Consider the following 57,671-nt stretch of genomic DNA (forward strand, 5'->3'; position numbering starts at 1 on the left):
GCCGCTGAGTTAGGGCTCTGGAACGGAAAATTGATGCAGTAGTCGCTGTTGGAAGTGTCCGGGCTTCGGTATTCTGGATTTATGGATATATCAGCAATTCTGCGAGATGTTGACGCGGAGATCGCAAAGTTGCATCAAATGCGTGAGATCGTACTTACGCTGGCTGGCCCGGTTGCTCCGGTTAAGCTTCGCGAAAATAAAGATGAAGACTACACAGCAGGCGCCGGTTCATGTGGAGATTGCGCCGCCTGTGCTTGTGATTCTGCCACCCAAGAAACAACGAGAGACAAGGACACGCGTGAAGCCAGTTGTAGAAGAACAGAATGCCTTGTCGGCGAAGGTCCCCGATCGCCCAGTGTTTGTGCCGAAAACGGTAGTTGTGATGCCTGCTCCTGAGCCTGTCGATCAGCCGGTTGTGCTGGACGCGGCTGCGGTGGAGATGGCGATGCGGCATAACTTTCTCGGCCGTAACTCCTAGTCATCAACTCCTAGTTATCGAAAGCTTGCGGAGCTTCTGCCAAGGCGGAGGCCGCAGTTTTGTTACTCCCGCCCGAAGGTAAACATGCGCCATCGTTTTCTCTCTGCAGCCGTTCTTGGACTGTCTTGTGTTGGAAGTGCATGGGCTCAACTGGAGCGTGGCCCGCTTCCGGTAGCGATGCCTCCTGCGATCGAATCCCCGAGAGATATCCCGTTTCCGGGCAGCATCTCGTTGAAAGTGGATGGCAGAGACGTCACACATCGTGTGATTGCGGTGCGGGAGAGCGTTCCTGTTGTGCCGGGGAAGCTGACGATGCTGTATCCCGAGTGGATCCCGGGCTATCACTCGGGTTATGGGCCGATCCAGAGAGTGGGCGGGCTTGCGTTCACTGCTGGCGGAAAGCGGCTGGCATGGCGCCGTGACAGCGTGAATATGTACGCGTTCCATCTGGATATCCCCGCAGGTGTACAGACGCTTGAGGTGAGCTTTGACTACCTGACTGCGGTTGGGCCGGGGACTGGTCGCGTCGAGTTCACGCCGCAGATGCTGGACCTTTCGTGGAACACGGTGCTGCTCTACCCGGCCGGTTATTTCTCTCGGCAGATTCATTTTGTTCCGTCGGTGCAGTTGCCGAAGGGGTGGCAGTTTGCCTCTGCGCTGGAGAAGGCTTCGCAAGCTGGCGACACGACGCACTTTCAGGATGTGACGCTGAATACGCTGGTGGATTCGCCGCTGGTTGCGGGCAAATACTTTGAGCGTCTTGATCTATCGCCAAACGCTGCCGTGCCGGTCCACCTGGATGTCTTTGCGGATGAAGCAAAGTATCTGAAGATGGAGCCTGCGCAGTTGGAAGAGCACCGCAAGCTTGTCGAAGAAGCTCTCAAGCTTTTCGGCTCTCATCATTATCAGCACTATGATTTTCTGCTGATGCTGAGTAACGCCATCGGTGGCCAGGGGTTGGAGCATCACCAGTCGAGCGAGGATGCCACCGAGGCGGACTACTTTACGAACTGGGCGGCGCAGACGCCGAAGAATGATCTGCTCGCGCACGAATTTGTGCACTCGTGGAATGGCAAGTTTCGCCGCCCGGATGCATTGTGGACGCCGAACTTCAACGTTCCGATGCGCAACGAAATGCTCTGGGTGTATGAAGGGCTCACGCAGTATTGGGGCTATCAGCTGGCGGCGCGTTCAGGGCTGCGAACGGCTGAGACCACGAAGGATCTTCTTGCGGCGGTTGCTGCCGGTATGCAGGACAATCGCGGGCGGGAGTGGCGTTCAGTCGAAGATACGGGAAACCAGCCGATCCTCGGGCAGCATGGTGCGAACAGCTGGCCGAGTTGGGAGCGCCAGTCGGATTACTACATGGAAGGCGTGCTGGTCTGGCTCGACGTCGACATGAAGATTCGCGAACTCTCGCACGGATCACGGAGCCTCGACGATTTTGCGAAGCGCTTCGCCGGTGTTCGTGACGGCAGCGTTGTTACCGACGTGTATAACTTCGGCGATATCGTCGCCCTGCTGCAGAGCCTGCAGCCCTATGACTGGAGCAGCTTCCTGCACTCGCGAGTGTATGACGTGCAGTGCTCGATTCCCGAAGGTGGCTTTGTGGATGGCGGCTATCGGCTTGTCTATAACGACACGATGCCTGCATGGATGGCTTCGGCAAAGCCTGCGTACATTCCCGGCCAGAACGTTGCGGCCCTTGGCTTCACAGGCAATGGAAGCTACGGCACATCGCTTGGTTTCAGCATCACGCCCTCTGCCACGCTGAGCCGGGTGTGGTGGAACAGCCCGGCGTTTCACGCGGGTCTGCTGCCTGGAATGCAGGTGATAAGCATTAACGGGCAGGCCTATACGGAAGAGGTTCTTCGGAAGGCGATTACTGATGCGGAGGGAGGCTCCAAGTCACCGATCGTCCTGACGGTGAAAGAAGATGGCCAGCTCCGCGAGGTAACGCTGGCGTATCACGAAGGACTTCGCTATCCGCATCTCGAACGGATACCTGGAACGGCTGATCGCCTGAGCGAAATGCTCGCAGCGCACTAGTGCCATGGTGGTTGAAAGCTAGACCATCTCCGTGCGTGCAGGAATGCGGAAGAGCCTGCCTTTGGTTTCCTTCTTCGCATTGGGCAGGCCACGCTCCAGCAGACCGATGATCTGGTCGAGAGGGACAGGTCGGCTGAAGAGATAGCCCTGGGCGATGGCGCAGCCAAGTGATAGCAGCTCTGTTTCCTCATGGGCTGTTTCGACACCCTCGGCGGTTACATTTGTTCCGCTGGCGTGGGCCAGCTGCACGATGAACCGCACGATGTCCCGGTTCAGGGGAGACTCTCTCATACGCCGAACAAAGGTCTGGTCAATCTTCAACGTGTCGATGGGATAACGCTCCATATAGCTGAGCGAAGAGTAGCCCGTACCGAAATCATCGAAGGCGATCTTTACGCCGAGGGAGCGAATCTCCTGAAAGAGTGCGCCGATGCGTGCGGTTTCTGAAGCAAGAATGCTCTCTGTCAGCTCAAGCTGGAGGCTGGCCGGCTTGATGTTGCTTTCTATGAGTGTCTCGCGCAGGGTGCTTACAAAGTCGCTGAGTTCAAGCTGACGGGCCGAGACGTTGACGCTTAGAACGAGGTTCCCATCGAGGAGTTCCTGCATTTTCTTGTGGTCTTCGCAGGCTTGCTTCAAACCCCATGCGCCGACTTCGACAATTTGCCCACTCTCTTCCATCAGCGAGATGAACTCGTAGGGACCAACAATACCTTTGCGAGGATGGTTCCAACGGATGAGAGCTTCCACGCCGTAGATAGAGTGGTCGCGCATGTCGATCAGGGGCTGGTAGAAGAGGACAAACTCCTTATTACTGATCGCGGATTTGATCTCCTGCTTGGCCCGCATCGTGGCCAGGGCTTCTTCGTGAATCGTCGAATCAAAGATGACGACTCGTGAGCCTCCCTCGCGCTTGGCGCGGTAGAGGGCAAGGTCCACGTTCCGCAGTACGACGTCCGGCGAGGTGCAGTCCTGCTGCACGCGGCAGAGACCGATGGACGCGGCCGGGGTGAAGGCCAGGCCTGCAAGGTCAATCTGCTCTTCTATTAGAGTGAGCAATCGCTGCGCCAGGCGGAAGGCCCTGTCGACGCTTTGTGCGTTGCGCATGAGCACGCCGAACTCGTCGCCGCCAACACGCGCGACAACGTCTTCATCCCGCACCGCCGCCTGGATGCGCTTGCCGATCTCCTGCAGCATGACGTCGCCATAGCGATGGCCGAGCATGTCGTTCACTGTTTTGAAGTTGTCGAGGTCGATATACAGAAGCACGATGACGCCAGTTGGGCTCGGGCCTTTGTGTAACAGGCTCTGAATCTCCTCTGTCAGATAAGCCCGGTTACGCAGGCCCGTCACTGGATCGTGATAGGCCAGGTGTTTGAGCTTGGCCTCGGTCTTCTGACGTTCACGCACTTCGAGGGTAAGGGCTTCGTTCCGCAGCGTGGTGACGCGTTGCGCTTCCAGCGCCTGCGAGAGCCGCTTTTCTTCATCCTGCAGCTTCATGCTGCGGCGTGAACGCGTCTCGCGGCGATAAAGAAGAATGGCGAGCGGGATTAACGCACCCAGCAGCACGGCTACAAGCAAAACGACTTCGACCGGCATGGGGATCCGGGCGTGGTGGACGAAGTTTAGATACCAGCCAAAAAATCTCATCGAGGCTCTCTACTTCCACTATTCGGTGCGCTCGGGCATTTGTAACGGTACTAAGGTTACCGCCGCTCGAGAGCGCTATCGGCAAAAAACATACTAACGTGATTCTCTCGAACGACGATAAATCCATTAGCTAAAGGGTCTTTGTAAGAAGTTGTATCGCTTCCGGAGGCGTAATGAAGGGTAATCCGGTGATTTCCAGCCATGGATATCACCTGTGATATCAAAACCTTTCCTTATTTGCTTTCGTCCCATTTTGGGACTTATTCCGGTGTTACGCTTCCGCCATAGTTACCAAGACCCCTGCTCGAAAGCCCTATTCCGAGCCTAACAAAGCTAAGAAATACGCTCCCTGGCAAACACTAGGAGCGTAACACCTAAGGAGACTCACATGAAGAACATTTGCCTCACGTTCAAGAAACTCATCGCGGATGAGTCTGGGCAGGACCTGATCGAGTACGCCCTTATCGCTGCCCTGATTGGTCTTGCTGCTATCGCATCCCTTCGGGCTTTGGCTACTTCCATCCAGAGTGTCTTCTCTTACATTCAGACACAGCTTGGCAGCGCTATTTCCTAAGACAACCCCGTACAAGAACGTTACCTACAAGACATCCTCGTCGGAGCTGTTCGATTATGCAGGCAATTTCGAGTATTGAACTTAGCTTTACGGCGGCGGTCGTTTTCGTAGGCGCTTGTACGGACGTGTACAGCCGTCGGGTCCCTAACTGGCTAACGCTTCCCGCTTTGGCAATCTCCCTCGTCCTGCAGGGGATGCATGGTTTCATCCCCTGCATGGAGGCCCTACTGGCAGTTGTGATTGCGGGTGGCATCTTTCTGATTTTTTTCCTCGCTGGAGGCATGGGGGGCGGTGATGTGAAGCTGATCGCCGCTGCCGCTGCCGGAGTTGGCCTTAGCAGGCTTCCTGCTTTGCTTGTGTTTACTTCTCTGATCGGAGGGGCTATGGCGATCTTTCTGGCCGTGCGTCACCGCCGGGTAAAGTCGACGCTGCTCAATATTGCTTCTCTTACGGCACATCATGCTTCCGCCGGTGTGCTGCAACCGCATCCCGAGCTTCATGTCCGCAACCAGCAGGCACTGCGTCTTCCATACGCTGTCGCTATTGCTGCGGGCACTGTTTTGGCGCTATGTGCGCAGGGAGTAAAGGGATAACAGAATGGTGAAACGACGCTTGTTGCTTGCGCTTGTGATTGCGCTTGCCATCTCCGGATTATTTACGTTCTGGCTTAGCCACATGTTCGCGCGGTCTGCGCGACATGACGCAGGCAAGCTTCGCTATGTCGCTCCTATTCACCCGATGAACGCCGGCGATCTGATCGGAGCGGAAGATGTACACCTGGTTTCCTGGAGCGGAAGTGTTGCGCTGGCGGGGGCCTATACCAAGCCTGAGGATGTCACCGGCAAGATGCTGTTGTATCCGATCGCGGTAGGAGAACCTATCCTGGATCGCCACATCAGCACGGCAGGGGCAGGGCTCTCGGCTCATATTCCCGCAGGAATGCGTGCTCTCTCTCTGCGTTCGGATGAAGTGGTGGGTGTCGCTGGATATCTTCTGCCGGGAACGCGAGTCGATGTGCTCGTTACGCTTCGCCCAACGACGGTTAGCCAGGATCCTTTAACGTCCACAGTTCTGCAGGACGCCCAGGTACTGACCGCCGGGCAGAAGATGCAGCCCGACCCTGAAGGCAAAGCCACACGCGTGGATGTTGTCACATTACTGGTCTCTCCTCAGGATGCCGAGCGCGTCGTTCTGGCGAGCTCGCAGGGCACTCTTCACTTCGTTCTTCGCAATGGCCTGGATCGTGCGGTGGCTCCGGATAGTTCGGTTAGGCTCTCTTCGCTCGCACCTGATCTCAAACCGGCGGTGCAGACTCGCGCACCGTCTGAAGCTGCTCATGCCAAACCTGTGCGTGCGCCCCTGCCTCCGTCTCCGCCACGTTACAGCGTGCAGATGATTCGTGGTGATAAGCAGTCCGTGGAGACATTCTGATGACGCACCGTATCTCACTCTCCTTCGCTTCGGCCATGCTGGTTTTGGCCGGATCCCTCGCGGGCACTTCAACAGGTTTCGCCCAAAGTTCTTCTGCTCAACCGGAGCTTGTGAGCGGAGCGGCAGCTTCGACATCGTCTGCCGATGGTGCTGCAGCCTCGGGGTTTATCAGCGCGGAGTTCAGCGATGCGCCGATGCATCTGGTCGTTGGCCACTCCGCAACGGTCAGCTCAAAGCAGAGGCTGAGCAAGATCTATGTAACCGATCCGACCGTGCTCTATGCCTACACGGCGTCTCCTGGTGAGGTGCTGGTAACCGCAAAGCAGCCTGGTGTCAGCTCTCTTGTCGTCTGGGACGAAGATGGCGCGATGCGTTCCTATCTCTTCTCCTCAGATATCGATGTGTCCTCGCTGAAGAGAGCGTTGCATGATGCGATGCCGCGGGAAAATATTCAGGTCAACTGCACGCAGGACCACCTGGTTCTAACCGGTACGGTGAGCACGCATGCTTATTACGATGCAGCCGAGCGTTTAGCCGGGATGTACGCGAAGAGCGTTTCGAACGCTCTGGTCATCAGTTCGTCCGCGGTGCAGCAGGTGCGCCTGAAGGTACGCATTATCGAAGTGGACCGTTCCAAGCTGGAGCAGTTGGGCTTCAACCTTTTCAGCGCAGGCGGCAATACGCTGGCGCAGTCGAGCACGACGCAGTTTCCTTCGTCGTTGAGCGCGACAACGAACGGAGCCTCGAGTTCGAGCGGTGGCACGACGGCAACGGCAGGGAATAAGACGCTTACGATCAGCAACCCTTTGAACTTCCTGCTCTATAACGCTCAGTTGAATATCGGCGCCATGGTGCAGGATATGGAAACGCGGCAGGTGTTGCAGATTCTTGCAGAGCCAAACATCACGGCAATCAGCGGACAGAAGGCTAACTTCCTTGCCGGCGGCGAGTTTCCATTTCCTGTCGTTCAGGGAAGCACCGGCGGGTTGACTTCGATCAGTGTCCAGTTCCGCCCCTACGGCGTGAAGCTGGAGTTTACGCCCATCGTTAACGACGACGGCACGATTCAACTTACGGTTGCTCCTGAGGTGAGTGCGTTGGATTACACCAACGCTGTGCAGATCAGTGGTTACACCATTCCTGCCTTGTCGACGCGACGTGCAGAGACGCAAGTCGTCCTGCAGAACGGGCAGACGTTTGCTATCTCAGGATTGCTGGATAACCGAATGACGGATCAGCTGGGGCGGACGCCTGGGATTGCCAGCATTCCGATCCTTGGTGCGTTGTTCAAGTCGAAGTCCATCAACCATTCGCGGACCGAGTTGATTGTTCTGGTCACGCCGGAGACGATTGACCCGCTGCATCAAGCGGCTGTTCCCGCGTTGCCGAAGATGGCTGTTCCCGGGATCATGCCGGATGCATTTGATGCGGCATTGCCCAAGCAGAAAAAGGCGGAGCCTAAGCCAACAACAGAGGGAGTGCCGCAGCAATGAGCCGAAGCAATCAGGGTTTTCTCAACGTCATCGTTCTGACCGTAGGGACGGATATCTATACGACGGACTCTTTGATGAGAGTGGCCAAAAGCCGTGCGTGGATGGTCGAAACGTTCCATTCGGAAGAGTACTTGTCTGCACATAAACGCCCGTCGTTTGGGCCGCAGTTACAGGACGCAGACCGGTGCGTCGCATTCCTCGACTTCGAGCGTTCGCCGGAGGCTGCTGCCGAGACGGCTCGCTTTCTTACGGAAAGCTACGGTAATAAGGTGCTCGTTGTGGCGGTGGTCAGAACGCAGCTTCCTGCGCTGATCGTGAGCGCCATGCGCTCAGGCTGCAATGAACTGCTCACCGAACCGATTCAGCTTCCGGCTCTAGAGAGCATCTTTGACCAGATTGACCGTTTGTCTGCAGGGGAGTATCTGCCGCAGGCGCAGGAAGGCACTGTGCTTGCGATCGTTGGTGCCAAGGGTGGTGTTGGAAGTACGGCACTGGCGGTGCATCTCGCGACGTTTCTGGCTAAGCGCAGCGGCAAACGTACCCTGCTGATCGACAACCATACCTACGGTGGGCATGTGGCCGTCTACCTGGGAATTGATAGCAGTAACTACTTTGAAGAGGCTGTGCGGAATCTTTCTCGCATGGACAGCGAGCTGCTGAAACGCTTTGTGGTGCAGCATAGCAGCGGGCTTGAGGTGATGACGTCTCCCGATGTTTTTGATGCGGCGAGAATGATGGAGCCCGAAGCGGTCCGCCGGGCGTTTGAGTTTCTCCGTACGGAGTATGCGTACATCGTGGTCGATTGCTCGCGCGACGAACGTGCGATCAATCGTCCTGTATTTGCAGTCGCAAAGACGATTTATCCGGTGACGACGCCTGATGTTGCCGCAGCTCGTGACCTCTCACGATTTATCGATGAGCTTGCCGTGATGGACGATTGGGCGGATAAGACTCGTATTATTCTCAACCGCTCCAACTCTCCGCTGGCGATCCCTTCCGAGCAGATTGAACACGCCACGCGGCAACGTATTGCTGTGCGTGTACCCAATGGCTACCAGGAGTTGACGCGTGCGGCTAATCTGGGAGAGCCGCTCGATCCAAATAGCCACTCGGACTCTGCTGTGGCGCTGTCGCGCTGGGCGGACGAAGTCGCCGGAACCGTTTCGCGAAAGCCGAAGTCGGCGAAAGAGGGTAAGGTTTTGTCCGCATTACGCCATCCCTTTACGCCACACAGCTCGTTTGGTTTGTAACTGCAGTCGATAAGACGAATGGATCGTGACGATGATCGACACATTTCAGGAACGCATTGAATCGCCCCTCACGCCACGTGCGCGGACGATCCCGGACTCTGTAGAGCAGAAGATCAAGTCGGCAGTTCACAAAGAACTGATCAATCGTCTCGACCTTGAGCGGTTGAGCGAGTTCAGCGAGACGCGTGCTGGACAGCAGCAGCTCTTCAGCATTATCAGTCGGATCATGTCGGAGCAGAAGTTTCCGATTAGCAGTTCTGAACGCGACAAGCTTACCCAGGAGGTGGTGGACGAGGTCTTTGGGCTTGGCCCGCTGGAGCCGCTGCTCAATGATCCTACGATCAGCGACATCCTTGTGAATACGCACCGCTCCGTCTATGTAGAGCGTCGTGGTGTGCTCGAGCACACGTGACATTGTCTTCAAAGATAACCGACATCTGATGCACATTATCGACCGCATCGTTTCGGCTGTAGGACGGCGCGTTGATGAGTCCTCGCCGATGGTGGATGCTCGCCTGAGTGATGGCTCGCGCGTCAATGTGATCGTTCCTCCACTGGCGATTGATGGTCCTATTCTTTCAATTCGCCGATTTTCTTCCGGTCCGTTGCGCGCAGAAGACCTTCTTCGCTCGCAGATGCTGACACAACCCATGCTGGAGCTACTGCAGCGTGCGGTCGAAGCGCATTTGAACATCGTGGTTTCAGGTGGAACGGGCGCGGGTAAAACCACACTGCTCAACATGCTGTCCGGGTTCATCTCACCGCGTGAGCGCATTGTGACGATTGAGGACTCTGCCGAACTGCAACTGCGGCAGCAGCATGTCGTGCGGCTGGAAACGCGACCGCCCAATATGGAAGGGCAGAAGGCTGTTCGGCAGCGTGAGCTGGTAATCAACGCTTTGCGTATGCGACCCGACCGTATCGTACTTGGCGAGGTTCGTGGCGAAGAGACGCTCGACATGCTGCAGGCGATGAATACCGGTCATGATGGTTCGCTTACGACGATTCATGCCAATACGCCTCGCGATGCTCTCTCCCGCATGGAGACGATGGCATTGATGGGGGATGTGCGATTGCCTGATCGCGCGATCCGCGCACAGATCTCTTCGGCCGTTCATTTGATCGTGCAGGTCGCTCGCATGGGCGATGGTACCCGCCGTATCACGCACATCTCGGAGTTGACCGGGATACAGAGCGAGACGATCGGGATGAACGATCTCTTCCTCTTCGAGCGTCGAGGCATGGGGCCGCATGGCCGTGTGCTTGGCCGCTTTCATTCCACGGGCATCGTCCCGCGTTTCTTTGAGAAGCTGCAGGCTGCTGGCATTCCGTTGCCGGTTGGACTGCTCAACCATAGCGTGGAGGTCTAAGACTAGCCATGCTTCTTCTTGTTATCTCGTTCCTTCTGATCGCCACGCTTTGCTTCTCGATCGTCATGCTGGTTCTTCGGCCGTCGAAGACTGCGCTTGCGACCGATCGCAGGCTGCGTAAGCTTCTCGCCGCGCCGGATCCAGCGTCGCTGGGCAAGAGAGGCGCAAGCTCCTCGGCTTCGGGAGGCCCACTTGTCGATCTGCTGGAGGCCGCAGTCAGGGATACCTCCTTGCTTCGTCGTCTGGAGGTTCTTCTGTTGCGTGCACAGAGTTCGCAGCGCCCCGGAACGATCATTGCGGCGAGCATCGGATTGGGGCTGCTGGTGCTGGTGGTTGCCCTGGCACTCAATGCGCCGCTACTCTTTTCGCTCCTGATAGCAGCGGGTTCCATAGCTATTCCTGTCTTTGTTCTGCGCTTTCTCGGGCAGCGTCGTCTTGCAGCGTTTGATCTTGTCCTTGCGGACTGCATTGATATGTGTGCTCGCGCGTTGCGTGCCGGGCATTCACTCACTGGAGCCATTGGTATGGTCGCGGACGAGGCGCCGGAACCGGCTAAGACAGAGTTTGCCGAAATTTTTCGCAAGCAGAGTTACGGCCTCGGTCTTCGCGAGGCTCTTATGCAGGCGCTTGAGCGTATGCCTTCGGTAGATCTACAGGTTGTTGTTACCGGAATGCTGGTGCAGAAGGAAACCGGCGGAAACCTCGTGGAGTTGATGGAGAGGCTTTCAAGCCTCATCCGTGAACGAGCTCGCATTCAGCGTGAGGTTCGCACGCATACCGCGCAAGGGCGCATCACAGGATGGATTCTTTGCATGCTGCCGGTGGGTCTGCTGCTCATCATCAACATCATGAGCCCGGGATACTCCAAGCCACTGTTTGAAGAAGAAGGTGGCAAGAAGCTTCTTTATATCGGCATGGGATTGCTGGCTGCCGGTGGCTTTACGATTCGCCGCATCGTCAGGGGGATTGAAGTATGAGTTACGCACACTGGATCTCCTGCATTCTCGGTGGGCTCACCGTCTTCTTCGGGCTGGCGGTAGCTGGGTTGCTGTGGGCGACAAAATCTTCACGCGAGGCGGAACGTCTGGAGAAGGTGATCTCTCATGCCCGTCCCATTCCTGTAGCGCAGCAAACACCTAGAGAAAAGCTGGAAGCCTCTATCGCTCGCTTTGCGGCTAAGCTTCGTGGTCGTATGGGCCTGAAGCTTAGCACCAAGTCGCAGGAAGATCTTCTGGCAGGTGGCTATCGAACGCCGTACGCGGCGGACATCTTTTTCGCGTTGCAGTACCTTACCCCGCTGGTGGGTATCCTGATCGGCAGCGTAATCAGCCAGAACACGTTCTTTTGGATTCTTACTCTCGCTGCGGTTGGCTTTCTAGTTCCCAATATTTTTCTGAGCCTGGCTGTGCGCAGGCGCAAAGAGAAGATTGTGCGTGCGCTGCCGGACGCGATGGACTTGTTGGTTATCTGCGTGAATGCAGGTCTGGGGCTTGATCAGGCATTGCTTCGTGTCGGGGAAGAGCTTGCTGTCAGCCACCGGGACATCCAGCAGGAGTTTACGCGGGTGCATCTGGAGCAGCGTGCCGGGGTGCCTCGTCTTGAGGCGTGGAACCACCTTGCGCAGCGTGTGAAGGTGACGGAGATTACGACGTTCGTCAGCATGCTTCACCAGACCGAGCGGTTTGGTACACCGATTGTTCGTGCGCTTACGGAGTTTTCCGATGAGATTCGTTCGAAACGCAGGCAGCGTGCAGAAGAAGCTGCGGCGAAGACGAAGGTCAAAATTGTTATTCCCCTGGTCTTTTTCATTTTTCCCTGTCTCTTCATTGTCTTGTTAGCGCCGGCTCTTATGGACATCTCCAATGTCTTCAGCGGACTAACAAAATAACTTAGCCAAAGGCTCTCGCGGCCGATAACCTCTTTGCGTTTTCAGGAAAGGAATTTCTCCATGGATTCAGTTAGCCTTGTTCGTCTCGTTGCCGGTGTCCTGGCGGTTGTTGTTCTTGCGTTCATCGTCTATCGCCGCAGCCGCGCCCGCTAACGTCAATGTCCAGGCGTCTGTTTCGGGTGAGTCACCACATCTCGGGATCGACCGTCGCGCAGAGCGTTGAAGCTGCAGACACCTCGTGGACTCGTCTCCGCGGGTTGCTGGGGCGTCGTGGTCTTGATGTGGGAACCGGGCTTTGGATTCTTCCTAGCTCCGGAGTTCACACCATGGGCATGCGTTTTGCCATCGACGTGATCGGTCTTGATCGCAACCGTAAGGTGGTACGGCTGTGGAGTAATCTCAGGCCGTACCGCTTGACCCCAATCGTGTTGGGGATGCATAGCGCGTTAGAACTGCCCGTAGGGACGATCGAACGCGCTGGCGTTGAAGTTGGAAGTGTTCTTTCGTTGGAAGAAGTGGAAGCCCTTCAGGCCTGATGAGACGACTACGCGAAATCCGAGAAGAGGACGGCCAGATCATTTTGATCGCGGCCATAAGTCTTACTGTGATCATGCTCTTTCTCGGTCTCGCGATCGATATCGGGCACGTTCGTCTGGAGAAGCGGCGTTTGCAGGGGGCTGCCGATGCTGCAGCTCTCGCTGCTTCGATCGAAGGACGGGTATGCGCGGATACCTATAGCTGTAGCGCGATGAAGACCGCGGCGCAAAATGCTTTGGTGGAGAACGGCTACACCGGCAGCACGATCACAACTGGCTGCACGATCCCATCCTCCACTTCTCTAACCCTAACGCTGAACCAGCCTCCATGTCTTTCGGCCAGCGACCCTAACAAAGGGAAAACGAATTACGTAGAGACATTGGTTTCGGAATCGGTGCCGACGTACTTTGCCCGCTTTGCGGGCTTCAATAGCTTTCACATCAACGTACGCGCAGAGGCGGGGCGAGGTCTTGGTGGACCTTGTATCTATGCGCTCAACCCAAGTGCTGCTGGTGCGCTCAACTTTGTCATCGGTGTTGGCTTTACGTTCAAGTGCGGGATCGTTGTGGAGTCTTCGTCTGCCGCTGCAATTACATGCCTGGTCGGCCTGCTGATGTCGGCTCCTGACGTTCGAATTACAGGAGGCTCAGCCTCTCTTCTTTGCCTGCTGAACACGCCGGTGTCGACAGGTGTGCCTGTGCCGACGCCCGCTGATCCGCTGGCTTACCTTCCTGCGCCTCCCAGCGCGACAGATGGATGCGGGACGGGCAGTGGTGACCTTTGGAACGGCTCGGCTACGCCCGTCAATAAATTGCTTCTGCTGGGTGAAAAAGTCGTGTTCAATCCCGGAGTCTATTGCGGGGGGATCACTTTGACGGGCACCGTGTTGTCGAGTGTGGTGTTCAACCCAGGGATTTATGTGCTCCGAAATGGCAACTCTGTTGGTCTGCTCGGTATCCCCGGTCCAACAACCAGCGGCCTGGTGATCACGATCGGCCTGCTCTGCAGCATTCAAGGGAACGGAGTCATGTTTTACAACCAGGGGAACGCCGGCAGCTTCTCGCTGACCGGGCCTTCGCTGGCGCTGGGACTCGCGAACATTAACCTTACCGCGCCGACTAGCGGTGAGTATGGTGGCCTGCTCTTCTTTCAAGCTCACGGTGTCACGAATACAGGCACCTTTCTGGTGAGCGTCCTGCAGGGTGGCCAGATGAACGGCGGCGTTTACATGCCGGATGCGTTGGTGAGTTATGGCGTAAGCGTTCTGGCTACGGACCACAATTACAACTTCATCGTGGCGGACCGCATTCAGTTCACCGCTTCGGTGCTGGGCTCCTTTGGTAACGACTATTCGACGTTGCAGAACGGCTCCCCGCTCAACGGAGACACCTCTTTCCTTGTGCAATAACGTTCCGAGGTGATGACCATGACGATGCTCTCTCGACAGATCCTCCTCCGCGACTCGCAGGCGTCGACGCTGATTGAAACGGCGCTGACGCTCCCGTTGCTTGTACTTCTGTTGGTCATGGCCGTGGACCTTGGCAATGCTTTTAGCGCAGCGATTGCAACGAGCACGGCAGCTCAGGCCGGTGCGCTCTATGGCATTCAACACCCCACCGACATTACCGGTATGGTTGCGGCCGCAAGGCTTGAAGCGCCAGGTCTGGCAACACTGGCGCCCGTCGCTACCTATGGATGTGAGTGTTCCGATGGCTCTTCGGCAACGTCAGGATGTTCGTCGGTCCCATCCTGCACTTACAACTCGATGTATTACGTCGAGCTGGATACGACTTCGACCTACACGCCGCTGCTCCCTTATCCGGGTGTTACCAGCGTCTTCACGTTGCATGGAAAAGCGAGGATGCGTGCTGCCCGCTAATCAACAACAACGTTTACGCTTATCGCGCGAGTTTGCTGCGGAGAACTCTGGCAGCTCGATGGTTGAGTTTGCTGCCTCGGCCTCGGTCGTGTTGCTTCTATTGCTCGGAGTGATGGAGTGCTCGCGGGCCATGTATGTGCAGCACTTTGTCACCAACGCCGCGCGAGACGCCTCTCGCTACGCGATGGTGCGAGGCTCTTTCTGGAGTGGAACATCCTGCACCGGTGTGAGCACTCCCAGTTGCATGGCCTCAAGCGATAACGTCAGCAGCTATGTGGCAAGCACCGTTCCGCCAGGCATTAAGCCATCCCTTTTGACCGTGACGACAACCTGGCCAGGAACCGCTGCTTCAGGAGCGTGTGACACAACGGATGGAAGCAACAGCAGCGGATGCCTTGTGCGTGTGGATGTGACGTACAACTTCACTATCTTCCTTCCTTTGCCCGTTCGCAGCATTCAGTTCAAGAGCAGGTCGGTGACGACGATATCCCGTTAGAAGAAGATCTGCCGAAAAGGAGAATGGCCCTCCGCTTTATAAGCGGAGGGCCATTCTGTTTGTGTTGCCTGGTTGATTAGCGATGCATCTGGAAGGCAGCGCGGCGATTGCGGTGATAGCAGGTTTCCTTTGGCGTTGTGCAAACCTGCACGCCCTTGCCGTAGCTCACAACCTCGACGCGCTCGTCCTCGATGCCTGCTTGTATCAGCGCATCACGCACAGCGTTGGCACGCTTTACGCCCAGGGCGATGTTGTACTCGGTCGAGCCACGCTCATCGGAGTAGCCACCGATCAGAACACTCATCTTCGGGTGCTCCTTCAGATAGCTTGCGGCCATGGCGATGGAGGTGCTTGCTTCCGGCTTCAGGTCCCACTTGTCGTAGTCGAAGTACACGTCCTGCACATGCTCGTGGAAGTCACGCTCTGCATCCGTTGCGGGAGGCGGAGGAGGTGGCACAGGAGCAGGTGCAGCCTTCGGAGCTTCCATTACTCGGAAAGGCACTTCGCAGATCGCGTTCACTGAGTTATCGGTGAGCAACTGCGCATGGGCTGTGACGTGATAAACACCGGGAGCGAGCCCCGTTGTATCGACAGAGACGGCGTTGGAGTTCTTCGAGATGGTTCCGAGGTTAGAGGTCCACACCAACTCGGCATCATTGCCATCATCGGTATGGGTAATGGCGGTAACTTCGACCGTTTCGCCTGCCTGCACGTTCCGTAGATTGGCAGAGCAGGTGATGGCCAGCCTTCTCTTGGGTGTCACGACGGTCTGTCCACCGAGACGGCCAAAGTGGCCACCGAACTTGATGACCAATCCAGCACCAAGAAGGACTTGGTTCTGCGATCCGTTCACTGCGTTCGGTAGTGCTGTGTGGAGATACTGTACTTCGAACGGACGAAGTGCGAAGCGCCGCGTCAGTTCGTAGTCCATACCTCCGCCCATGGTTACGGCGAAGCTGTTCGCCGAGGTGGTGTACGAGGTGGCGGTGGGGAAGTAGGAGTCCATTGCATGGACTCCTCCAACCGTCACCTGGCCGAATTCACTAAAGCGGCTTTGACGAAGTGTTGCTCGTGGTCCGCCTGCGTATTCGAGCAGGGTCAGATTCTGCCCCAGGTTGCCGATCTGCTTTGCATGTACGCCGTTGAACTCTCCGACGAGGCTAAGCCAGTTGTTGACGCTCACGGAGGCGGAGAGAAAGCCGCCGTTGGCAAAGAACCCTTCGCTGTTGCCCGGGGGGGCGTTCGCATCCAGAACGCTGTACCCCAGGGCTACGGTTGCGCGGGGCACCCACGGTGTGGGTGACCCATTCGCTTTCTGGGCCTGTGCTGCCGTCAGGCCCGCGGTCATAAGAAGCAGAAGTGATGCCGTGCGTTTCATTGAAGTCCTTTCGACCAGTTCGTAGGGGAAGCGGGACCTCCCGCCGCGCTAGTAAAGCAGCGCGACGGAAGGTGACGTTGTCAGCGGGTTGGTGTCCAGGATGACGAACTGGCCATTTGCGAGCGGGTAGACCACCGTCGGATAGAGCGCTCCAGAGGGCGTCAGCAGGTAACGTCCGGCAGTAGCGTCATTGAGGGTGTATGTTCCCGTGCTCGTGGTTCCCAACTGAATGATGTTGAGGTTGCCGACTCCTACGTTCGTGTCGAGGTTGCTGGTTTCATTGCCTGCACCATCTGCTACGACTGTTCCGCTTGCGTTGATGCTCGCCAGCGAAGCCGCAGGCTGCGTGCCGTAGATGAACGTTCCCTTGAGGGTTGCGAGCGTATACGGTGCAGCTGCTTCCTTCGAGAGCAGACCGAGTCCGGCATATCCCGTTTCCAGGAAGTAGCCATTGTTCGGGCTGGTCAGGTAGGCAACGCGAGGTGCAGGGGGCTGAGCCGAAATTCCCAGCAGGCCGAGGAGGCCCGAGAGAAGGCTGCTCGGAACCGGATAGTTCAGAACAGCGCGGCCTGTTGTCCCAACCGTGTAGGCACTGTTCCCCGTGGAGGAGTAGGTGCCCAGCAGATCCTGCAGCAGAGGAACGTTGACGCCCAGGATCCCCGTGACTCCGTTAAGCAAGCCAGTCAAGCCAGCCTGATCGACGTAGGTCGTGTTCAAAGTTCCTGTTGCGTTTGCCGTTCCGCGGAAGACAGTGGCTGTCGACAGATTGAGCACGTTCTGAAGAATCGTGCCAACCAGTCCAGGGTTGGTGGGTGAGTTTTCGTAGCCGACGTAAGCGCCGGTCAGCGATGCGTTGCTGAAGGTGGTCGTCGTCTGTGCTGTCAGCGAGCCAGCCAGCAGGCTATAGCTGGAGTGCTTGTCCGTCGACATCACAAAGGCATGGGTTGCGTCGATCATGTACACCGCAAAGTCTGTGGGGTACGCGGACGACGGGATGGTTGGGTTCGACATCGACAGTTGCAGGCGGCCGCTACCGTCTGCGGTGCTTGCCGTACCGGTAACCGCTGCATTCGGATAGTTGGTCGTTGCGATGTTGGCGTCAGCCGTTCCGCTGAGGCTGCCGTTAGTGGTTACAGCGAACTGACCTACCGTTGCCAGAGGCCCGCCACCGAGGTTGACGGTGCAGGATACGAGGCAGGGTGTGTCGCCCGAGAGGCCGAAGGCAAAGCTGCCGTTCAGCGCCGTGGCGGTGGTCAGTGCAGTCTGAGCCTGGAACATACCCGAACCGCGAGTACCGACCAGACCGTTGCCGTCAGCTTCGATCAGCGTGCCGTTTCCGGACACCGTTGCCGGAGCCACCGGAGCCTTCACTGCGATCGCATACGTTATCGTGCCGGACACCGTACCGTCGGCGTTGAACGAAGAGATCGTCAACGAACCCTGGTAGCTGGAGTTCAGCGTGTAGGTGCCGTGCGTGCTCTGCGTCGTCACCGTTGTGGTGGTGGGGTTGGAGGACTGGTGGTTCGAGTCCTGCTCGCCCATGGTGATGATGCCCATGCCGTTAGCGGTGAAGCTACCGACCGTCGACTGCTGGTAAGCCAGTACGCCGAGAACAACATCGTCATAGCCCTGCATCAGGAACGCGTACGGTCCTGTCAGAGCGCCGTCATACGGTGTGACCGGATAGTTGACGTTCAGCGTGAGTTGCAGGCTGGCCGTTACGACCGGGTTTTCGCTGTCGGTTGCTGTCACCGTAAAGGTGGTGGAACCAACCGCCGTCGGCGTTCCGCTGACGACACCGGTGGTAGAACTCAGCGACAGACCTGCGGGCAGGCTGCCGGTTGTTACCGCGTAGGTGTAAGGAGCTGTGCCACCAGTTGCTGCCAGCGTCTGCGAGTAAGCCACGCCAAGCGTTGCGTCCACCAGAGAGCCGGTGAAGGTGAGAGCGGCCGGACCATTCACAGTCATCGTGATGGACGCATCCTTCGACGTTGTCGGCGAGGAGGAGTCGGTCACTGTGACGGTAAACATTGGCGAACCAGCTGTTGTCGGCGTTCCGCTGATCACGCAGTTGGTTCCCAGCGTGAGGCCGGCAGGCAGAGTGCCCGACTTGAGCACGCAGCTGTAGGGAGCCGTACCACCCGAGACCGGGATCGGTTCGCTGTAGATCACGCCGACTGTAGCTGTCGGAGGTTGACCCACCGTGAGCACGACCGGTGCTCCGGAGATCGTGATTGACATCGCCTTCGTTGCCGTCAGCGCAGGTGAGCTTGCATCGGTTGTTGTTGTGGTGAAGTTGACGGTGCCAGCCGTTGTCGGCGTACCGCTGACTACGCAGCCTGCACCGAACGTGAGTCCGGCCGGAAGCGCTCCAGTGGTTACCGAGCAGCTATAGGGGCTTGTGCCGCCTGTAATAGCCAGCGTCTGCTGATAGGCCACGTTGACGGTGCCATCCGGCAGAGTGCCCGAGGTGATCACCAGGTTGTTGGCCGCCGACACCTTGATGGTGTAGGTGCCGTTCGCGCTCGTGCTGTTTGCATCCGTTACCTTCGCGACAAAGGTGTACGTTCCTACCGTCGTCGGCGAGCCCGAAACCGCCCCGGTTGCCGAGAGCGTAAGGCCCGGAGGCAGCGTGCCCGACAGCAGCGTCCAGCTGTAGGGGCTTGTGCCACCCGATGCTGACACGCTGGCGGTGTAGGTGGTACCAACAGTACCGTCTGCGAGCGTTCCGCCGGCGTTTACGAGCTGCGTTGCTTCAATCAGCACGGTGTAGGTTGCGTTTGCGGTTACGTTGTTTGCATCCGTCACCTTCGCGACAAAGGTGTAGCTGCTTGCGGTGGTCGGTGTGCCTGTCAAAGCGCCGTTTGCGCCAAGCGTAAGGCCCGGAGGCAGTGTGCCTGAAACGAACGCCCAGGTATACGGTGTCGAGCCGCCGGTTGCCGTCACGCTTGCCGAGTAGGCTGTGCCTACCGTGCCGTTCGTGAGAGCGCCGCCAGCTGCTACCAGCGTCGCGTTCTGGATCAGTACGGTATAGGTTGCGTTTGCGGTCGCGCTATTTGCGTCCGTCACCTTTGCCATAAAGGTGTAGCTGCCCGCAGCGGTTGGCGTGCCCGTGAGCATGCCTGCGGGGGAGAACGTCAGACCCGAAGGCAACGTGCCGCCAACAACTGTCCAGCTGTAGGGTGTGGTGCCACCCGTAGCCGAAGTGCTTGCTGAGTAGGCTGTGCCAACCATGCCGTTGGTGAGAGCGCCGCCAGCTGCTACCAGCGTCGCGCTCTGGATCTGCACGGTGTAGGTTGCGGTAGCCGTCGCGCTGTTTGCATCGGTTACCTTGGCGACGAAGGTGTAGCTACCAACCGTGGTGGGGGTTCCAGCGAGAGCACCGCCTGCGCTAAGCGTGAGTCCCGGAGGTACTGTTCCCGAAACCAGCGACCAGGTGTACGGTGTTGCTCCGCCGGTAGCCGTTACGTTCGCGGTATAGGCGGTTCCAACAGTGCCGTTGGCGAGAGCTCCACCAGCCGCGACCAGCGTCGCGTTCTGGATCTGCACGGTATAGGTTGCGGTAGCCGTCGCGCTGTTTGCATCGGTTACCTTCGCGACGAAGGTGTAGCTTCCAGCGGTGGTTGGGGTTCCAGCGAGAGCGCCACCTGCGCTGAGCGTGAGTCCCGGAGGTATAGTTCCCGAAACCAGCGACCAGCTATAAGGTGTTGTGCCACCGGTAGCGGACACGCTCGCGGTATAGGCGGTTGCGACGGTTCCGTTGGGCAGCGCGCCGCCAGCCGCGACGAGTGTCGCTGCGCTGATAGTGATGCTCTGCGTGCTGCTGATGGAGTAGGGCACATCACTCTGGTCGCTTGCGCGGAGCACAAACGTGTAATTGCCGACAGTTGTCGGCGTGCCGGAGAGGAGTGCTGTAGCTGCATTGAACGTCAGCCCGGGAGGCAGCGTTCCTGAAGCGAGACTCAGGGTTACAGCGCCTGTACCCCCGGTGGTCGTGAGTGCGGCAGAATAGGCCGTTCCGACCTTGCCGGTTGCCGGCACGGTTGGGATCACCACCGCCGGATTGACCGTAATTGCTGCCTGAAGCTTATTGTTGGTACCCGCGATCTGCGCGTTCACGGTGACATGAATGGGAGCAGCGAGGCTTGCGGGAGCAACATACACTGCGGAATTAGAGGAGACCGAAAGCGAACCACAGCTCGAGCCGCAGTCGCCGCTCAGGGACCACTGCATGGGCAGGCTGCCGGTGACGACGGCTTGCAGCGTCGCAGACTGACCGGCGTCGATGGTGTGGGCTGAACTGGTCAGCGAGGTAAGGCCCATGCCTGGGTATCCGCCTCCGCAGCCGCACATAACAAGCGTAAGCAGCAAGAACGCGAGGCTGCAGCTTAGCTTGGCGTAATAACGCCTGCCATGCAGCAGCATCTCTTCCAGGCCCTTCAAGTCGTTCGGTGCGAACGACGTGTCTATCTTCCGATGACTCGCAGCTGCACGGGGCAGATTTGCGAGCGGCGTATGACGCGTTGCCTCAAAATGAGTCATTGTTGGTTCTCCTGAAAAACCTGAAAGTTACTTGTGCAGAGTGAAATCAGTTACAAAGGACAAGTGACTTGGAGGCCAAATATAAGTCACCAATGAGCTCATTTTTCGCCTGAAAACGAATAAACAGGCGTCGTGATATCGCCCCTGATATCCCTCCTCTGCGGAAGACGTCAAAAGCACCAACGAGCGCCACGCGGTTCATCAAAAGCCGTATTTTGACGATGATCGGAAGGGGTTTGGGCTATGCTGGCAAGCCGTGGACTGATGCCGCAAAAGTTGTATGGAGCAGAACTCGTCGCCAAGAGAGACTTTTCACGCAACCCTGGTTGAGAGCTATTAGGCTTCTAAAAAATAAAACATGATTGGAATATCTCCCATGCTGAGCAATAACAAGAGATCGCCAAGTTTTCCTCTTCGTCTTTCCCCAAGCGCACTGCAACTGGCTCGGACCGCTGCAGAAGCAGAAGGCCTCTCTCTTAACCATTTCGTCTCGATCGCTGTCACGGAGAAGCTGAGCCGGTTGGAACGTATGACCTGGATCAAGCGCCAGGCAGCCATGCAGCGTGAGACGGTGGGCCTCGCTCGCGTTATGCGTCCTTAGGAAACGAGAATGGGTTCAGGTGATATCACCTGAACCCATTTCTTTGTTTCGAATCGCCTGACTATCTGCGGAACACTACGCGACCAGAGATAAAGCTTCTGGAGAGCGCAGCATCGCTATGCAACTTACATCGAGCTTATCCGGAGCCATTTCGCTGATGAGTTGTAACACCTCATCGGCGGTGTGCTTGCTTCGATAGGCTCGTCCGGCTGCGAGCGCCTCTGCGACCTCTGCCACTGCAAGGATTCTGGCGAGCAGACTGATCGATTCTCCGCGTAGTCCGAACGGCTGACCTGAGCCATCCAGGCGTTCACGATGCATGGCCGCAGTGGATGCGACTTCTTCGAAGCCCGGTATAGACGATAGTAGGTCGAGCGTCAGTAATGGTGCTCGGTTGATCGTCTCTTTTTCCTCTTCTGTCAGCAGTTCGGCCTTATCCAGCACCTCAGGCTCAACGGTAAGATTGCCGAGATCGTGCAGCAGGGCAGCCCGATGCACTGCTGTGGTCTGCCACTCGTTGAGTCCCATGTCTTTTGCAAGGTGCGCCGCCAGCTTTGCCACAGCCGTTGAGTGGCGCATCATATGTTGCGAACGCGTATCGATGACTTCCGCGAAGACCTCGCACAAGCGATCAATCGAGTGCGTTTCGCCATCTTCTGCGTTTGGTTCCAGGGCCGTGACGACAGCGGTAAGATCCCCTTCGCGAAGCGGCTTCCATGTCTCTTCCGAGTGGAACGTCAACATGGCTGCAGCAACCAGGCCGGGATCAAACAGACCTTTGCAGCGCCGATACAGCAGGTCGAGCGTTACTTTGCTGCCATAGGCCTCGTGCAGGAGCTCAAGCGTCTGGGCGAGCTTCACAATCTGCGCCAGAACGGCGATCGTTTCATTGCGAGACGAGGGAGTGCCGCCACCGTTCCACTTTATGTCCATGTATCCGATCGCGTCTGCGGTATCGTGGGACAGCCCCATATCCATCACTCGCTGTGAGCCGAGCACGCGCCTGCGACGCCGGATTGCTTCCCCATGCAGCCGGTTGGACACGAACTTTTCCAGAAGCTGTTTGACGCCTGAGAACGTAGGCTGCTGCCGTAGTAGTGTGAGCGCGGCAGGAAGTACGCGGCGGCGAGGCAGAACAGCAGAGCCTTCGGTCCACAGTAGTGTTGCTTCGGCATCAGCCTCAGCCAGAAACTGCAGACCTGTTTCCTGCTCGCCCGTGGTGCCAATGTCTTTGAAGAGTAGCGCATAGAAGAGGCTGCGGAAGTCTTCAGGCCTCAGGCCCGCGCGTCGGCCTATCTTCATCCCGAGAATGCAGGCTCGAAGGGTATGTCCTTCAAGTCGGCCAGTAGCTTTATCCAGCGCAATGGACAGGCCGCAAGCGGTAGCGGCGAACGAGGGTTCTGTAGAGGACGGCCGAAACTTAGGCCGAAAACGCCGAATATTGGAAGGCATAGACGCTCCGATGTACAAGCATGCGATAATTCGGAGCTAAAGAATCGTCCCAATCCAGAGCACTGATACATTTTCATGCGTTTTGATATCAGTTATGCAACCGCACTTATTCTTTCCTCCATTTCCGCTGCGAAAGCCCGCTATGCTTGTCTCCCTAAGGGGACAGTTGCTTGATGCATCGCGCTTGCTCAAGTGCAGGCAGCTGTTTTCCGATGAACTACGGGTGAACCTCAAGGAGGGTTCCGCTTCATGAATTCGGAAGACGCTCGTCACAAAAGCTTTCCTTTGCGCCTCCCTCCGTCCTTGCGCCAGCAATCGACCGAACTCGCGCGGAATGAGGGTATTTCGCTCAATCACTTCATCAGCCTTGCCATCGCGGAGAAGGTGAGCCGAATGCACATCAGCGACGAAGGCGTACGGGAACAGGCGCGTCCAGCACTTGCTTTGGTCGCTCGTAAACCCGTCACAGAGAACCCGGGGGCATGATCGTTCTGGCACGCGTACTCTTCGCTCCGGAGCGCTTAGAACGCCTCCAGCTAGGGACTCTGCTTCCCTGAGGCTGCTTCGTCGGCGCAAGAGTTATCCCCTCTGCTAGTTAGCGGAGGGGATAACTTTTGCGGTTCAGGTTGAGTTACAAAAATTAGAATTTTCTAAGAAAGCATATCTTTCGATCTAAGACGCCTCCGCGATGTTTGAAAACGAGGTGCGATCGTCCTCTAGTTATATTCTTCCGGCTGAGTTGCGTCCGGTAGCCTTGCGACCTTCGCAGCATCGAGCAGAAGGGTCATTAGCGTCGTCAGGATCAGATTGACGCCCAGGGCGATTACGCCAATGTACATGGGCACGATATGGTTGCCGAATGCGATGGGATAGATGGCGCTCTGGAAGTGCAATTTCGCCAGAAGCCACAGAGAGAATCCCATACTGACGACCCAGCCGCCCAGCAACGCCCCATGATGAAATAGCCGCTTCCAGAGGCCGAAGACAATGGCTGGCAGTGTTTGGAGAATCAGAACGCCGCCGATCAACTGAAGGTTGATTGCATACTGCATGGGCACGAAGAGCACAAAGAGTAATGCGCCGGCGTTCACTGCAAGGGAGGAGTACTTCGCAATCTGCGCCTGGCTGGAGGGTGAAGCGTCTGGGCGGAGGTACTCTTTGTAGATATTTCTGCTGAAGAGGTTGGCGGCAGCGATGGACATGATCGCCGCAGGGACTAAGGCTGCGACTGCAATTGCGGCGAAGGCGAAGCCCAGAAACCACCGCGGAAAGACGAGGCTGAACAGAGCTGGAACGAGATCTTTTGCGGAATGCAGATGCAGACCTGCGGCTGCTCCTACGATTCCCAGCAGAGCCACCAGCCCAAGCAGGAAGGTATAGGCGGGGAGCAGAACCGCGTTGCGGCGAATGACGTCAGAGCTGCCGGAGGCGAGCACGCTTGTGACGGTGTGGGGATACATGAAGGCTGCGAGCGCGGAGCCAAGTGCAAGTGTGGCGTAAGCGCTGAAGCCTGCAGGCATAAGGATGACGGAGCCTGTGCCTGTGCGGGCAAAGTGATCAGCAGCGTGCGCAAAGATCGTGTGATAGCCACCGAAGTGACGCGGTAGAAGGAAGACGGCTGCGAGCACAACGATGTAGATCATCGTGTCTTTTGCAAACGCGATGGAGGCTGGTGCACGCAGCCCTGCGGTATAGGTAAACGTTGCGACGCAGGCGAATGCAAGGATGATTGGCATGGCGCGCAGCAGGGCCGTGCTGCCGGTGAATCCCATTTGCGCCAGAACCACTTCAATGCCGGTAAGTTGCAGTGCGATGTAGGGCATGAGCGCGATAACGCCTGTGGCGGCGACGGCAGTCGCCAGCCAGCGGCTGCCGTAACGAACGCGTACAAAGTCTGCGGGGGTAACGAGCCCATGCGCGCGGCTCACGCTCCAGAGTCGAGGCATGGTCGCGAAGACGAACGGGTACACGATGATGGTGTACGGCAGCGCGAAAAATCCTGCCGCTCCTGTGGCAAAGACCAGCGCTGGCACGGCAATGATGGTGTATGCCGTGTAGAAGTCGCCTCCCACAAGAAACCACGTCACCAGAGTTCCGAATTGTCGTCCGCCCAGCCCCCACTCTTCCAGTGCTCCGTGGCCGGTAGAGTGCCACCGCGACGCGAGTATCCCGGAGGCGCCGACCAGGAGCAGCACGAGAAGAAAGACTCCCAGAACAATCCCATTTCCATGTGTCAGCATTTAGCGGGTGCTCCGGGTGTGGAGATACACCGCGCCTGTCAATGCTGCGCTTCCAACGATCCAGGCGAACTGGTAGGCGTAAAAGAACGGCAGGCCAAAGATCTCGGGAGTGGCCTTTGCATAGAACGGTGGCCAGAGCAGCCCTGCAAACGGTGCAAGCAGAAGTGCCATGTGATACCAGCGAAGCGGTTTGGAGCGTTTCTCGGATCGTTGTTCTGGAGGATTCATGTTGCTAGTCATTCTCTATCTTGCGGATTTCTTTTGTCGCTTCAAAAGTGTTAAGGGCGAACACCTAAATGACCGCCGTTGGTGGCAACATTCATGGGTGTGATGACGGGAGCAGCCGCGCCAACCAGAAAGAGGAGGCTTGACGTGGAGCCGGTGCCAACCCAGAGGTTGCCGGAAGGATCGATGGCAAGGCCATGCGGGTAGGGCAGCGATCCTTTGCCGTAACAGACCGGCGAGAGCAGATTGCCTGTGCTGTCCAGCTGGCTGATGCAGCCCGTTGCCGACGTTGTGGAGTAATTGGCTACCCATACCGTGTTGAGTCCATCGATTGCGACAAAGGCGGGTGCGTTCAGCTGTCCGCCACCGTTGAAGGGACTTCCCGGTGCATTGGCTCCTGTGTTATCCAGCTCTGTGATCGTGCTGGAACCATAGTTTGCAATCCATGCGTTGCTTGAGGAATCGAACGCCAGAGCAAAGGGTGCACTGATGCTGCTGCCGCTATAGGGACTGCCGGAGACGGCTGTGCCTGTCGAGGTCAGGCGTGCGATCGTATTAGAGATACGATTCGCGGCCCAGAACTCACCGGCATGGTTGATCGAAAGGCCGTAGGGCTGGCTGGTTGTCGTAATCCCGCCGACATCGATAGGACCATTTGTCAGCGTCCCATCCGAGGCAAACACATTCAGGCCACCGGTACCACTTGCTTGCGCCAGCGCCCAAATGCTTCCTGCGGCATCGATTGCAATGCCGCGTGGCGTTGAGCTTGTGGACAGGCTGCCTCCGGTAAAGGGTCCCGTTGCGATTCCTGTGCTGGAAATCTTCGAGATTCCACCTTTGCCACTGGCCGCGTTTGTCACCCATGCGTTGTCGCTGGCGTCGATGGCTATGCCGTACGCGCCAGCAATGCCGCCTCCGGTAAAACCTGTTGTGCCGGAGAGAAATGCTCCTGTGGGACTGATCTTCGTTACGGCGGAGGAGGTGCTGGCGTTGTTGGCTGCCCAGATATTGCCTTGGGAGTCGGCTGCGAGCTGGTCGGGGTAGTTCAGTCCTCCACCTGTCACTTTCACCAGCAGATTCCAGTCATTTGGTGCAGTGCTTAGAGCGGTCGGAAAGGGCGCAATCGCCGCTGACTGGTTGAAGATGGCGCCTACATTGTTTCCCGGGTTATGGGCAATATTCAAGATTGCCTGAGCCGTATCGGAAGGCGTACTGCCAGTACTCGACTTTGCCAGCGCAAACAGTGTTGAGCACGCCGTACTTGTCGAAGGGTCGGAGTTCACGCAGTTCGCGAGTACGTTCGCCAGCGTATTGATGGTGGTGCTTGGAATGGTCAGGTTTGAAGGTAATCCTGCAAAATTGCCGCCTGCAACGGGTTGGCCAGAGCCCGGTGAGGTCCCGGTGGTGAAGTTCACCAGGTTATTTATCATGCCAAACGCGTTCGTCAATCCCAGGGCATTTCCCGGCAACGTTCCTGAAGGGCTGCTGTAGCCAAGGTTTGTGGGCGAGGTCATGAACTGTGCCAGAGCATACGCTGCTGCAACGGTGGTGACTTCGTTAACGTTTACGTTGATGGCGGCGGCGTTGTCTCTTAGAAAGGAGCAGGACCCGAGCGCAGACATCAGGCTGATGTTCGGGTTAGTCGTACCTGCTGCAAGTCCTGGATTTCCTCCCTGCGCCAGCAGGTAAACATACTGTCCTGCGGTGCAGTTGTAATCGCCCGTAAGGTTGAACGTGCCCGAGCCGTCCGTAGTTACATAGCCGTTGTTGTTTGTATCGAGCGTTACGTTCGTTGTGCCGCGGTTCGCAGCCGAAGCGATAGGGTCAAGCAGCGAGACGGAAGCGGCTCCGTAACCCGAAGTGCTGGCGGCATAAAGATAAACGGCCGCTCCAGTGACGGGTTGTTGCCCCCCGTACAGTTTTCCTGTAATCGAGATACTGCCGGCAGTCTCCGGTGAAGAAACGGTGTGCATGCCGGCACCGCAGCCTGCGAGAGCGATAAGAGAAATTCCGAGGGCAACGAGTGTGCCGGTCGTCCGTAGTGTCAGTGTTCTTACAAAGTGCTTTTGAAGCAGAGTCATTGTGGGCTCCATACATTTCTGGCAAAGAGGAAAGTCGTTGGTCGATGAGTGCCCGGTTTAGGGCGCGATGCGGATGTAATCTGCTTCGAGATCGAAGTCTGTGCTGGCGGCGTTCTTATTGCTTACGACGAGGTCGATTGTCTTGGCACCCTTGGACATCGTTCCGGTGTAGACGTTGTACGTCTGGTAACCCGTTGCGGAGCTATAAGTGTCATAGGTGCTGCCAAGCGAAGTGCTGTTAACCTTCACTGCAAATATCCCGTTCGTTGGCCCCGTCTTCATGCGTACGGAGAGCGTGTAGGTTCCGGTTTCCGGGATGTATACGCTATAGGTCAGCTTTGAGTCGGTCGCCGCAGCTGTCAGTTTGGTTCCACGCCCTCCGGAGAGAGCTGGATCGGTCGTCTCGGTCTCCGTTACCGTGCTGCCAGCTGCCGGGCTATAGTGGTTTTCCGCCTCGTAGATGTATCTATAGTCAGTGAGGCTACTGGACATGATGCTTTGGAAGTAATTCCAGGTCTGCGTGTAATTCGTGGTCGTTGAGCCTGCGTCCTGAGGCCGAATCAGCCAGACTCCGTCGTAATACTGGTTGGGTGAGGTACCAACGAGGCCATTGGAGTACAGCTCCCAGAACACGACCCACCGAGCGCCCCAACGCAGGGCGTACTCCACCTGCTGGCCCGTCACGACACGCGCTTTTGCGGAAGTATCGTCACTCCAGTTATTCCCTCCAGAGTAAAACTGCGATTCCGGGGTGCTGAACTCGCCGATATAGACGTTCTTCGAGCCATACAGTGCCGAATCCGTACGCTTGTTCTGGATGTACGCCAGCATCCCGTACAGGTTGTACTCGCTGCCTGGAGTGTCGGCTGAATAGCAGGAGCAGGAGTAGAGGTCCATGGAGATATTCGGGATAACGAGGTCCACAATGTGCGGATAGTTCCAGGTCCGCGCAAACCCGGTAATGGCGTTCATCTCAGCCGCTGCCGCCACGGTGACGTTGGTCGAGTTTGATTCGCTTCGGGCTTCGGAGACACCATCCTGCCGCAACTGTAGCCAGAGGATCATGTTGCGTACGGCGATGCAGTAGTCCGTATTGGTTCCGGCGGGGCAGGTTTCGGTAGACGAAGGCGCCGGGCTGAACGCTGAGGGGTTCAGGTTGTTATCGCCCTCCCAGTGTTGCAGAACGAAGGTCTTGCCCGTGTTGTTATAGGTCGAAAGCAGAGAGGCGGCGAGGGTCTTGAACTCGTTCTTCACGCAGGCCTGCAATGTGGTGTTTGTCGCAAAGCTGGCGCTCTTCCAATCCGTGGCTGTCCAGGCTCCTTTGCTGGTCGTCTGGCAAAACTCGTTCGCTTCCAGAATGTAGGTGTTGAAGTTCGAGTCCGCAAAGGTATTTGCGTACGGCGTGGAGTTGGCCAGATCTTTCATGGAGTTGATCGTTCCCCAGTTTGTGGTGTGGGGGTAGGCTGTGGCATAGGCGCTTGTGAACCAGAGCTTGATTACATGCGTCCCCAACCCCGTGCCGAACTCCGTCGATGTAGCCGCGAGCCTGTGTCGACCCTCGTCCATCAGCGACTCGGAGGTGTTGTATTGGTAGAGCGACGTTGTGTTGGTCACACCTATCTGGTCCGCAAGGGTGGACGGGGCCTGCTGGGAGACAGCCGTCGTGGGCTGAACAATACTTGCGCCACAGCCGGCTAGAAGCACAGCGGTGAAGAGGCTCGAAATGCGGAGGCTTGCCATGAGGTACCTCATTTGCGTAGGGAATGATCCTGGGTTTTCCGCCGGAGGGCTATGCGTTCGAACGCTTGTCCTGGGGCAAATTGCAGACGACCTACCATCGACTCTTACTTGGGGAGAGTCAAAGTAATTGCAGTAATTAGCGGTAAATCCGCTCGGTAAGCAGGCGTTTTTCGCTATAACGAGGCATGCTTGATCGCACCATGACACGTCGCCAGGTACTTCGTTGGATTGAAGGCAGTCTCGTCGCTGCCACAGTTAGCGGCAGCATTCCGGCTCGCGCCTTCGCCGGCGTCGCGACCGTCGACCTCGTCGTCTACGGTGGAACCCCCGCCGGAATTATGGCGGCGGTGACGGCGGCTCATGCTGGTCTGCACGTCATCCTGGTTGAGCCTTCAGATCGGCTTGGAGGAATGGTCACCGGTGGTCTTGGTTTGACCGACGTGGGCAACCGTCACCTGGTCGGCGGGCTCACGCTCAAGTTCTTCCGCCAGGTTGAAGCGCACTATGGAAGCCACGCCTGGAACCTTGAGCCGCACCTTGCACTTCAGTTCTTCGAAGACATGCTCCATGAAGCGAACGTTGTGGTGCAGCGCGGCAAGCGCCTTCGCGAGGGGAAGGGAGTTCGAAAGAGCGGAGCAGTCATCGAAGCGCTTCAGTTTGAAGATGGCTCTACCCTCGAAGCGAGGATGTTCATCGATGCCACGTACGAAGGCGACCTTCTTGCGCAGGCTGCTGTCAGCCACGTTCTCGGGCGAGAAGGCGCTTCGGAGTTCGAGGAGCCTTGGGGCGGTGTGCAAACCTACCCCAGCAAATATCTACACCTTTCCCCTGCCGACATGAAGGGGCATCTGCTGCCGGAGATCTCTTCGCTTGTTGCAGCACCTGTGGGCAGTGCGGACAACAGGCTGATGGCCTATACCTTCAGGTTGTGTCTCACGTCGGATGCGAGCAATCGTCTGCCTCTGCCAAAACCACCGGGCTATGACCCTGCTCGCTACGCGCTGTTGGGGCGGATCCTGCAACATCACGCTCACCCGAACCTCGATGCGGTGGCGAAGTTGAGCCCTCTGCCGAACAACAAAATTGATCTCAACAATGCCGGGTTCTTCTCCACGGACTACGTCGGCGGGAGCTCGAAGTACCCAACCGCCAGTTATCGCGAGCGGTCGCGTATCTGGCAGGAGCACTACAACTACGTTTCCGGCCTTCTCTACTTTCTTTCCAATGAGCCAACCGTCAGCGATGATGTTCGCGGGCGCATGGCGTCTTATGGCCTGGCGAAGGACGAGTTCACCGGTAGCCACGGCTGGCCAGGACAGCTTTATGTGCGTGAGGCCCGGCGTATGCGTGGGGTCTACACCATGACGCAACGTGACATTACAACGGAGACAATCAAGGAAGACTCCGTGGGGATGGGCTCCTATCAGGCTGACTCGCACAATATGCAGCGGCTGGTGGTTGGGCCAGACATGATCGCCAACGAAGGTGGGATGTTCCATAAAACGGAGCCTTACGCTATTCCGTTCCGCTCGCTGCTCCCGAAACCGGCTGATGCCACCAATCTGTTGGTTCCGGTCTGCCTGTCGTCATCACATGTAGCGTTTTGCACGATCCGCATGGAGCCACAATGGATGATCCTCGGAGAAGCTGCTGGATTGGCGGTGGCTAAAGCTTTGCAGGGCAAGACCACGTTGCATCATCTGGAGCCTGCCGCGCTGACCGCCGCTTTGCGCGACCATGGCAGCGTCCTTTCACTTGCAGACGCTGCCATGGCTAAGAAAGGCTAAGCTTTCAGCAGAAACTCTGCGGGTAACTTCTTCCCGGGGTTCTTCAGGAGTGCCTGAAGATACTTCGCCCCGATCCCAAGTGAGCCGTCTGGTTTGATAAGCCAGAATCCCGCGAGTCGGGAAAGATCTGTGACTGGCTTCTCCGCATCAGAAGTCTTGCCGACGGTTTCGTTGTCGTAAAGCTCCCACTGGAAGATGTATGGAATCTTCTTTGCGAAGAAGACAGCCATGGCCGTATCCCACCACTCGGTAATCAACTCCGGGGTTAGCCCAGGCCTCTGCTCTGGCAAGCCAACTTCGCCGATCATGACAAAAGGCTTCTTCGTACGGTTGAGGCCCGAGTGGTACTCGATAATGTCCAGCCCCTGCCAAGTTTTTACTGCGGAGCCTCCACCTGCTCCCATGCCGTCATAGCTGGACCAGGAAACGCCATCGACGTTCACATGCGGGATGACATCGGTGATGACGCCCGGCAGGCCATGTAGCGTGTCATACACGCGGTTGACCTCGGACACATGGAAGACCTTGCAGGAGGAATGCGGGTTCGCTGCGCGTGCGCGCTCCACACCTGTCTGGCGGGCCTGCAGCCAGCGGATCATCGCGCCGGCGCGCTCAGAGGCGTCGACCTTGTTGCCGATCTTGTATTGGTCGCGGTCCTTGCCTCGCAGGATCCAATCGCCTTCCCAGTGCTGCAGGATGAACGTGACATCACGATCTTTAAAGGTATTGAGAAGGTAGTTTGCTAGCTCTTCGAACTGTGCTTCTTCTTGCTCAAAACTCGCCTTGCTGTCGAGTTCCTGTTTGCGAACTGCACCGACTTCAAAGCTGTATACCTCAAACGGCATGGCAAGCACATGCTGAAAAACCGGAAGCTTGATGATCTCGAGCAATCGAGCGTGCGGCCCCAGCGGATACTTCCAGTGGAACTCATACCCTGACAGGCGAGTATCTAGCCATAGCTTGATGGAGCGCATCCCGAACGACTGCAGTGCCTCGGCACCTTCGATCAAGTAGGGCTTTTCGGTTAGCGAGTACTTCCCTCCGTAGTGTGTTGCGCCAAGCCGATGCAACATGTCGGAAGGGATCGTCGCCCCGTGTCGTGGGCTCGCTGCCAGGCAGGCCTTCTGGATGATGTCTGGATCTGTAAGGAACGAAGCGTTGGGGGGAGTGGTCTGGAGCCACTTTGCCCTGAGTGGTCCAGCCGCAGCCATGGACCCTGCGGCTGCGGCTCTTGTGAGAAAAGTACGACGGTTCAAGGTTTCACCTCGGAATGATTGGCTGCTGTTGTTTTCATAGAGGCATTGGCCTGGAGCGCCGTCATCATCCGGTAAAGAATAAGCGCGGCATCTCCTCGTGTGAGTTTCGATTGCTCCCCCAGTGGCATCGCAGTTGGCACTTCTTCATACCCCTTCCGGTGATTCAGTAGATCTGCCGAGCGCAGGAACGAGTCGCGAGACGCGGACTCCGAAGGGCAGAACATGCCTTGCGTCTGGCAGGCAGTAACAGCCTTGAGGGCATACAGGCGCTCCACCGGAACAGAGAACCGGTCCCATAGTGGCACATCGCTAAACGTAGGATGAGTAACGACAGCAGGGCGGAATTCGTTGAACGGTTTCGCGATTTCATACGCCGCCGCAAGTAGCTCGGCAGCTTCGCCTCGGGTAACAACGGATTGCGGCTCAAACGCTCCCTTATGTGAGGACATCCATCCCTTTGTCTGCACAAACTCAACCGCTTTCCACAGCTCTGTGCCTGGCTCGACATCGGTGTTTTGCTCCTTCGCCAGCACGGCACCTGCGTCGAGCAACGTCCGCTGCACTACTTCGGGACGTACTTGTCTTGGTTGCAGATGCTCACGAACAGCGATTGCCGCCAAGGCTCCAGCCGCTTGCCCCGTAAGCATGGTGATGGGTTGCAGGCGAGTAGCACCGTTTGCCAGTCGTGACTGCGAGATGTTTTTCTCTGCAGCCAGCAAGCCATCCACACGAATAGGAATCAGGCTACCGAGAGGCACTTGAAATGGGCCGCCGCGGAATCCCGGCGGGCTATCCGCGGCGTGCTCGAGGCTGGGCTCCAGATTTGCTTCGCGATTGCAGCCATGCAGATCGTCGGCGTAATCGCCTACTGCGATAGAGGAAGGGAAGTTCACTACGGCCTGCTGCGGATTGCCTTCTCGACGAATGTCACTGGCCGTCAATGTATAGACGCCAATGAGACGACGGCTCTCTCGGAAGTAAGGTATGGGCGGAAGATTGTTCTCGATCTCACGAAACTCCTGTGGAATGTTGGAGCATGAATGCTGCTCGTTATAACTTCCGTCGAAACCTTCATCGTTTGCCACGGACCAGTCGTGCTCGCCCATGTCGTGCTGAATGTAATAGACCATTTGCAGCGTTTTCAGCTTCGCTTGGCATACCTGCGTTGTCTTGTTGGCACCCGTGAAATCTCGAACGTAGAACGGAAAATCATTGAACCAGTTCAGCTCGCTCCGCGTGATTTCAGTGGGCTTGGTGATGTCGACATCGCCAGGAATAGAAGAGTCTGGCAGGCCGCGGTAGACGTTATGCATGGCAAGATCCACCGGTGGCACTTTGGTCGCTGCGTTGCCGTCCTTGCGCAGTACCATCTGCAGCCGTTTGCGAAGGGATTCGCTGTAGCCCGGGGGAGGCGTATGCATCTGCAACTCTTTCGGGACACCCTTCTTGTACTTCTTCATGACGGCCACATAGGTGATGCCTTGCACGCAGGCGCTCTGATCGATGTTGTCGCTGGTGGAGTTACCGATGCGATAGGCTGCGGGCGTTAGCGGAAGCACATCGCCTAGCTCCGTTGCGTCGATAAGCACTGCAGAATGCAGGGTCAACGCTGGCTCCAACACCGCACCCGTGACTGTATCTCCATCGGTAAGAACACGCACGATGCGATGCTGCAGATAGACATCAAGAACATGGTGCTGTGCGCGGGTCTCTTCAATCATGGAGTAGAGAACGCGCTGTGCGGCGGAGGGTTCAAAACAGTGCGACAGTATCGTGTAGTAGCAGGTGTGGATGGACTTTCCGCGCTTGTCGTAATACTTCGTCATCCGGTGAAGAAACTCGCCATAGATGCCGGAGTTTTGTGTGATCGTGCCGCCTTCATCCATCGTGCTTACGGAGGCCGCGGTCATCTGTCCGCCGATCCAGTCTGTCTCTTCCACGAGAGCAACGCGCGCGCCTAATCGTGCCGCCTGCAACGCTGCCGCGACTCCTCCTGTTCCTGCTCCGGCTATCACGACATCGTAGGTTTTTTCCTGAGCGTGCGCGGAACAGGCCGCAAGCAGAGTTACCGCAGCAAGTGTTTTCAAAAAGTTCAATCGCAAAGGAGAATCCTTTCTTCTACCAGAACAACTTCAGAGCAGCCTGAATCTGGCGAGGCAGATTCTTCTGATTTGAAATAGCGCCAAAAGTGGACAAACCATAAGTCGTCGCCGGCTTGTCGAACTGCGTGCGGTTGAATACGTTGAACGCTTCGCCACGAAGCTGCAATCTGAGCGCATGGCCCAACTGAATATTTTTGATCCCTGAGAGATCAGAGTTGAGAACACCATGCGCGCGCAGGTTCGCTGAAAGCCTCGGCACATTGCCAAACTGGAAGGCGAGTGTGTACGCGAACGCAGCGGGGTTCAGATAAGCGACGCCGTTATTGCTGTCTGGCCCAAGACGGTTCTTCACCGATCCCGTGGTCAGCGCCGCAATGCCTGGAACCTTGTTCGGACGCGTGCCGGAAAGCAGCGGTCCACCCGAGGCTGTGATGTTCAGCGGCAGACCGGTCTGCGCTGTGGTGATCGTCGTGATCGACCATCCCCCAATGACGGAGTCGAGCCATACGGGAGCACTATGCAGGAAGTAACGCCCACGCCCAACCGGCAACTGGGCAATAACCGCAGCGCTAAAACGCTGGGTCACATCTGTCGGGTCCACTGCTCGTTCGATGGCGAGGTTGTACGAGTTCTGATAACCCGGTGAGCCTGTATCCAGAAAGCTGGTGGTGTTGTTGTTGACGTTACCCAGGCTCTTCGACCAGGTATAGGCCAGGGTTGCGGTAAGGCCCTGCGCCTGATGACGAAGGCTTACCTGCAGGCTGTTGTAGGATGAAGAGCCGCGAGGCAGATACTGCTCTGTAACACTGGTGTACTGGGGAAACGCTGCGAGAAGCTGCTTCTGGGTAATCGTCGTTTTCGACAGTGAGCCCGTTGTAACGTACGGTGCAAACGGGTTCGCGTACGTTGCGTATTCCAGCTGGTTGACGGCTGCAGTATCGCCCAAGTTGCCGAAGTACTTTGGATTGATATCGTTTGCATCGAGATTGATCGGAAGGTGTACGCCATGGGCTCCGGCATAGGCCATGTTGAGCACGGTCATTCGGGTCAGCTGCGTCATCGCGCCGAAGTTCCACTGCTGCACATAGCCTGGCATGGAGTCGAAGAGCACACTCGAGATATCAGAGCCTGTTTGTGCTGTTGGTCCTGCGCTGGCGCCTGCAATCTGTGCAATGCCGGTGGGGTAAGGGTTCGAGATAGATCCCGATGCTGTTTGGCCGCCATTGATGGAGGCAACATAATCGGTGCTCACCGAGAAGCTCGGGTTACCTGCATCGAAGAGTCTCTGCGTGGTGGGAAGGTAGAAAATACCGTATCCACCACGGAGAACGACAGATGGATTTAGCGTGTAGGCAAAGCCCACGCGCGGAGCAAACTCCGTCATAGGCATACGCCACATTCTGCGTGTACGCCCACCACTTCCGCCAAACTCGATCGTGCCGGAGATTGGCATGTGGACCGCTGGTCCAAGCGGGTTCGCCGCAGTGGGGTTCAGTTGTGAAAGCTTGTTGTTGCGTTCGAGTGGACCGTTTTCCAGGTCATAACGCACGCCAAGGTTCAACGTCAGTTTCGACAGAATGCGCCAGTCATCTTGAAAGTAGAACGCGTTATACGGCTGAACGTAGGAGAACGAAGACACGGTCGTCATTGTTCCGGACGTAGGCAGGCCAAGCAGAAAGGACGCGAAGCCGTCGTACTGTGCCTGACCGGTGATGGCTTTGTCCGTACCCAGTGGGCCGACGGTGAATGTCGTGCTGTATCCGAACGAGCCAGGGCCAGAGGCCGCCGGGAAGACGTTGTTCAGAAAGATGCGGCCATCCCATCCTGCTTGCAGCGTGTGACGGCCGCGTTGTGACGTAACTCCTGCACCGAAGATCTGTGTGTAGTGACGCAGTTGGGTGGATGCCGTCTGGCTTGTTGCAAGGTAGCCACTCACACTATCGGTAGGGATGCCGGGAATCTGTTGCAGCGCTGCAAAGTTTGCGGGTAGGCCGTAATCTGTTGCCTTCTGGTTCAAGCCACCGCCGTGCATGAGGTTGCTCTGCCAGGCAAAGCCGTAGTGCGCATTCAGAACGGTCGAAGGAGTCAGTACGACGGTGTTGTCCCACTCGATCACAGATGCTTTCAGGGTCTGGGCCTGGGCATTCGCTTCGGTATAGGTGCCGAAAGGGCCACCGCGGTTATCGAGGTTTGTGCTGTAGGTTCCGCGTACCAGAAAGCTGTAGCGTGAATTGACCGTGCGATCGATGCGGCCGCTATATTGCCAGTCCGTATCGAACTGCTTGGCAAAGTAGCCATAGTTCAACGTGGAGCGCGGCTGCTGCGGATTGGGGAGGTTTGGCAGTGGCCACAAAGCCATCAGCTTCTGCGCGATCGGGTTCTGTCGATCCAGCGGGACGATGCAACACTTTCCTGCAGCATTGTTGGGCAGAGGCTGCCGCTGCACCACGCCGCCGACGGTTACCGTATTGCTCGGGTCATAGACGATGCCAGGCCCTTCCGAAAGATCGCCCGAACGCATCAGGGGAGTCGGAACTGTAATTTCCGTATAGTTACCGCGGCTCGAACGCACGCCCTCAAAGCCGAAGAAGAAGAACGTCTTTCTTCTATCCAGCAGGTGTGGAATCCATAGAGGTCCGCCTAGCGTTCCGCCAAACTGGTTGTAGACCAGAGGCTGGCGTGCTGCTCCGTTGTGGTTCGCAAACCAGTCGTTTGCGTCTACTGCAGAGTTGCGGATGTACTCGTAGAGATCACCATGCACTCGGTTGCCACCAGACTTCGTTGTAATGTTCAAAAGCCGCCGCTCGAGCGCCCGTAGTTTGCTGGCGGAACGTTCGTCTGCACCTTGAACTGGGAAACGATATCGGCATTTGGAATCAGGGCTGGCTGTCCCTGGCAGCAGACTGTTACAGGAATGCCATCCAGAAGAATCTCGTTCATGCCTGCCACACCACCGTTGGCCCGGAAGTTATTGGCTCCTGCCGCAATTACCGCGCCACGATTGGTGGAAAGGCCAATGCCGAAGTCTCCACCGGGAAGAACTCCCGGTGCCAGTGCTGCCAGTGCAAAAACGTTGCGGCCATCGAGTGGAAGGTCTTCGACCTCACGTTGAGAGATCACGGTGCCAAGGTCGGACGTGTTGGTCTCAATCGTTACGCTATCCGCGTTCACTTCTACAACGGTGTCTGCTGAGCCGGCCCTGAGCCGGAAATCGAAGCGCTGCAACTGAGCAACTTCGAGGTTGAATGTCGTCTCAGTCTTCGAAAACCCCGGTTTCCCAATGAGCAGGCGATACGATCCTGCCGAAACATTGGCGAAGGAGTAGATTCCCTCTCCGTTGGTTTTCATTGAACGCGAGAGGTTGGTGCTCGTGTCGGTCAGTGTGACGGCGGCGTTTGGAACCAAGGCTCCAGAGGCGTCGGAGACGCTTCCGCTGACAGAACCGTTGGCGGCTTGAGCAAACGCTCTATGAGCGAGCAGCAGGATGACGGCAGCCAGCAAGCAAACGACCCTGGAGCCTCTGCGACGCGTTGCATGTGTCTTTTGATGTACAAGAATCTTCATCTGTCCTACTCCACGGTCAGCACGACGGTCGTGCTGTGAGTGATGGCTCCAGAGGTGGCATTCACGGTGATGTTGTAGGTCCCGGAAGCTACATTGGCATTGGTCTTCATGCTGCTTCCAGAGCAGCCGGCCGTAGCGCCTGTTATCGCAAGCAACGCTATGGCCAGCCACGACGATGGTCGGCGGCGGAAGAAAAGCAAGCCAAAGCACAGGCTCGCGAGTATTGTGAGACCAGCCTGCCTTGCATTGATCGACGTTGCCGCGGAGGTCGTGTTGATCGCCAGAAGCGAGACGTAAGTGCCGTTGGTGGCCAGCGTCACGCTTGTTGGAGCGAAGCTGCAACTCATATTCGTCGGTAACGATGCACACGATAGGGCAACCGTTCCTGAAAATCCGTAGATTCCTGTGACCGTGATTTTGGTTGCGTCCGTATGCCCCGCAGGCACGGATGCCGCTGGAATCCCCGGTACAACGGTGAAGTCTGGCGCACCAGCGTAGACCGTCACGGTTGTTACGGTGGAAGTGGAGGGTTTATACGTTGGGTCACCGTTATAGGAGGCTGTGATGTTGTCTGTGCCTGTCGGCAAGGCTGTCGTCATTAGCGCGGCCGCACCGTTGACGATGCTGCTTGTGCCAAGTAAAGACACGCCGGAGTAAAAGCTGATCGACCCGGTTGGCGTACCGCCAGTGGCAGAAACGACAGCGGACAAAGCAACGGCCTGCCCGGCGTAGGTTGTTTGCGTGGAGACTCTCAGCGTTGTTGCCGAAGCAACCGTCGCGTTATAAACACCGGTTCCCGTGAGGGAGACTGTTATCTGCCCGGAAGGTTCATTCGCTGCAGTCGTCGCGACCAGCAGGCTGGCATTTTGTACACCGTTGAGCGTAGGCGAAAACGTAACGCTGATCTGGCAGGTTGATAGCGGTGCCAGCGTTGTTCCACTGGCGCAATCGGTTCCACCTGAGGCCACCTGTTTGTAACCCGTCGGCACGATGATGCCCGTAATATCCAGCGCACTCGTACCTGTTGAAGTCAGCGTTACGGTCTGTGCGGTGCTGTCCTGTAACGCGACGACCGTACCAAAGTTCAACTGAGTTGTCAGTGTGTTGACCAGGCGAACGCGCGAGTCACCGTAGTCCAGGATGTAGAGGTTCCCCTTGCTGTCCAGCGAGACGCTATGCGGCAGGTTGATCTCAGCGGCATTCGCATAGCCAGCGTCGCCCGTGTACCCGGCTGTTCCAGTACCGGCGATGGTAGAAATGATGCCCGTGCCATCGACGTAACGAATGCGATTGTTGTTGTAGTCCGCGATGTACAGATTGCCTGCTGGATCTGGGACGACATCCTGCAGCAGGTTCATGCTTGCTGAAGTGGCTGCTCCGCCGTCTCCTGCATAGCTCGCTGTTCCATTGCCGGCAACTGTAGACATGATGCCGCTCAGATTGATTTTGCGCACGCGAGCGTTTGTCGTGTCGGTGATGTAAAGATTTCCCGCAGCGTCTTTCCACATACCTTCCGGTAGTGCAAACTTGGCGGAGAGTGCGGGGCAGCCGTCGCCAACGGTGTTGGTAGCTCCACTACAGACGGTCGTGGCTCCGGCATACTTGGCGATCGTGCCATTCGTGATCGTCCGGATGCTGTTGTTGCCCGAGTCGGCGATATAGATAATTCCGGCTGCGTCGACATATACGCCGCGAGGAGCATTCAACGTGGCTGAGGTCGCCGCGCCGCCATCGCCGGTCGAGCCTGCCGTGCCCGTCCCTGCGATCGTGCTGATCACGCCGGCGGTCGTAATCTTGCGAATGCGATTGTCGCCCGAGTCGGCAACATAGATTGTCCCGTCAGCCGCCACATACAAACCGCGTGCGGTGGAGCTGAACTGCGCCTGAAGCGCTGGTCCACCATCGCCACAGGTGGAAGTCGATGGCGTGCAGGCTGTTCCGGTACCTGCTACCAGATTGATGTTTCCGTCCGTTGTGACTTCGCGGAGCTGAGCGTTCCCCGTGTCCAGAATGTAGACATTCCCTGCGGCGTCGGTTCGCACGGCGTCTGGGTAGTTGAGCTTTGCGGAGATCGCAGGCCCACCATTCCCTGTGCTGCCGCGAGTTCCCGTGCCGGCAAACGTGCTGATGATGCCAGGTGATACGGCTACGCTGGGCGACTGCGCATGCAGCGTTCCGCCAGCAGCAGCGAGCAGAGAAACGGCGCTCGCAAGGATGTAAGCGCAATAGGTTGGTTTGTTTCCGCTAAGGTCCACGACCGGACAACTCCTTCTGTCAAAGCCCAACCACTCTAGGGAACGGAGGGACAAAAGGAGAAGTTTCTTGCGGTTAGGTGGATGCCAGCTACCGTTAACTTGGCCTTACATCTTTGTTTCTAAATAGGTTACGGCTGGGCGGGAATCCAATGGTGCGTTACGTAATGGACGGAAACAACCTGGTTGTCCACGATGTCGACTTTCAATAAAATCTGCAGGCTCGAGCGTCCCTTCCTCGGAGCCGCCTCCTGCTTCAATTTGGCGTCCAGTTCAGCCAGGCTTTGCCGTTCAAGAATGAACTGCATTGCCCCTGCGGTCCCCAGCGTTCCAATGCCACCCACGCTCATAATGCTGCGGTTCGGTACTGTCCCGGGGATCACCGACACTAGGGCGTAGTCCACCGACGGGCCAACGTAGTTGCCCGAAGGATTATACGCTGCCTGCTCTCCGTTCCTCGGCGAGCGGTTCAGAATGCGGAGACCTCCGTCCGCATCTGGTGCCGTGGTGAAATCTAGGGGGCGCTCCAACTCGCTGTGCAGATCACGGAAGCGAAGCGAGGAGATGAAAATCACGTTGTCGGCGTGCAGGTCCTGCCATCGCGCATCGTGCGACGCCATGATCGACAGGTTGAGCGAAGAGGCGCTGAACGTTTTCGCCAACTGTCCTACGGCCAGCGCTTCGCCGATGCCGGTGTACACGTTGTACGCGTAGGCCGGCTTGCCAAACATGGTGGAAAGCTTCTGGATCGTCTGATCATTGCGAATCGACGCATCGTCGTTCAGGTTGGGCAGGCGGACAATTGCGGGTCCGATCGCCGCGCTGGAAGCAATCCCGACCATGCCAATTGCGTGCGTTTCACCATGCAGAAAGTTTGACCAGAGAACGCTTTGCCGCAGCGACGAGCTGACCGAGGCCTCTGCCGGGCGAACCGTCTGCGCGCGGCGAATCATCCAGCCACCTGCCGCCCCGATCAGAAGCGCAAGCAGAACCAGGCATGGAGTAACCCAGGCTCGTGCCGAAGCCCACGTGGATGCCGGTGCCGTTATGTGGGAGGGGGAAGAGGTCGCCTCTTCTTTTTCCGTGGCGACCTCAACGGCAGGAGCCGGTTCCGGAAGCAAGGGGTAACTGAACTCTGCCGAATAATGGCCGCGTGGGATCTGAATCACGACAGGGTCGTTCACGCCGATGCCGTTGTAGTACGCCGTTAGCCGACGGCGCAGCTGTCCTACTGTAACGCGAACGATCGCGTCGGTTCGAGGGTCGAAGTCCTGCGTGCGTTGGAACACTTCCAACCCGACTGAGTACTCTTTCAGGTTGCCACCCCGATCTTCCAAGGTTTCTTTCACCAGGAAGCGCAGCAGCCTCTGCTGCGACATGGCTGTACGGAACTCGTCGCTTTGTGCAATGCGTTCGCACTCTTCCCAGACCTCATGTTTGGTGGGTTCCGGGGGCGTTGCGGGGAGATCGTAAGCGGTTGTGCTTAGTTCGGTTGCGGGAGTCATAGTAGCGGCAGTGCATATTTCTACCAGATAACACCCTCGACTCGCCTCCCTAAAACGCGTCCACCAGAGAAGTCACCTGTAAGGAGCCCTTTAGCGTGGCCAGTTTTGCCGGGCTGCTCACCTTCACCACTACTTCCTGGCCGGGCAGCAAGGTCATGAAGTTATCAGACAAAGAGGTGTTGTTGTCGCCAAAGGTCAGGTACACATTGCGCGCTAGCACGTCGCTGCGTAGCCGCACGTCATACTTTCCGTTTGCGCCGGTCAGCATCGCGGAAAGCGCTGGCTTCGCGAGCTTCAGGTTCTTCATGATGTCGAAGTAGACAAGGTTCCGCGACTCAATCTTCCCATTTGCGGGCTGTAGCAACTCGGCCACCAGTACTGTGTTCTCGCGAGACACCTTTGTGCCCAATAACTCAGCTTCGCTCAGGGTGATTGCGTTCCGGCTCGTGTGGGCTGCTGCGATGACTTCCTGCTGCTTCTGCCACAGTACTTTGCCGGAGAAGTCCATCAGTTGCAAGCGCAGGTTCAACTTCGCAGGTTGGCTCAGATCCGAGATAACAAAAACTTTCACCTTGCCGTCATGGCGGTAAGGTGAAACCAGCAGGTCGTTATAGAAGTCGCGTGCATAGTACTGCAGCGCCTTCCAGTGCCCCAGCGAATCGATGCTAGACCACGACGCTACTGGCCAGCAGTCGTTCAACTGCCAGTAGAGTGAACCCATGGTGCGCGGCATCTCCCGGCGAAGATGCTCGGCCCCAACCTTGATTGCCTCGGCCTGCTGCACCTGGCTCAGATAAACAAAGGACGCAAAGTCCTTTGGCTCACGGTACTCGCGCTGCATGTAGGTGTGGATGCGCGTGTTGCCGCCGTCGTTCTTCTGGTGAGCCCGCATCACGGGCGAGTCGATATTGAAGTCGGAGGGCTTGGCAAACGTCCTAATCGTCTGCATATCCGGAAAAGACTGGAAGCCGTACTCGGACATGAAGCGTGGCGAGTGTTCGTTGTACGCTTCAATAGGTTTCAGCCCGTGCCATACATCCCAGTAATGCCGATCCCCGTTCGTTTCGCTGTCTGGCGCTTCGTCATAATCTGCGCTTGGCGAGCTCGGCCAGTAGGGAACGCCTGCCCCTTCGCGCAACACCACACCCTTCAGCACATCGTTGAAGAGAAGCTGGTAATTCCGGTGAACGGCCTGCCTTTGTTCCGGCGTAAGGTCTTCCAGAAACTTCTTGTAGTTGCCCCAGTGCAACATGCCCGTTTCCAACTCATTGTTGCCGCACCACAGCACGATGCTCGGATGATCGCGGAGTCGGCGCACCTGTTCCTGCGCTTCCTGTGCGACGTTCTCGCGGAACTCTGCTCCGCCCGGAACCATCGCCCCACCGAACATGAACTCCTGCCAGACCATTAGCCCGAGTTCGTCGGCCGTGTCGTAGAAATCGTCCGACTCGTAATAGCCTCCTCCCCACGAACGGATCATGTTCATGTGAACGTCTTTTGCCGCCTGCAGGATTTTGTGATGGGTCGCTGGCGTTACGCGGCTGGGGAAGCTATCGAATGGAATTGTGTCAGCACCTTTTGCGAAGACAGGTACGCCGTTCACCACGAACTCAAAGCTCTTGCCCCATTGGTCTGCCTTTCGACGCAGCTCTATGGAGCGCAACCCGGTCTTCACATCGGCGCTGGCTCCGGCAACCTCTACGTGCATTTTGTAGCGGTTTGGTTCGCCGTAACCGACTGGATTCCACAGCGCTGGCTTCGCGATGTCGAACGGGAGATCGAGTGTCGTGTCGCCTTTTTCAAGGTGAACGGTCTTATGCAGCGTCCGCAGGGTGCTGCTTCCTATCTGCTCGTAACGCAGCGTCAACTCGCGATCTCCGGCGGTGTCAGACTCCATCTCGACGTTGGCCCTCAGTTGCGCCAGGTCACTCGCAATCTTCACCTGCTCTATATGGAAGTCTGTAATCCGTGCACCATCCCATGTTTCCAACCGAACGGGCTTCCAGATGCCCTCGGTAACAAAACGCGGTCCCCAGTCCCAGCCAAAGTTGTAGGGAGCTTTGCGAAGATATGGGTCGGTCGCCACGCCATCTTCGCTCAGCACGGCCACCTGGCCCACCGTCGGCAGGTGATACGGCATTGCCTTCACGATCGGCAACATCGTCCGAATGGGAGAGTGAAACTGCACCAGTAATTCGTTATCGCCTTCGCGCAGCCGATCTCTTACTCCCGCACTCCACTGCCGAAACATGTTGTTGGCCTTGATCAGCGGCTGTCCGTTCAGCGTGACGTCGGCTAATGTATCCAGTCCGTCAAAGACCAGCTCCACATGCCCATGCGCCAGCTCTGATCGTGAGACCTTGAAGTGCAGGCGGTACTGCCAATCCGCCAGACCGATCCACTGCAGCCCGGCTTCGTTGGTTCCGTAGAACGGCTCGGGGATCAGCTTTGCTGCCAGAAGGTCTGTTTGCACCACTCCCGGAACCTCTCCCGGATGCCACTGCGCAGCTTCAGCCAACGGCGTCGCTGTGGTTGCGCGAAACTCCCATCCTGTCTTCAACTCACGGCTGGCCGCCATGGCAGGGAGGCTGCAGCCGAGCATGAGAAGAACATTGCAAGCTGAACGAAAAGAAGGAAGGCGCATGAGGCCAACGATAGAGCGTCTTTCCATACCTGTCGATGTCGCTCGTCCGCGTGTGGGGTGCTGCAGAAACGCTGTTAGTTTGCCGAAACCCTTCTCATTCTTAGGCCTGAAAGGAAAGTGATACGGCAGGGTGCACTCGTAAGCCAGCGGTTAGTAACGGTTACGAGCGTCTTTCAGAGCGACTTTTGCTTCTGCTTTCAGTCAAACTTCTGCATGGTTCTTTCGCGGCTCGCCCTCGCAGTCAGTGTGTTCGTGTCCGGTTGTACCTTCGTGGTTTACGCTCAACGCCTGACTCTTCCACCCATCTTTGACGATCACGCCGTCCTCCAGCGAGGAGCGCCTATCGCCGTTCACGGCCACGGTATGGCTGGCGCAACAGGTATCGGCTACCTTCGATGGAACCACCGTCACCGCTGCTATTTCTTCTTCAGGTGCCTGGGAAGTGCGTTTCCCCGTACATGACGCAGGCGGTCCCTACGTTCTGGACGTTTCTTCCGGAGCCGATCATCTTCATCTTCAGGATCTTATGGTTGGCGATGTCTGGCTGGCTTCCGGGCAATCGAATATGCACTTCACCATGCGCCCGTTTGCTCCGTGGACGGAGGGCGTCCTGGATTATGAGCGTGAGATCGCAGCCGCCAACAACCCCAATGTGCGTTTCTTCACGGTTCCGATCGAAGCTTCTTTTCCCGAAAAGACAGAAGAAAAGGGCTATTGGCAAGTCGCAAGCCCGGAAACTGCCTGCAACTTCTCCGCTGTCGCGTACTACTTTGCGCAGAAGGTTCAGCAGCAAACGGGCGTTCCCATCGGCATCCTCTCTGCTGCCGTTGGCAGCACGTCCGTCAACTCCTGGATCGCCCCGTCGCGCTCCGATCCCGCAAAACTCCAGCATGACGAAGCCGTTCGCCACCAGCATGTAGCGGGTATGGCGACCTATGAGGCATCCCTGCCCGCCTACTACGCCGCTGCACGCGAAGCCCTGAGCTCCTGCACCGGAGCCCCCGTCGCTCCGCACCATGACCCCTTTCCGAACTTCATCTTCGAGACCGCCGGGGCCTATAACGCTATGATCGCGCCGCTGCGATCGTTCCCGATCAAAGGAGTCATCTGGTATCAGGGAGAAGCGGACGCGCGCTACTCAGAGACTTATGCCGACAAGTTCCGCAACCTCGTGGAGAGTTGGCGCGCCAACTGGCATAACCCCGATCTGCCTTTTTACTTTGTTCAGCTCGCGAACCGCGATTTTCGTGCGGCCGAGATCATGCACCACGACTTCCGTGAGGGCAACTTCTCTCTGTTGCGCTATCAGCAGTTCAACGACTTGAGTATTTCGCACACGGGTTTGGCTGTTGCGACTGACGTTGGCGACCCTGGCCTCATCCACCCGCGTAACAAAAAGCCCGTCGGCGAGCGCCTGGCGCTACAGGCTCTTCGCAAGACTTACGGGTTGCCAGTGATTGCGGATGGTCCCATCTTCCAATCCATCACAGTAGACGGTGACAAACTCGTCGTCCATTTTGCGACGAATGGTTCGCCTCTGGTCAACCGCACGGGCTCATCTGAACCGGCTGGTTTTGAAGTCGCCGGTTCAGACGGCTACTTCGTCCCTGCGCTTGCAAAGTTGCAGGGCGATACCGTCGTTCTTAGCTCTCCAGCTGTCCCTCAGCCAAAACACGCGCGTTACGCCTGGGGAGATGACCCAAGGCTTTCTATTTATAACGAGGCGGGACTTCCAGCCCCCTCTTTCCAGACACCGTAGGTTATTTCTGCACTTAGTTGGGTTGAGCTGGGGAGTTCGATGTGGACTACGTGCGGAAGCTCTTACCAGTAGTGTGTGGCTATCAGATCACTGAGACCGAGCCCGTATTGCCTCCGATAATTTCTACCCGGAGCACGGCTTCGAAGTTGTGCTCCAGGTTTCCCTGTGGCACGTTGCGGGCCAGTTCCCGCAGAGCGTCAAGGGAGACCACGAACTCACCAGCAGCATCTGTTCCGTTGGAACGGATGCCGTCCACCACGATCTAGATGGCATGTGGTGTCATGGGGGACTATTCCAATGCTGACTTTGTTTACTTCGCAACCAGCGCAGCAACAGGCTGCTCTACACCTGGCATCGCGGGCAGAGCCACACCTGGGTGGCTGGCTGATCTGGTTGATAGCACCGCTGCACTTCGGGACAACCTGGGGCGAAGGGGGAAAGCTCTCTGGGGCTTACCCTTCCAGTTCTCACCGTCTCCGGTTTACTCCTGTACTGGAACCGCTGGCTTGGCAAGCGCTGCTCCCGCCTCTAAATGTCCCGGAGAATCAAAGGGTGATCGTAAGTTATTGACTTTGCGATGGTATTCGGGCGTGCTCTTAGGCTACGTGGGACGAGTTCAATGGCGGAGGGAGAGGGATTCGAACCCCCGTTGCCCTTTCGAGCAAAGCGGTTTTCAAGACCGCCTGTTTCAACCACTCACACATCCCTCCGCGGGAGCCGAGCCTTGTCTCTAAGGATATCAGTGCTTTCTTCCTCCCGCGCACTACGAAAATAGACCGCGACCACTCCCCCGAAAACGACATCTATGGATTGAGCCTGAGATACTGGAACAAGCCAAGATGACGCCCGTAACCGATACCTTCGAACGAACACTCGCCAGCGCCCGCACCACCGTCGCCTTTCGCGAAACCCTGCGCCTGGCATATGACAGCTTTCTGGCCAGCAAAGTACGCTTTCTGCTCACGATGCTGGGCATGGTGATCGGATCGGCATCGGTCATTCTGGTCGCCACCCTCGGCCTTACGGGTCGGCAGTACGCGCTGAACATGCTCGCCTCCATCGGGCCAAACATGGTGGAGATGATGTACGTCGGCGGCAACGTCGCTGGCCCGAACAACGTCGCTTCGCCCGATCTGATGACCCGCGAAGATATGACGGCTGTGCTCGACCAGGTTCCAGGCATTACCTCCAGCTCGCCCATGGCGGAGATCCACGACCGCATCTCGATGGGCAACGGCATCTCGCGCGACACCATGTTGCTCGGCGTCAGCTCGCAATATAAGGAGGTCCGCAATCTGAAGGTTCTCGCGGGCCGCTTCTTCGACGACCAGGACGCCGCCACGCACGCCAAAGTCGCCGTGCTGGTCCTTCCGCTCGCGCAAAAACTCTACGGCTCTGCGGGTGAATCCATCGGCCACACCATCTCGCTCTCGGGCATCCCGTTTACGGTGATCGGAGTCTTCAAAGAGAGCGTTGACACCTTTGGCATGAGCGAAGTCTCTGACCAGACGATCCTGATTCCGTATGCTGTTGCCCGTTACTTCACCGGCACGGACACCGTGAAGCAGATCTTCTTCTCCGTACCGAACGCCTCGGACGTAGAGCCCGCTGCGGCAAAGATTCTGGATGTTATCCGCGAGCGACACCGTCCCACCAGCGTCTATAACGCCTTCACGCTGACCGAGTTGCTCATGACCATGAGCAAGATTGCCACGATGCTGACCATTGTGCTGACGCTCGCCTCTGCCATCACGCTCGTTGTCTCCGGCGTCGGCATCATGAACTCCATGCTGGCCAACGTGCAGTCGCGCATTCGAGAAATAGGTATCCGTAAAGCACTTGGCGCAACGGAGCGTGAAATCCGGCTCCAGTTCATGACGGAGGCCGTCTTCTTATCGCTCGTCGGTGGAATTATCGGCACCCTGATCGGCCTGGCGCTGCCCCTGAGCGTCAGTCTCCTCACCGACTACAAGATCCCGGTTTCGCCATGGAGCGCCATCATCGCCCTCGGAACTAGCGTGCTCGTCGGCGTTGTCTTCGGTACACTGCCAGCGAACCGTGCTGCACGTCTTGACCCTGTGGCTACCCTAAAGTACGAATAAACCTTGTACCTCCTGTAGACTTAAGTTTGAACTCATGGCGCTCCCAAACTCCGCCATCAGTTCCTAGGAAACGTTTTCCTCCCATGCGCAAAATTCTTCGTTCTGCTTCAGTCCTTTTCGCTACTTCCGTTGTTCTGCTGGCTGGCTGCCACAAGGGACCGGGAGATGGCGTCGTCGCCACTGTGAACGGTCGCCCCATCATGCGCACCGACATGGACAAAATCTATGACGCGCAGGTGGCCTCCAACGCGCAACAGCAGCAGCAAACGCCGTCGAACGATCAGGCCGAGTCGCTGAAGCTCAACGTCCTCCATGAACTCATCGTGGAAGAGATCGTCGAGCAGCGTGCCGCCAAGCTGAACCTCACCGCCACCGATGCGGAAGTCGATGCCAAGCTGACCGAGATGAAGGCTCCTTACACCGAGGATCAGTTTCAGGCTCGGCTCAAGGCCTCCAACCGTACGCTCGACGACGTAAAGCATGACCTTCGCCGCTCGCTGACCATCGATAAGCTGCTGAACAAGGAGATCAACTCCAAGATCACGGTCACCGACAGCGACGTGCAGAGCTACTACAGCGCGCACAAGTCGGAGTTCAACCTGCTCGAGAACCAGTACCATCTCGCACAGATTCAGGTCACGGCCCAGAGCACAGCCCAGAGCGGCAACCTGCAGAACAACAAGGCGTCAGGCGAAGAAGATGCGCGCCGCAAGATCCAGGCGATCAAGAACCGCATCGATGCCGGCGAAGACTTCAGTGCTCTTGCTGTCAACTTCTCCGAACGCCCTGACACCGCTCCCAACGGCGGCGACATGGGCTTTGTTCCCGAGTCGCAGATGAAGGGCGACCCCAACACCTACAACGCAATCATCAAGCTGAAGGCCGGGCAGACGACCGACATCCTGCCGCTGCTGGATGCAAAGTCGATGCGTCCCGTCGGCTACTCGATCTACAAGCTGATCTCGAAAGAACCCGCTGGTCAGCGTGACGAGAGCGATCCTCGCGTACAGCAGGCCATCCGCCAGCAGCTTCATGACTCACGCTCGCAGTTGCTGAAGAGCGCGTACTTTGAAATGCTGCGCGATCAGTCGAAGGTGCAGAACTTCTTCGCCGAGCAGGTCTTCAAGGACACGGTCAAGTAGCTTGTACAACCTCCAAACAGCAAAAAGCCGGGCCTCGTGCCCGGCTTTTTGCTGTTTGGAACTCATCTCTAAGAGGCTGCTTCGCTACGCGTACGGTTGCGCAGCAGTTTGCGCAGGTGGTCGCTATACGTGCGGCTTACACGCAGCGAAGTGCCATTGCGCAGCGTAATCGAGCAGTCGCGGTTAGGCAGGGAACTGACGCTGCCGATGCGGTTCAATCTCACGATAGCGGAGCGATGAATGCGCAGAAAGGCTGTCGTGTTCAGCCGTCCTTCGAGCGTGTTCAACGACTCGCGTATCAGGTGCGTCCGTGCTCCAACGTGAATCTCCGCATAGTCACCCTGTGCCTCGATCCAGTCGATATCTTCGATTGAGACGAAGCGAACCTGCTTGCCAATGCGAACCGCAAGTTCGCGCAGAGGCTCCTGCTGCGGCTCGTCTTTCTTCTTCAGCAGCGTCTGCAATCGTTCGTTGTAGTTCGCTGTCGCCTGCGCTCCCAGGACGCGCCGAGCATGGTCGAGCGAGGCGTTGAAGCGTGCTTCGTCCACCGGCTTCAACAGGTAATCGATCGCATGGACCTCAAACGCACGCATCACGTACTGGTCGAACGCGGTGAGGAAGATGATGAATGGCTGCGACTCCGGTTCCAGAGATCGCACCACATCGATGCCGTTCATCATGGGCATCTGGATATCGAGAAAAACCAGATCAGGCTTGCGCTCGCGAATGAACTCCAACGCATCGCGCCCGTTCGTGCTCTCGCCAATTACTTCCAGATCGTCATGCGCCTGCAGTCGCAGCAACACGCCGCGCCGGGCGAGTGGTTCGTCATCGACAATGAGAACGCTACGCTTCATTAGCCACTGCAAATAGCTTATCGTCACCCGCCTGCATGCTGCTCGTGATCGGCAGCGTGAACGAAACTTCGTAGTTCCCTCGCGCATTCGTCGCCGTATGCATGGAGCTGTCATCGCCATACATCTGCTCCAGCCGCTGACGAACATTCTGCAGCCCGACGCCACCCGTGCGCGCAAAGCCATCGAGAAGAACAGCCGCAGACTCTTCCGGCGGCTCGTTCTCGATCAGCACGGCCAGGTGGTCACCCTGCCGCTGTGTCTTTACCAGGACAAAGCCGCCGAGCGGCCGACGCGCAATTCCATGTCGCACAGCGTTCTCCACCAGCGGTTGCAAGATCAGTCGAGGAACCAGCACATCGGCGAGCTCAGGATCGATATCCCACCGAACAGCCAGTCGATCCCCGAAGCGAATCGCCTCGATCGCAAGATACTCCTCGGTAACGGCTAACTCATCTGCGAGCGGAATCTGGTGAATATCCGGGGCATCCAGCGTGCTGCGCAGCAGGTGCGCAAGCTTGCCGATCATCTCCGTCGCCGCATGCGGCTGATCGTTCAGCACAAGCGTAGAGATCGCGTTCATCGTGTTGAACAGGAAGTGCGGCTGTAACTGGTAACGCAGCGCGCGTAACTGTGCTTCCTTCGCCATAATCTCGGTCGCTATAAGTTGCCGGTGCTTCTCTTCGAGCGCGAGATAGTGCTTGATGCCGAAGTAGAACGCAACCCATGCCATCAACGCATACCATCCGCTTGGCGTAGCGGTGATGATGTCTACCCAGCGAAACGGCGGACGCACGTGGCTGAAATAGATGGCTGCAAGAAACGAGCTTGCGGCGCAGAGCATCCCTAGCGGAAACGCCGCGACCATACAGGCTAGGGCCGCGATCCTGATTCGCACCTTGTGTTGCCACATGAAGTGACACAGCCCGTACATCACGAAGCTGGAGAGGAAGCTGCTCAGCAAAAAGGCGCCGCGAAAGGCGTCGTAGTCAATGCGTTTCCACCAAGGCAAAGAGCAAAGGACGTTAATGCCGATGTACAGTCCCCACCCCATTAGTTGCAATGGCCAGAAGCGTAGATAGCGCAGGTTTGGATTCGTTGAATTCAATTGTTCTTATTGTAGGCACATTACATAGGCACTCTGCCTGTCTGTTCGGCGCATGAATTGCACGGTTCGGCGCAAGGAGTCGTTCTGCGATCTTTACAGTCGTGTTTCGAGATGTACGCTCATCTCCAAGCAACACAAGTTATCGACACATAGGTCACGCTCCGCACAGTTTCGCGATCCCGCTTCATAAGTGGGTGGTTCTAAGAAACAGGTCGAGTGACCCCTTGTAGCAGTTAGTTCGTGCAGGGCCGTCTCGCATATTTCATGCAGACTGCCATGTTTCGACGTACCGATTTGTAGCCACTCAGGAGTTTTGCGATGATCCGTAACGCACTGTACCGCACGCTGTGGACAGGAGCTGCACTCGCAGTAAGTGTTTTCTCTTTGGCACCTATGAGCGCGCAGATAGCCCCTGCCGCGCGTCGCATCACGACGACCGTAAATAACGCCGATCGTGTCTCACTCAGCGGAAGCCTCCGTAAGAATCTCAAGGCCGCCACCGATCTCGGGTCCGCAAACGCGTCCATGCCCGCGCGGCATGTCATGATGACGCTCCAGCGCAGCGACGATCGTCAGGCTGCGCTCGACCAATATCTCAGCGACGTGCAGAACCCCGACTCCGCGCAGTATCACCAGTGGCTGACGCCGATTGAGTACGGCGCGCGTTTCGGCGCCTCTGCCGATGATGTGCAGGCGATCACCGCATGGCTGCAATCTCAAGGCCTGACCATTGAGAAGACCTCGCCCGCTGCCAACGTCATCACCTTCTCGGGAACTGTCGGCCAACTGCAGGCTGCCTTCTCTACCTCCATCCACTCCGTGATGTTGAACGGCGAGAAGCATGTCTCGGCGCTGTCAGAGCCGCAGGTTCCGCGCGCCATCGCACCCGCGGTTAAGTCCATCATGGGCCTCAGCGACTTCCATCCGCACTCCAATCTTCAGCATGGCGGAACGGCAACCTTCAACTCGAAGACGCGCCGCATCGAACCGAACTTCACGCTCTTTGACTCGGCGAGCAACTCATACCTTTACGTAGATCCCGCCGACGCGGCGACCATCTACAACACGCCAAACAGCGTGATGAACCCGAACTACAGCGGCACAAATTATGATGGCACAGGCGTCACCGTTGGCATCGTTGGCGACTCCAACATCACGACCGCTCCGGTCGTAAACTACCGCACCGCGTTCCTCAACGAGACGACCAGTACCGCTAATCTGCCCACGGTCATCCTCGACGGTGAAGACCCCGGCATCAACAACGATGAAGAGGAAGCCTTCCTCGACGTCGAAGTTCTCGGCGGCCTGGCTCCGAAGGCAAAGATCAACTTCTATACCGGCAGCGACAGCGATCTCTCCGCTGGCCTCTTCAATGCCATTCAGCGTGCCATCAACGACAATACGATCAGCATTCTCAGCATCAGCTTCAGCGAGTGCGAAGCACTTGCTGGTACGGCCACAACGCAGGGCATTGCTGAACTCTTCCAGCAGGCTGCAGCGCAGGGCATTACGGTTCTCGTCTCTTCGGGTGACTCCGGCTCAGCGAACTGCGATGCTGACTCCGCTACCTCCGTGGTGAACGGCCTTGCGGTCAACGCTCTCGGCTCTTCCCCTTATAACGTCTCCGTCGGCGGAACCGACTACCCAGCGCTCGCCGCAAACTTCAGCCAGTACGCTGACAGCAAGCAGACTGGAAACCCGCCTTATTGGCGTACGGCGATCTCCTACATTCCAGAAGTTCCGTGGAACGACTCCACCAGCACTATCGGTAGCTTTGCAAACAACACCCCGTTGTTGAGCGCCGGGAAAACAAATGTCATCGGCGGTGGCGGCGGTAAGAGTTCGGTCTTCACGAAGCCTGCTTTCCAAAGCGCACTCACGCCTGTAGACGGCGCGCGCGACATGCCTGACGTCTCCTTCCTCGCGGCAAATGGTTTGTATAGCGCTGTGTGGGCTGTCTGCCTCGACACCACCGACTGCGCAAATGCGAGCGGCGAGTTCACCTCGGGTGCGACCTTCGAAGGCGCTGGCGGCACCTCGGCTTCCACGCCTGCCTTCGCCGGCATGTTGGCTCTCGCGGTGCAGGCCACCGGCGCTCGACTCGGCCAGGCGGACAACGTTCTCTACAACCTCGCGGCGACCAAGTACAGCACGGTCTTCCACGACATCACCAGCGGCAACAACGCCGTCGTCTGCACCGCAGGCAGCACCAACTGCGGCTCAAACGGCTTCACCACCGGCTACGACGCCGTCACCGGTTATGACCTCGCCTCCGGTCTCGGCAGCGTCAACGCTGCAGCGATGATCTCGAACTGGGCCGCCGCAAAGGGAACCAGCTCGACGACGACGATGACCATCAACAACTCTACGTCGCCGGTAAGTGTCACCCACGGCACGAGCCTCAACTTTGCTATCGGTATCAACCCCACCACTGCCACCGGCAGCGTAGCTATCGTGAACACCGCACCCGCCGCGGCCGCTGGCGGCCCCACGCTGAACGGCGCACCGTACACGGTCGCGATCAGCAACGGTGCGGGCAGCACCACCTACAACGGCCTTCCGGGCGGTCAATACACGGTCTACGCCAACTACAGCGGCGATGCCAGCACCGCTGCCAGTCAGTCCACTCCCATCAGCGTCAACATCGCAGCAGAGAACAGCTCCACCAAGCTCTGGCTCAACGTCTATGCACCAAGCGGCAGCCCTCTTGCGAGCCAGACCACGATCCCTTACGGTTCGTACGTCTTCGCAGAAGGCTCCGTCTACGGAACGGCTGAGGGCTACGACGCTTCGACCGGTCTTTCGGTCGGAACGCTTACCTACAGCGACAACGGCGCAAGCATCGGCACAGCGCCAATCACCAGCGCAAACTTCGCGTCCTTCCCGGTAGCTTCTGCAACCACATACGCTTACGCCGTCGGTTCGCACAAGCTCACCGCAACCTTTCCCGGAGATACCAGCTACAAGGCCAACACCTCCAACGAAGTCGACTTCACCGTTGTGAAGGGATCGACAACGCCGATCCTCTACCCGACGTCGAAAACCGTCACCTCGTCCACCAACGACAACATCGAAGTCGACATCACCACCGCAAGCCTGGGCGTAGCTCCTACCGGAACGATCACGCTCACTGCAAACGGCAAAACACTCGGTTCGACGTCAACCTTCCTCACCGGCTACGAAAGCGCTGACGATAGTGTTGTCTCCTATGTGGTCTTCCCGGTCGCTGGCTCGCAACTAGCCAATGGCAGCAACACCATTACGGCAACCTACTCCGGCGATAGCAACTACAGTGGTTCCACCGGAACGACGACGGTCACCGAATCGCAGTCGTCCTTCACGTTGAAGACCTCGGCGATCAGCATCAATGCTGGCGCTGCCACCGGCAACACCGCAACTCTCTCGGTCGTCCCTGCAGGAAGCTTTGCCGGCCTGGTCGATCTCTCGTGCACGGTCACCACCGTGCCCGCGAACGCCACCAGCCCCGTAACCTGCACCGTGCCCGCGTCCATCCTGGTCACTGGTACCGGTACAGTCACCGGCACGCTCACGGTCAACTCCACGGCGAGCACCACAGCCGGGTCGTACGTCGTCACCATCACCGGCAAGGACGATGCGACCAAGAGCATCACCGCCACGACCACCAGCACGATCACCGTCACGGGAACTCCCGGAGTCACCCTCGCGAACAGCGCACCCATCACGCTGACGGCAGGTGCCTCCTCGGGCAATACCTCGACGCTGACCGTTACGCCGACCAGTGGATTCACTGGCGCCGTCAGCCTTTCCTGCGCTGTGACGATGGCTCCTGGCAATGCTGTCAACCCGATAACCTGCGGTCTCTCGCCGGCATCGGTCACCATCAGCGGCACTACGGCATCCACTTCGGTACTCACGATCGCTTCCACCGCTCGCACCACGAGCGCGCTTGATCCCACGCGCAGCATCCTGCGTGGAGTCGGTGGAACGGTACTCGCATTCGGGCTCTTCTTCTTCGTCCCTACGCGTCGTCGCCGTCAGCTTCGTGGCCTGGCAGCACTCATCGTGCTGGTCTCGCTGGGCAGCATGGTCGGTTGCGGTGGAGGTGGTTCGGGCAGCAACGGTGGCAACTCTTCGCCGACGCAGTCCGGCACCACGGCAGGAGCCTACACCGTTACTGTCACCGCAACCCCCACTGGTGGCACCGCGCAGACAACGACCGTCAGCGTGACCGTGAACTAACGCGTGTTCGCAAACAACTTTCGTACTTCACAACACTTAGGAGGCTCCATGTTGCATTCCTTGTCTCGATGGTTCTCCCGCGGTGCCGCTTCGGCGGCACTGCTCTCCGCAGCCTGTTCCGGCGTGGCGTCGGCACAGTTGCGCCACTACGTCGCGCCTGATCGCGGCCTCAGCACATCGGCTCGTCTGCAGGCGCGTTCTGCGTCGACGCTCAAGACGCCAGCCGACATGCTGTTGACTCCGTTCCTTAAAGCGCATGTATCGAAGTCGTCTTCGTTAACGAACGGCGCGCTTCAGACGATGGGTACGCCATACGCCACCACGCCTTCATTCGGCGGCTATGTCAACGCTCCAATGTTCAGTGCTCGTACCAGCGCCTCGCTTGCTACAGGCACCTTCAACAACGGTGTTACCGTCGAACTCGGCGCCGACTTCGATAAGGACGGCAAGACGGATATCGCTGTCTTCCAGCAGGATGGAACACTCAACATCCTGATGAACGACGGCAAGGGTGGCCTCAGCACTCCCGTCAGCTACCTGAACCCCAACTACCAGAGTGGCAGCATCAATACGGCTTACGCTGTCGACGTCAATAACGACGGCTACCCCGATATCGTTGCGTACGATTACAACAACAACACCACCATCACCTGGATCAATCTCAAAAACGGCACGTTCAACGCGGCTGTCACCACTGCGCTTGATACAGCCCACGGCTACCCGAACATGGTGTACATGGCGGACGTCAACGGAGATGGCAAGGCCGATCTTATCTTCGCCACCATTGCTCTCGCTGGCCGCACCAGTGCTACGGTCTCTCTTGAAACGCAACTCGGCGCTGGCGATGGTACCTTTGGCACTCCTGATGCAGCAAAGGTTGAGTCTTTCTCCTTTGCTGCTTCCGGCATCATGCCGACGCAGGATGGCATCGCGGTTGCCGACATCAACGGTGACGGCAAGATGGACATCGCCATCTCCATCGACGAACGCCTCTCGCAGAGCGTCGGTACCTATACCGTGGCAACGGCACTCGGTAATGGTGATGGAACCTTCACCGGTCTGGGAACGACGCTTCCGATTGCGATCTCTGCGGTCTCCGTTGGAAACTCTGGCGCCGTGGCTTATGACAGCTCCATCCTCAGCTTCGCTGATGTCAACGGCGATGGAAAGCTCGACGTTGTCGCAGACGTAAACGGCACGCTGCAAAGTGCTCTTGGCAACGGCAACGGAACCTTTGGCACTGCCGTCAGCACAGATATCTCCGCAATCATCAGTGCTGACGATACCGTTCTGCTTGACGTCAATGGTGATGGCAAGCTGGACGCGATCGTAGATGGCGGCACGCTAGGCGTCTACCTCGGCAACGGCGATGGTACCTTCGCGCCGATCGCTTCGGGTTCGCAGTACGTCACCGATCCTTCGTCTGGTTCGCAGGCTATGGCTATCGCAGACTTCGACAACGATGGTGTTCCAGACATCGCGTTGCTCGGCGGCGACTACAAGCAGGTCTCTCTCTTCTCCAATACGGGCAAGGGTGGCTTCCGCGGCGCTCCGATCGTTACTGCGGAGAACGATCCCAACGGCCTATACAGCACGCTGCTCACCAGCGGTGCTTATACGTCGAGCGGTTACTCCAGCCCCTTACTTACCTATTACGGCGATACGTCCACAGACCTCGTCACGATGGTTGGAGATGGCAAGGGTAACTTTACCTCGGTCAAGGCTCTTCCGGCCTTCCCTGCAAACGTAGAGTACTTCCAGCCTATCCACGCTGACTTCAACGGTGACGGGCTCGAAGACATCGTGTACTCCGACACCACAGGCGGCGTGTGGGTTGCGCTCTCCAAGGGTGACGGCACCTTCGCCACGCCTGTTTCCGCTGGCCTTCCTACCTCAGCTTGCCCCGTGTACTACGGTGCTGCTGGCGATGTAAACGGCGACGGCAAAATCGATCTCGTCATCCCTTACGGTGGCGACATCGCCTGCGGTAACTCGGGTGGTGGAGCTTCTGGCTACTTCGTCGC

The 57,671-nt window shown here is 57.5% G+C and carries 40 protein-coding genes and 1 tRNA gene (2 of these 41 cut by a window edge); 23 read left to right on the forward strand and 18 right to left on the reverse strand.

All coding sequences use genetic code 11. The features are described 5' to 3' along the window. The 3 genes from PW792_01855 to PW792_01865 all read left to right on the forward strand — a co-directional run. Positions 1–42, forward strand: the final stretch of a protein-coding gene (locus PW792_01855) for a carboxylesterase family protein (GenBank protein ID MDE1160670.1). The gene continues 1,476 nt to the left of window position 1, outside the view; the window shows 42 of its 1,518 coding nt (coding positions 1,477–1,518); the start codon falls outside the window, past its left edge; it ends in the stop codon at positions 40–42. Positions 43–298: 256 nt separating this feature from the next. After that, the gene (locus PW792_01860; protein MDE1160671.1) at positions 299–478 is read left to right on the forward strand and encodes a hypothetical protein; all 180 of its coding nucleotides are present in this window, start codon (positions 299–301) and stop codon (positions 476–478) included. Between the two features lie 84 nt (positions 479–562). Beyond that, positions 563–2,527, forward strand: coding sequence for a peptidase M61 (locus PW792_01865; protein MDE1160672.1), 1,965 nt, complete (start codon positions 563–565; stop codon positions 2,525–2,527). 18 nt (positions 2,528–2,545) lie between these two features. Here the strand turns inward: PW792_01865 and PW792_01870 are convergent, their stop codons facing one another. Then, complete coding sequence (locus PW792_01870) at positions 2,546–4,174, reverse strand: EAL domain-containing protein (protein ID MDE1160673.1); 1,629 nt, start codon at positions 4,172–4,174, stop codon at positions 2,546–2,548. A 388-nt stretch (positions 4,175–4,562) separates the two neighbouring features. On the opposite strand from PW792_01870, the gene PW792_01875 reads away from it, so the two are divergent. The 13 genes from PW792_01875 to PW792_01935 all read left to right on the forward strand — a co-directional run bounded on the left by PW792_01875 (position 4,563) and on the right by PW792_01935 (position 15,092). After that, a complete protein-coding gene (locus PW792_01875) occupies positions 4,563–4,748 on the forward strand; it encodes a Flp family type IVb pilin (GenBank protein MDE1160674.1) in 186 nt (61 codons plus the stop codon). 56 nt (positions 4,749–4,804) lie between these two features. Further along, positions 4,805–5,341 carry an A24 family peptidase gene (locus tag PW792_01880; protein MDE1160675.1) on the forward strand — a complete coding sequence of 179 codons (537 nt, stop codon included), beginning with the start codon at positions 4,805–4,807 and terminating at the stop codon, positions 5,339–5,341. Positions 5,342–5,360: 19 nt separating this feature from the next. Further along, complete coding sequence (gene cpaB, locus PW792_01885; protein MDE1160676.1) at positions 5,361–6,179, forward strand: Flp pilus assembly protein CpaB; 819 nt, start codon at positions 5,361–5,363, stop codon at positions 6,177–6,179. Beyond that, positions 6,179–7,672, forward strand: a complete 1,494-nt coding sequence (locus PW792_01890; GenBank protein ID MDE1160677.1) for a type II and III secretion system protein family protein — start codon at positions 6,179–6,181, stop codon at positions 7,670–7,672. The genes cpaB and PW792_01890 overlap by 1 nt, the downstream gene beginning before the upstream one ends. Then, on the forward strand, positions 7,669–8,922 hold the full coding sequence (locus PW792_01895; protein MDE1160678.1) for an AAA family ATPase: 1,254 nt from the start codon (positions 7,669–7,671) through the stop codon (positions 8,920–8,922). Before PW792_01890 ends, PW792_01895 begins: the two co-directional genes overlap by 4 nt. Positions 8,923–8,953: 31 nt before the next feature. Further along, entirely contained in the window at positions 8,954–9,334 is a 381-nt protein-coding gene (locus PW792_01900; protein MDE1160679.1) for a hypothetical protein, read from the forward strand. A 28-nt stretch (positions 9,335–9,362) separates the two neighbouring features. After that, on the forward strand, positions 9,363–10,292 hold the full coding sequence (locus tag PW792_01905; GenBank protein ID MDE1160680.1) for a CpaF family protein: 930 nt from the start codon (positions 9,363–9,365) through the stop codon (positions 10,290–10,292). Positions 10,293–10,300: 8 nt separating this feature from the next. Beyond that, complete coding sequence (locus PW792_01910; GenBank protein ID MDE1160681.1) at positions 10,301–11,269, forward strand: type II secretion system F family protein; 969 nt, start codon at positions 10,301–10,303, stop codon at positions 11,267–11,269. Continuing rightward, on the forward strand, positions 11,266–12,180 hold the full coding sequence (locus tag PW792_01915) for a type II secretion system F family protein (protein MDE1160682.1): 915 nt from the start codon (positions 11,266–11,268) through the stop codon (positions 12,178–12,180). Before PW792_01910 ends, PW792_01915 begins: the two co-directional genes overlap by 4 nt. Positions 12,181–12,359: 179 nt before the next feature. Continuing rightward, positions 12,360–12,716, forward strand: a complete 357-nt coding sequence (locus PW792_01920) for a DUF192 domain-containing protein (protein ID MDE1160683.1) — start codon at positions 12,360–12,362, stop codon at positions 12,714–12,716. Further along, positions 12,716–14,125 (forward strand): pilus assembly protein TadG-related protein, encoded by a 1,410-nt coding sequence (locus PW792_01925; protein ID MDE1160684.1) that lies wholly within the window; start codon positions 12,716–12,718, stop codon positions 14,123–14,125. Before PW792_01920 ends, PW792_01925 begins: the two co-directional genes overlap by 1 nt. An 18-nt stretch (positions 14,126–14,143) precedes the next feature. Beyond that, the gene (locus tag PW792_01930; GenBank protein MDE1160685.1) at positions 14,144–14,596 is read left to right on the forward strand and encodes a TadE/TadG family type IV pilus assembly protein; all 453 of its coding nucleotides are present in this window, start codon (positions 14,144–14,146) and stop codon (positions 14,594–14,596) included. After that, positions 14,583–15,092: a TadE/TadG family type IV pilus assembly protein gene (locus PW792_01935; protein MDE1160686.1), complete on the forward strand. Its 510-nt coding sequence runs from the start codon at positions 14,583–14,585 to the stop codon at positions 15,090–15,092. The genes PW792_01930 and PW792_01935 overlap by 14 nt, the downstream gene beginning before the upstream one ends. Positions 15,093–15,168: 76 nt before the next feature. On the opposite strand, the gene PW792_01940 is transcribed toward PW792_01935, so the two are convergent. The 3 genes from PW792_01940 to PW792_01950 form a co-directional block, all read right to left on the reverse strand. Continuing rightward, positions 15,169–16,470, reverse strand: a complete 1,302-nt coding sequence (locus PW792_01940; protein ID MDE1160687.1) for an OmpA family protein — start codon at positions 16,468–16,470, stop codon at positions 15,169–15,171. 48 nt (positions 16,471–16,518) lie between these two features. Next, positions 16,519–21,012 carry a putative Ig domain-containing protein gene (locus PW792_01945; GenBank protein MDE1160688.1) on the reverse strand — a complete coding sequence of 1,498 codons (4,494 nt, stop codon included), beginning with the start codon at positions 21,010–21,012 and terminating at the stop codon, positions 16,519–16,521. A 676-nt stretch (positions 21,013–21,688) separates the two neighbouring features. Beyond that, the gene (locus tag PW792_01950) at positions 21,689–22,915 is read right to left on the reverse strand and encodes an HD domain-containing protein (protein MDE1160689.1); all 1,227 of its coding nucleotides are present in this window, start codon (positions 22,913–22,915) and stop codon (positions 21,689–21,691) included. A 399-nt stretch (positions 22,916–23,314) separates the two neighbouring features. On the opposite strand from PW792_01950, the gene PW792_01955 reads away from it, so the two are divergent. Further along, complete coding sequence (locus tag PW792_01955; protein ID MDE1160690.1) at positions 23,315–23,551, forward strand: toxin-antitoxin system HicB family antitoxin; 237 nt, start codon at positions 23,315–23,317, stop codon at positions 23,549–23,551. 230 nt (positions 23,552–23,781) lie between these two features. On the opposite strand, the gene PW792_01960 is transcribed toward PW792_01955, so the two are convergent. The 4 genes from PW792_01960 to PW792_01975 form a co-directional block, all read right to left on the reverse strand. Then, positions 23,782–25,305: a sodium:solute symporter gene (locus tag PW792_01960; protein MDE1160691.1), complete on the reverse strand. Its 1,524-nt coding sequence runs from the start codon at positions 25,303–25,305 to the stop codon at positions 23,782–23,784. Then, positions 25,306–25,476, reverse strand: coding sequence for a DUF3311 domain-containing protein (locus PW792_01965; GenBank protein MDE1160692.1), 171 nt, complete (start codon positions 25,474–25,476; stop codon positions 25,306–25,308). Positions 25,477–25,583: 107 nt separating this feature from the next. Next, positions 25,584–27,611, reverse strand: coding sequence for a hypothetical protein (locus tag PW792_01970; protein MDE1160693.1), 2,028 nt, complete (start codon positions 27,609–27,611; stop codon positions 25,584–25,586). Between the two features lie 57 nt (positions 27,612–27,668). After that, positions 27,669–29,351, reverse strand: coding sequence for a hypothetical protein (locus PW792_01975; protein ID MDE1160694.1), 1,683 nt, complete (start codon positions 29,349–29,351; stop codon positions 27,669–27,671). Positions 29,352–29,536: 185 nt separating this feature from the next. Between PW792_01975 and PW792_01980 the strand changes: the two genes are divergently transcribed. Next, a complete protein-coding gene (locus PW792_01980; GenBank protein ID MDE1160695.1) occupies positions 29,537–31,138 on the forward strand; it encodes an FAD-dependent oxidoreductase in 1,602 nt (533 codons plus the stop codon). Here the strand turns inward: PW792_01980 and PW792_01985 are convergent. The 7 genes from PW792_01985 to PW792_02015 form a co-directional block, all read right to left on the reverse strand. Next, positions 31,135–32,211 (reverse strand): hypothetical protein, encoded by a 1,077-nt coding sequence (locus tag PW792_01985; GenBank protein MDE1160696.1) that lies wholly within the window; start codon positions 32,209–32,211, stop codon positions 31,135–31,137. The two genes, PW792_01980 and PW792_01985, sit on opposite strands and share 4 nt — an antisense overlap. A gap of 179 nt (positions 32,212–32,390) precedes the next feature. Next, positions 32,391–34,490: an FAD-dependent oxidoreductase gene (locus PW792_01990; GenBank protein MDE1160697.1), complete on the reverse strand. Its 2,100-nt coding sequence runs from the start codon at positions 34,488–34,490 to the stop codon at positions 32,391–32,393. A 22-nt stretch (positions 34,491–34,512) separates the two neighbouring features. Beyond that, positions 34,513–37,290, reverse strand: a complete 2,778-nt coding sequence (locus tag PW792_01995; protein MDE1160698.1) for a TonB-dependent receptor — start codon at positions 37,288–37,290, stop codon at positions 34,513–34,515. Continuing rightward, positions 37,287–38,060: a carboxypeptidase-like regulatory domain-containing protein gene (locus PW792_02000; GenBank protein ID MDE1160699.1), complete on the reverse strand. Its 774-nt coding sequence runs from the start codon at positions 38,058–38,060 to the stop codon at positions 37,287–37,289. Before PW792_02000 ends, PW792_01995 begins: the two co-directional genes overlap by 4 nt. 5 nt (positions 38,061–38,065) lie before the next feature. Further along, a complete protein-coding gene (locus PW792_02005) occupies positions 38,066–40,315 on the reverse strand; it encodes an Ig-like domain repeat protein (GenBank protein ID MDE1160700.1) in 2,250 nt (749 codons plus the stop codon). Between the two features lie 128 nt (positions 40,316–40,443). Next, entirely contained in the window at positions 40,444–41,817 is a 1,374-nt protein-coding gene (locus PW792_02010; GenBank protein MDE1160701.1) for a hypothetical protein, read from the reverse strand. 49 nt (positions 41,818–41,866) lie between these two features. After that, positions 41,867–44,395 carry a glycoside hydrolase family 2 protein gene (locus PW792_02015; GenBank protein ID MDE1160702.1) on the reverse strand — a complete coding sequence of 843 codons (2,529 nt, stop codon included), beginning with the start codon at positions 44,393–44,395 and terminating at the stop codon, positions 41,867–41,869. 373 nt (positions 44,396–44,768) lie between these two features. Here PW792_02015 and PW792_02020 point away from each other — a divergent pair, with 373 nt between their 5' ends. Then, complete coding sequence (locus PW792_02020; protein MDE1160703.1) at positions 44,769–46,220, forward strand: sialate O-acetylesterase; 1,452 nt, start codon at positions 44,769–44,771, stop codon at positions 46,218–46,220. Positions 46,221–46,840: 620 nt separating this feature from the next. Here PW792_02020 and PW792_02025 read toward each other — a convergent pair. Next, positions 46,841–46,930 (reverse strand) — tRNA-Ser (locus PW792_02025). Positions 46,931–47,059: 129 nt separating this feature from the next. On the opposite strand from PW792_02025, the gene PW792_02030 reads away from it, so the two are divergent. Both PW792_02030 and PW792_02035 read left to right on the forward strand, forming a co-directional pair. After that, positions 47,060–48,322, forward strand: coding sequence for an ABC transporter permease (locus PW792_02030; GenBank protein MDE1160704.1), 1,263 nt, complete (start codon positions 47,060–47,062; stop codon positions 48,320–48,322). 83 nt (positions 48,323–48,405) lie between these two features. Further along, positions 48,406–49,464, forward strand: a complete 1,059-nt coding sequence (locus PW792_02035) for a SurA N-terminal domain-containing protein (protein MDE1160705.1) — start codon at positions 48,406–48,408, stop codon at positions 49,462–49,464. Positions 49,465–49,532: 68 nt separating this feature from the next. Here PW792_02035 and PW792_02040 read toward each other — a convergent pair whose 3' ends face one another. Both PW792_02040 and PW792_02045 read right to left on the reverse strand, forming a co-directional pair. Beyond that, entirely contained in the window at positions 49,533–50,321 is a 789-nt protein-coding gene (locus tag PW792_02040) for a LytTR family DNA-binding domain-containing protein (protein MDE1160706.1), read from the reverse strand. Next, the gene (locus PW792_02045; GenBank protein ID MDE1160707.1) at positions 50,311–51,426 is read right to left on the reverse strand and encodes a histidine kinase; all 1,116 of its coding nucleotides are present in this window, start codon (positions 51,424–51,426) and stop codon (positions 50,311–50,313) included. The genes PW792_02040 and PW792_02045 overlap by 11 nt, the downstream gene beginning before the upstream one ends. A 318-nt stretch (positions 51,427–51,744) precedes the next feature. Here PW792_02045 and PW792_02050 point away from each other — a divergent pair, with 318 nt between their 5' ends. Both PW792_02050 and PW792_02055 read left to right on the forward strand, forming a co-directional pair. Further along, positions 51,745–55,647 (forward strand): protease pro-enzyme activation domain-containing protein, encoded by a 3,903-nt coding sequence (locus PW792_02050; protein ID MDE1160708.1) that lies wholly within the window; start codon positions 51,745–51,747, stop codon positions 55,645–55,647. A 48-nt stretch (positions 55,648–55,695) separates the two neighbouring features. After that, positions 55,696–57,671: the 5' portion of an FG-GAP-like repeat-containing protein gene (locus tag PW792_02055; protein ID MDE1160709.1), read on the forward strand. The gene runs 1,477 nt beyond the window's last position; the window shows 1,976 of its 3,453 coding nt (coding positions 1–1,976); it begins with the start codon at positions 55,696–55,698; the stop codon falls past the right edge of the window.

Source organism: Acidobacteriaceae bacterium (assembly GCA_028283655.1).
Taxonomy (GTDB): domain Bacteria; phylum Acidobacteriota; class Terriglobia; order Terriglobales; family Acidobacteriaceae; genus Granulicella.

Bases quoted from the DNA above. Each gene is read 5' to 3' on its own strand.
- PW792_01975 (MDE1160694.1), bottom strand. From the start codon at position 29,351: ATGGCAAGCCTCCGCATTTCGAGCCTCTTCACCGCTGTGCTTCTAGCC.
- PW792_01970 (MDE1160693.1), bottom strand. From the start codon at position 27,611: ATGACTCTGCTTCAAAAGCACTTTGTAAGAACACTGACACTACGGACG.
- PW792_02040 (MDE1160706.1), bottom strand. From the start codon at position 50,321: ATGAAGCGTAGCGTTCTCATTGTCGATGACGAACCACTCGCCCGGCGC.
- PW792_01930 (MDE1160685.1), top strand. From the start codon at position 14,144: ATGACGATGCTCTCTCGACAGATCCTCCTCCGCGACTCGCAGGCGTCG.
- PW792_01985 (MDE1160696.1), bottom strand. From the start codon at position 32,211: ATGTTGCATCGGCTTGGCGCAACACACTACGGAGGGAAGTACTCGCTA.
- PW792_01865 (MDE1160672.1), top strand. From the start codon at position 563: ATGCGCCATCGTTTTCTCTCTGCAGCCGTTCTTGGACTGTCTTGTGTT.
- PW792_01940 (MDE1160687.1), bottom strand. From the start codon at position 16,470: ATGAAACGCACGGCATCACTTCTGCTTCTTATGACCGCGGGCCTGACG.
- PW792_01910 (MDE1160681.1), top strand. From the start codon at position 10,301: ATGCTTCTTCTTGTTATCTCGTTCCTTCTGATCGCCACGCTTTGCTTC.
- PW792_01950 (MDE1160689.1), bottom strand. From the start codon at position 22,915: ATGAAGATAGGCCGACGCGCGGGCCTGAGGCCTGAAGACTTCCGCAGC.
- PW792_01870 (MDE1160673.1), bottom strand. From the start codon at position 4,174: ATGAGATTTTTTGGCTGGTATCTAAACTTCGTCCACCACGCCCGGATC.
- PW792_01925 (MDE1160684.1), top strand. From the start codon at position 12,716: ATGAGACGACTACGCGAAATCCGAGAAGAGGACGGCCAGATCATTTTG.
- PW792_02010 (MDE1160701.1), bottom strand. From the start codon at position 41,817: ATGACTCCCGCAACCGAACTAAGCACAACCGCTTACGATCTCCCCGCA.
- PW792_01915 (MDE1160682.1), top strand. From the start codon at position 11,266: ATGAGTTACGCACACTGGATCTCCTGCATTCTCGGTGGGCTCACCGTC.
- PW792_01900 (MDE1160679.1), top strand. From the start codon at position 8,954: ATGATCGACACATTTCAGGAACGCATTGAATCGCCCCTCACGCCACGT.
- PW792_01980 (MDE1160695.1), top strand. From the start codon at position 29,537: ATGCTTGATCGCACCATGACACGTCGCCAGGTACTTCGTTGGATTGAA.
- PW792_01875 (MDE1160674.1), top strand. From the start codon at position 4,563: ATGAAGAACATTTGCCTCACGTTCAAGAAACTCATCGCGGATGAGTCT.
- PW792_01955 (MDE1160690.1), top strand. From the start codon at position 23,315: ATGAATTCGGAAGACGCTCGTCACAAAAGCTTTCCTTTGCGCCTCCCT.
- PW792_01905 (MDE1160680.1), top strand. From the start codon at position 9,363: ATGCACATTATCGACCGCATCGTTTCGGCTGTAGGACGGCGCGTTGAT.
- PW792_01890 (MDE1160677.1), top strand. From the start codon at position 6,179: ATGACGCACCGTATCTCACTCTCCTTCGCTTCGGCCATGCTGGTTTTG.
- PW792_01945 (MDE1160688.1), bottom strand. From the start codon at position 21,012: ATGACTCATTTTGAGGCAACGCGTCATACGCCGCTCGCAAATCTGCCC.
- PW792_02050 (MDE1160708.1), top strand. From the start codon at position 51,745: ATGATCCGTAACGCACTGTACCGCACGCTGTGGACAGGAGCTGCACTC.
- PW792_01880 (MDE1160675.1), top strand. From the start codon at position 4,805: ATGCAGGCAATTTCGAGTATTGAACTTAGCTTTACGGCGGCGGTCGTT.
- PW792_02035 (MDE1160705.1), top strand. From the start codon at position 48,406: ATGCGCAAAATTCTTCGTTCTGCTTCAGTCCTTTTCGCTACTTCCGTT.
- PW792_02015 (MDE1160702.1), bottom strand. From the start codon at position 44,395: ATGGCGGCCAGCCGTGAGTTGAAGACAGGATGGGAGTTTCGCGCAACC.
- PW792_01960 (MDE1160691.1), bottom strand. From the start codon at position 25,305: ATGCTGACACATGGAAATGGGATTGTTCTGGGAGTCTTTCTTCTCGTG.
- PW792_02000 (MDE1160699.1), bottom strand. From the start codon at position 38,060: ATGAAGATTCTTGTACATCAAAAGACACATGCAACGCGTCGCAGAGGC.
- PW792_01895 (MDE1160678.1), top strand. From the start codon at position 7,669: ATGAGCCGAAGCAATCAGGGTTTTCTCAACGTCATCGTTCTGACCGTA.
- PW792_01965 (MDE1160692.1), bottom strand. From the start codon at position 25,476: ATGGCACTTCTGCTTGCACCGTTTGCAGGGCTGCTCTGGCCACCGTTC.
- PW792_02030 (MDE1160704.1), top strand. From the start codon at position 47,060: ATGACGCCCGTAACCGATACCTTCGAACGAACACTCGCCAGCGCCCGC.